This is a genomic window from Streptomyces sp. NPDC057287 (genome assembly GCF_042667905.1).
Taxonomy (GTDB): Bacteria; Actinomycetota; Actinomycetes; order Streptomycetales; family Streptomycetaceae; genus Streptomyces.
This window is the reverse complement of record NZ_JBHUYV010000012.1, coordinates 233,726-284,979: the sequence shown is the minus strand read 5'-3', so window position 1 is coordinate 284,979 and position 51,254 is coordinate 233,726. Positions and strand designations below refer to the sequence as shown.

The window sequence follows — 51,254 nt, the reverse complement described above, 5'->3', positions numbered from 1 at the left end:
AAACACTTGAAGCCGAAGACACCCGCATCGTGCAACGGCCGCAGGTCCTTCACGTTCCCGGGCAGCGCACCACCCCAGAAACCGACGTCGATGTGCGCCTTGGACGCGGCCACCTCCCGCTTCACACGCAGGTTCTCCACCGTCGTCGTCGGCGGCAGCGAGTTCAACGGCATGTCCAGCAACGTCGTGATCCCACCGGCCGCCGCAGCCCGCGTGGCGGTCCAGAAACCCTCCCACTCGGCCCGCCCCGGGTCATTCACATGAACATGGGTGTCGACGAGCCCCGGCAGCAGGACATCGTCACCGAAGTCCTCCACACGGGCACCGTCGGGCACCTCGGTCTCGTAGGGCAGGACCGCTTCGATCTCCCCGCCGGCCACGAGGACCGCCGCTGCGCGGGTTCCCTCGGGAGTGACGACGCGCGTCGAGCGGAGTACCAGCTTCACGTCCACACCGGACACCTGTGCTCCTCACGCAGCTTTCAACGATTTGTTGAAGGAGTCTTCACTCGGGAAAGCGGCTCGTCAAGACCTCACCTTCCCCACCAGGCGACCAGTGGACCACGAGCGCCATCGATTGGATATTTCCACGAAGTAAAAGTTCATTTTCGACAGGCGGAACGTAGAATGGACCAGGAGCGGCATCACCACGCTTCCCGCCGAACGCGGCCCCGACCGTCGACACCAGGACAAAACAGGTCCTGACCGGCAAGGACGCCGCACCGGGAGCAGTGGGCCGATCGGGAACAGCCCGGTAGGCTGCTGCCTTGCCTCCGCTTCGAAAGGACCGTTGACGTGCCGCCGTCCCACGCCAGCACATCCGACTCCAAGCCCGCCGGTCCCAGCGGCGGCGTGCAGTCCCTCGAACGCGCCTTCGATCTGTTGGAGCGCATGGCGGACGCCGGAGGTGAGGTCGGACTGAGCGAGCTGTCCGCGAGCAGCGGACTCCCCCTCCCGACCATCCACCGGCTGATGCGCACCCTGGTCGTGTGCGGCTACGTACGCCAGCAGCCCAACCGGCGCTACGCGCTGGGCCCGCGGCTCATCCGCCTCGGAGAGTCCGCCTCCCGCCTGCTGGGCACCTGGGCGCGGCCGTATCTCCAGCGCCTGGTCGAGGAGACCGGCGAGACGGCCAACATGGCCCTCCTCGACGGGGACGAGATCGTCTACGTCGCCCAGGTCCCGTCGAAGCATTCGATGCGCATGTTCACCGAGGTCGGCCGCCGGGTCCTCCCGCACTCCACGGGCGTCGGCAAGGCCCTCCTCGCCCACACCCCGGCGGACGAGGTGCGGGCCCTGCTGGCCCGTACGGGCATGCCCGCGGCCACCGAGAAGACGATCACCACGCCGGACGGCTTCCTCGACGCGCTCGAACTGGTGCGGAGGGCGGGCTACGCGGTGGACGACAACGAGCAGGAGATCGGCGTGCGGTGCCTCGCCGTCTCGGTGCCCGACTCCCCGACCTCGGCCGCCATCTCCATCTCAGGGCCCGCGGGCCGGGTGACGGAGACCGCGACCGAGCGGATCGTGCCGATCCTGCAGCAGATCGCCAAGGAGCTCTCCGAGGCACTGGCGAGCAACGGCGGCTCGGCGGGCTGACGCCGGCCCGGCCCCGCCTTCTCCGCCTCCGGCGGACCGCCGGCTGATCCTTTGTTCCCTGCCCCCTCAGGCGGGGGCGGGTGCCGGCAGATGCCCGTCCTCCATGCTGACTGTCACGTCCACCCGGCCCAGGTGGGCCCGGTCGTGCGTGACCATGACCGTGGCCGTCGAGCGCTCCCGGGCCAGGCCGAGCAGCAGGTCGAGGACGGCCGCGCCTCGTTCGTGGTCGAGGGCGCTGGTCGGCTCGTCGATGAGCAGCACCGCCGGTTCGTTCATGAGGGCCCGGGCGATGTTGATCCGCTGCCGCTGACCGCCCGACAGCTGGTGCGGCCTGCGCTCAGCCCTGTCGGCGAGGCCGACCGCGTCCAGGAGGTCCAGCGCCCGGCCGCGGGCCGCGCGTACCGAGCCGTACGACAGGTGGGCCATCACCTGGAGCTGCTCCACCGCCGTGAGCGACGGCAGCAGATGGGGCTGCTGGAAGACGATGCCGACGCGGTCCCGGCGCAGGGCCGCCCGGTCCGCACGGCTGAGCCCGGTGGTATCCGCGCCCGCGACGACGACGCGTCCGTGGTCCGGGGTGACGAGCGTGGCCGCCACCGCAAGAAGGCTGGACTTGCCCGAACCGGACGGCCCGACGACGGCCGTGAGCGTGCCCGCGGGTACGTGGAGGGAGACCCGGTCGAGTGCGGTGAGCCGGGTGTCTCCGTCGGGGTAGGTGAGGGTGACGTCGGTGAGGGTGAGGGTCATCGGGCGCTCCCGAGTGCGGCGAGGGGGTCGACGGCGGTGATCCGCCGGATGGACAGGGCGGCCCCGAGCGCTCCGAGGACGATCAGCACGCCGGCCGGGACGAGCACTGTCGACGGGTCGAGCACGAACGGCACGGCGCCACCGACCAGCGCGCCGGTCCCCGAGGCCATCGCGCTGCCCAGGCCCGTTCCGGCGGCCAGCACGACCACGGCCTGACCGAGCGCGTCCTTCAGCAGGTACGGGGTCGAGGCGCCCAGTGCCTTGAGTACGGCCACGTCGCCGCTGCGCTGGATGGTCCAGACCGTGAAGAACGCGCCGATGACGAGCGCGGAGATGACGAAGAGGAACCCTCGCATCAGCTGGAGTGAGCCGTTCTCGGCCTGGTACGAGCCGATCCCCGTGAGGGAGTCTTCACGGGACAGGGTGCTGGTCCCCGCCGCCGCGTCCCCGGCAGTCAGGTCGAGGCCGCCGGACGTGGTCAGAGCGATCACGGTGGCCTGCCGCCCGGTGCCACCGATGCGCTGCCAGTCACCGAGTGAGGTCCACACGACGGGCGCGTGGCTGTACGAGGCGTCTCCCGCGACCGCCGACACGGTCATCCGCACCCCACCGAGGCCGAGGGTGTCACCGGCTCCGGCGCCGAGCTCTTCCGCTGCCCGCCCGGAAAGCACGAGACGGCCCGCTCCCACATCGGCGGGCGCGAGCCCGCTGCCCGGTTCGACGCCGAATGCCGATACGGCCGCCGTGCGGTCCCCGTCCACGACGGCGTTCAGCATCCGGACACCCAGCGGATGCGCGGCAAGGACCCCCGGCTGTTCAGCCCAGGTACGCCAGGCACTCTCCTCGACGGCCGAATCGGAGAAGGACACCGCCCGGCCGTCCGGCGGCGCGGCGAAGGCGATGTGGTCGGCGTTCAGCCCGGTGACGGCCGAGGTGTTCTCCCTCCCCAGGCCGGCCGTGAGCCCGGACAACAGCCCGACGAGCAGCGTGATCAGCACGACGACCGTGCCCATGAGGGCGAACCTGCCCCTGGCGAACCGTAGATCTCTCCATGCGACGAACATGGTTCCAGGCTCGCTCCGCCGGCCTGCCAGAACATCGCGCGCCGGACGGGGCCGGCATCAACCTTTCGATTGACCGCCCCGGCGCCCGGCATGTCTACGCTGGAACGACCATGGATTCGCGCACGCACACCTCGGTCACCACCGCACTGCGGCTCTGTCTTCACGCCCTGCTGGTGGGACTGCTGGCGCTCGTCGCGCTGCGCGCGACAGACGACGGCATTCCGCACACCACGGCCGTCATCGTGCTGGCGGGTGTGATGGCCGCGCTGTACGCGGCCGGCGCGCTCGCCCCCGTCGTCCGGCCGCACAACCGGGCCGCGGCCATCTGGCTCACGGTGCTGGGGGCCGTGTGGCTGGCCCTGCTCGCCCTGTCGCCCGAGGCGCTCTGGGTGGCCTTCCCGCTCTACTTCCTGCAGCTGCACCTGCTTCCGGTGCGATGGGGGCTGCCCGCCGTCGCGGTCACGGCCTCGGCGGCCGTCGCCGGCTTTTCGCTGCACGGCCGCGAGACCACCCCGGGCGCCTTCATCGGCCCGCTGCTCGGTGCGGCGGTGGCCGTCGCGACCGTGCTGGGCTACGACGCACTGTTCCGGGAGAGCGAGCGGCGCCGCGAGCTCATCGGCGAGCTCGTCTCCACCCGGGCGGAGCTCGCCGAGGCGGAGCGCACCGCGGGCACCCTCGCCGAGCGGGAGCGGCTGGCCCGGGAGATCCACGACACCCTCGCCCAGGGCCTGTCGAGCATTCAGCTCCTGCTTCGGGCTGCCGAACGGTCGCTGCCGGACAGCGCGCCCGCGACCGCGCACGTCCGGCGTGCCCGCGAGGCCGCACAGGAGAACCTGGCCGAGGCCCGGCGCTTCGTCCGGGAGCTGACACCGCCGGATCTGCAGCAGGGCTCCCTGGCAACGGCCCTGTCCCGTCTCTCGTCCCGCACCTCCGGGCCGGGCCTGATGGTGCGGTTCGCGGCCAGCGGCCGGCCGGTCGGGCTGCCCACCCCCTACGAGGTGGCGCTGCTGCGTACCGCGCAGTCGGCACTGGCCAACACGGTGCGGCACTCGGGTGCGCGACGGGCGGAGATCACGCTCAGTTTCATGGAGACCTCGGTGTCCCTGGACGTGGTGGACGACGGCCGCGGCTTCGACACGTCCGGCGAACCGGCGAGCACCGCCGACGGCGGCTTCGGGCTGCCCGCGATGCGTGCGCGGGCCCGCTCGCTGGGCGGCACGCTCAGTGTGGAGTCGGGGCCCGGCCAGGGGACGGCCGTCGCCGTCACGCTGCCGCTTCCGGCCGTCGGCGGGCGCGGCTCGAAACGCGCTGACGACCCGGACGCGGAGACCCGGGGCGCTGACGACCCGGACGCGAAGATCCGGGGCACTGACGGCCCCGGCGAGGAGGCCCCGGGCCCGGAGGACATCCGGACGGCGGAAGGCAGGGCGGCATGACCGACCCGATCAGGCTGCTGCTCGCCGACGACCATCCGGTGGTCCGCGCCGGTCTGCGCGCGGTCCTCGACACCGAGCCCGGCTTCCAGGTCGTCGCCGAGGCCTCCACCGCCGAACGGGCCGTCGCCCTGGCCGCCACCGGCTTGTGCGACGTGGTCCTGATGGACCTGCAGTTCGGCCCGGGCATGCACGGGGCAGAGGCCACCGCGGCGATCACCGCCGCCTCGGACGCGCCCCGCGTGCTGATCCTCACCACGTACGACTCGGACGCCGACATCCTGGCCGCTGTGGAGGCGGGCGCCGGAGGCTATCTGCTGAAGGACGCACCGCCGGAGGAGCTGGCCGCCGCCGTGCGTGCGGCGGCAGCCGGGCGCTCGGCACTCGCCCCCGCAGTCGCGCACCGTCTGATGGACCGGATGCGGACACCGGCCCAGGCCTTGACCAGACGGGAGCTGGAGGTGCTCCAGCTGGTCGGCGAGGGCCTGTCGAATCAGCAGATCAGCAGGAAGCTGTTCCTGAGCCAGGCAACGGTGAAGTCCCACCTGGTGCACGTCTTCGCCAAGCTGGGCGTTGCCTCACGCACGGCGGCGGTGGCCGCCGCGACAGCGCGCCGCCTGATCCGCCGCTGACGTCACGGGAGGCGCGGCGGCTCCCCGAAGAGCTCGACCGCCATCCGGACCTCACTGAGCCCCGGGGACAGCGCGCTGACCGAACCGATCGCCCCCGCGACCAGCAGCAGCGAACGGCGCAGCCGGGGTATCTCGGGCCGTCCGCCGGCCGCCATGGCGTCCAGGGCCGCCAGCTCGTCCTCGGCGATGCCCCGGTCCGGGAACTCGGCAGGATGTCCGGCCAGTTCACGGCGGAGCCTGGAGACAGCCGTACGCAGCTCCGTCACCCTCGGATCCTCGTCGCTGCCGGTCAACCGCTCCTGCCCCACGCTTCGCAACAAAGCACTCCCCCTCGCACGTCGTTGTGCCGGTGTGTCGACCTGACCCGGGGCGGTGGTCAAGTGCCCGGGGCCGTCATCAAGTTAACGCCATCCGAGGCGGCGTGCGCCACTGTGCGGACGGAGAACGAGGGTACCCCCGAGGGGTGACACTCCCTCCGCCGGTCCGGACGCAGCAGTGGTATCCAGGGCACATGGCTCACACACAACGGAACCCCGTGGTCGCCGGAGTACTGCTCGCGGCGGGCGGCGGCCGTCGCCTCGGCGGCCGGCCGAAGGCCCTGCTGGAACACCGCGGCCGTCCTCTCGTCGAGCACGCGGTGAGGTCCCTGCGCAACGGAGGGTGTGGGCCCGTCCATGTCGTGCTCGGCGCCTCGGCCGAGGAGGTGCAGGTGCTGGCGGACCTGTCGGGGTGCGCGGTGACGGTGAACCCGTCGTGGGAGGAGGGCATGGGCTCCTCGCTCCGGGCCGGCCTGGACTCCCTCGCCGGCTCCGGCGCGGACGCGGCGCTCGTACTCCTGGTCGATCAGCCGGGCATCGGGGCGGAGGCGGTGGCCCGGGTCCGCTCGGCGTACCGTTCCCGCTCGTCCCTGGCGGCAGCGGCGTACGACGGCGAGCGCGGCCATCCCGTGCTGTTCGGGGCCGACCGCTGGGCCGGCATCGCCGCGAGTGCGGTCGGCGACCAGGGGGCACGCGCCTACCTGCGGACGCACCGCGATGCGATCACGCTCGTCGAGTGCTCCGATGTGGCCCGGGCCCATGACATCGACACGGCGGAGGACCTGATGCACCTGGAGTGAGCGGAGCGCCGGAGGTGAACGGACCGTACAGGGCCTGGCACGCCGCGCCACCGCGGACGCACATCTGTCGACCCGGAGAATCTCGACATCAACAAACCATTGAACTTCCACCATGAGGAAACTAATATCCACTGATCAGAAGCACGCGGCACGCACGCAGCGCCGCTTCCGCACCCGGACGGCACCCACGGCCGTATCTCGGAGCCATGGCACCCTGTGCCGTCTCAGGCGACCCGGCAGCCGTGGGGCACCGTCCGCGCCGCCCCGCTGAAGGAGTGACAGCTCATGTCCGCACCAGCGCCGTCCCCGCTGGCCATCGTCGATGCCGAGCCCCTGCCGAGGCAGGACGAGGTCCTGACCGATGCGGCCCTCGCGTTCGTGGCCGAGCTGCACCGGCAGTTCACGCCCCGTCGTGACGAGCTGCTCGCCCGCCGCGGCGAGCGCCGGGCCGAGATCGCCCGCACCTCCACGCTGGACTTCCTGCCACAGACGGAAGCGATCCGCGTGGACGACACCTGGAAGGTCGCCCCGGCCCCGGCCGCGCTCGACGACCGCCGTGTGGAGATCACCGGTCCGACCGACCGCAAGATGACCATCAACGCCCTGAACTCGGGCGCCAAGGTCTGGCTCGCCGACTTCGAGGACGCGTCCGCCCCCACGTGGGAGAACGTGATCACCGGCCAGCTCAACCTGATCGACGCCTACACCCGCACCATCGACTTCACCGACCCGAAGTCGGGCAAGTCGTACGCCCTCAAGCCCGCCGAGGAGCTCGCGACCGTCGTCACGCGCCCGCGCGGCTGGCACCTGGACGAGCGCCACCTCCAGCTCGACGGCACCCCGGTGCCCGGTGCGCTCGTCGACTTCGGCCTCTACTTCTTCCACAACGCTCAGCGCCTGATCGACCTCGGCAAGGGCCCGTACTTCTACCTCCCGAAGACCGAGTCGCACCTGGAGGCACGCCTCTGGAACGACATCTTCGTCTTCGCCCAGGACTACGTCGGCATCCCGCAGGGCACGGTCCGCGCGACCGTCCTGATCGAGACGATCACCGCCGCGTACGAGATGGAGGAGATCCTCTACGAGCTCCGCGACCACGCCTCCGGGCTGAACGCGGGCCGCTGGGACTACCTGTTCTCCATCGTCAAGAACTTCCGTGACGGCGGATCGAAGTTCGTCCTGCCCGACCGCAACCTGGTCACGATGACCGCCCCGTTCATGCGGGCGTACACCGAACTCCTGGTCCGCACCTGCCACAAGCGCGGTGCGCACGCCATCGGCGGCATGGCGGCCTTCATCCCGTCACGGCGTGACGCCGAGGTCAACAAGGTCGCCTTCGAGAAGGTCAAGGCGGACAAGGACCGCGAGGCGGGCGACGGCTTCGACGGCTCCTGGGTGGCGCACCCGGACCTCGTCCCGATCGCCATGGCCTCCTTCGACGCGGTCCTCGGCGACAAGCCGAACCAGAAGGAGCGTCTGCGCGAGGACGTCTCGGTGGCGGCCGGCGACCTGATCGCCATCGACACACTGGACGCGAAGCCCACCTACGGCGGCCTGCAGAACGCCGTCGCGGTCGGCATCCGCTACATCGAGGCGTGGCTGCGGGGCATGGGCGCGGTCGCCATCTTCAACCTGATGGAGGACGCGGCCACCGCCGAGATCTCGCGCTCGCAGATCTGGCAGTGGATCAACGCGGACGTGGTCTTCGAGAACGGCGAGCACGCGACGGCGGAGCTGGCCCGCAAGGTCGCGGCCGAGGAACTGGCGGCGATCCGTGCGGAGATCGGCGACGAGGCCTTCGAGGCCGGCAAGTGGCAGCAGGCGCACGACCTGCTGCTCCAGGTCTCGCTGGACCAGGACTACGCGGACTTCCTGACGCTGCCGGCGTACGAGCAACTGCGCTGACAGCGCGGCACCGGGCGCCGCACCCCACGTGTCACAGCGTCGGGGTGCGGCGCTTCCTGCATGCGGGGAGGTCCGCCGCGACCGCGCGGGCCGCGCACACGATCGCCCGCACGAGCAGGACGTTCACGGCCGCCCCCAGTCCGCACGCGAGAGCGAGGCCGCCGGCGTCGCCCGTCCCCCCGCCGGGGTCGCCGAAGAGCGCGGTGAGGGGCATGAGGACGAAGACGTACAGCACGTTCAGCCCGGGCTGGGACAGCCGGAAGAGCAACAGCTCGGCGTCGGAGGAGGCATGGGCTCCGGTGACCAGCCCGGCGGCCGCCATGGTGACGACATAGGCGACGGGTGCGGATACGGCTCATCGTGGCGGGCCTCTCCTCCGGGGAGCCGCGGGTTCGGCTCACTATTGAACAGGTTCGAAACTCTACGCGCCCCCGTCCACACCTGCGTACTGGCGTGCGAATTCGGGCCGGTGGCCGCTATGATCACGCACGGCAAGGCTGTAGCGCAGAGGTCGTCGCGCCCACGCATCGAGCTGGAGGACGCCGGTTCGAATCCGGCCGGTCTTGCCACCTGTTCTTGGAGGATGGCGTCGGCGCTGTGCGGGCGGTGGGCGCGATCGGTCCGCCTCCGGCCCAGGTCCGGCGAGGGACTGGGGAGTTGTGTTGTCGCAGCCGTTGCCCGTGCGCTGCCCCGCGATCGAGCACCCGGATGTCGCGCTCGTCGATGTGGCCGGGCTGGACCCGCTGGTGGAGCGGCTCGGGAATGAGCGGGCGGTCGAGTCCGACGAGGTGTTCCCGGTGGGGACTCTGCGGGCGGACGGCCGCGTCGATCTCTGCAAGCAGGGGCTCGGCGCCGCCGGCGCGGCCCTGCTGATGCCTGTCCTCGTCCGTTCGCCGCACGCCGGCCACATCCTGCTCGGCACCGACTCCCTCGGTGACGAGGGCGCGCGCTCGGTGGCGGCTGCTCTGGGCGACGTACCCGGACACGGGCTGCGGACGGTCTATCTGGGCTGCAACCGCATCGGGCGCGAAGGCGCAGCCGCACTCGCGGCCGCGCTGAGCGAGGACTCCACCGTCAGGGCGCTGTGGCTGAAGCGGAATCCGCTGGGCGACGCGGGCGTCCGGGCCCTCGCGCCGATGCTGGCCCGCACCACGTCTCTGCGCACTCTGGACCTGGTCAACACCGGGATCACCGCCGCCGGTCTGGAGGCATTGCTCAACGCGCTGTCCTCGCGGGAGCGGCCGCTGGAGAGGCTGTTCCTCGGCGGCAACGGGCTCGGCCCGGAGACCGCCGACGTCCTCGCCGCACTGATCCGGGACGCGGGGGTGCGGGAGCTGTACCTGTCGGCCAACCACCTCGGCGACGCGGGGGCCGCCGTGCTCGCCGGCGCGGCGGATCCGGAGCGCCCGGTGCGGCTCGGGCTCGGCGGCAACGGCATCGGGCCGGCGGGGGCCCACTCCCTGGCTGACGCACTCGACGGGATCGAGGCCCTCGACCTCGGCCGTCCGATGTCGGAGCGCAGCCTCGGGGCAGCGGGCAACGCGACCGGCGACGCCGGCGCACACGCGCTGGCCCGTGCTCTGCCCGGAAGCCCCCTGCGGCGCCTCGAACTGGCCCACACCGGGCTGACGGGGCGGGGAGCGAAGGCCCTGCTGGGCTCTGTCGGCGCGGACTGCCGGCTGGAGTACGTCGGACTCGGCCCAGGGCTCCCCCGCAAGGTGAAGCGGTCCTTCGCGGCGCGGCTCCGCCCGGACCACGGCGCCCACACGGACCTGCGCGCGATTCGGAGCGTCTACCGGTGAAGCCTCGCCCGGAGGACCGGTTCCTCTCCGCCGAGGAGGCGTCGAGCCTGCGGCAGGTCCGGCGCTACGCCGTGCCCCGCGGGATGATCGAGCGGTCCGCGGAGCGACGGCTGGCCGGTGACTGGCGGGGCGCCCTCGCCGCGGCCGGCGTCGACGTGGACTTCGATCTCGCCGAAGTGACCTCCGCGCACGGCACGGCCGTGGCGGATGCCCTGGTGCCGGACCTGCTCCACCTGGTGCCCGACCTGGTGCGCTGGCACCTGCCCCGGGTCCTGGGAGGCCGCTCGACGCTCGCTCCCGACCGGACCGTCGTGCTCGCCGGATACGCCGGGCACCGGGACGGGGCCGGCCTGCCCCACGCGCCGTACCTCCATCTGCGCACGCCCCCGATGGTGGAGGGCCCCCAGCGGCTCTCGCTGCGTTTCGGGGCCGTGCCGGGCGAGTCCTCCCCCGGTCTGTTCCCCGCCGGTGCCGAGGACTGGCGCTCCGTCCGGTACCTGTGGGACTCCCGGCGTACGGACGGTCTGCGGACCGCCGTGGGGGCGGGCGGCCGAGTCCCCTTCTTCCACGACGACGGCTCCCCGCTCCGGCGGCAGGACCTCGGCGCGTCCGGGGACGCCGCCGCCCGGGCGGAGCGGGTGGCACTGCTCCATGAGAAGGGCGAGGTCCCGGAGGCGTTCGACGCCGCGGGGATCGAGTGGGATCCGACGCCGCCCGCCTCCGCACGGTCGAGGTATCGCATGGACCCCGGGCAGGTCCTCCGCGCGACCGCGATCGACATTCCCCGGCTCGAGGCGGCGGTGCGCCGGGCGCAGGCCGCCGTCGGCCGGGAGCGGTTCCTGGCCGCCGGCCACTGGCAGAGGCACATCCTGCTGGAGCTCACGGACCACAGCGCAGGCGGGCGGCTCAGGGCCACGGTCGTGGAGGCGAAGTCCACCACTCCTACCGCCTTCCTGCCGGAGGCGGCCTGGCGGCGTCCTCCCGACCTCGATCTGCTGCGGGCGGGCGTCGTACCGCCGCAGTGGCTGCACCCGTTGGTGGCGAGGGCCCTGTTCCCCGTGCTGGAGGGGCCGTTCGGGCCGCCCGGGCCGTCTCTTCCCCGCCCCGTGCGCGTGCGGTGCCGCACCGAGTGGCACGAGGTCGTCTTCCGTGACGGCGCACTGCGCTCACCGCACACGGAGGAGGAGCGGCTGCGCGAGAGCGCCATGCGGGCGTTCGGTGGCGCCGTCGCGGGCTGCTTCGCGGTGGAGCACTCCTGCACGACGGGGAAGGGACGTCTCCCGAGGGCACTGCGGGCCCAGCGCAAGGAGCTGTTCCTGCACATCCAGCACGGGGACACCGCCGCCGTCCTGGAACTGCTGGACGCCGGGGTCGACCTCCGCCTGCGCAACGCCAGGCGGCGGGGGCTGCTGCACGCGCTGCCGCTGGTCGACCACGAGGCACTGCTGCCCCGGCTGCTGGCGGCGGGGCTCGACCTGGAGGCCAGGGACCACCTCGGCCGGACCCCGCTGAGCGTCGCGGTGAGCGAGCGGGGGCCCACCACGCTCGTGAGGGCGCTGCTCGACGCGGGGGCCCGGATCGACGTGACGGACTCGCAGGGACTCTCCCTCGACCAGCTGATCCACCGGTACAGGCGTGAGGATCTCGCATTCCTCCAGGAGCGGCTGGCGACGGATCACCCGGGCATCGGCGCCGACTGGTACGAGAGATGGTTCAGGAACAAGGACGGGGTGGACGAGCAGCGGTGAGCACGACCAACAGGGCCACGTCCCTCCCCTCCGGCCCCTTGGAGGCAGCCGACGAGCTCAACGGACGCCTGCGCACCACCCGCACCGAGCCCGCCGAGAGCCCGCAACTCGACGCGCTCGCCCTGGCGGTGACGGCCAATCAGCCGGTCCTGCTGTGGGGCGAGCCCGGCATCGGAAAGTCCGCCGGCATGGAGCAGCTCGCCGCCGGTCTGGGGCTCGAGCTGGAGACGGTCATCGCGAGCGTCCACGAACCGTCGGACTTCGCCGGGCTGCCTGTCGTGGGGGACGATCCGGCGGTGACGGGTGTGCCGATGGCACCTCCGGACTGGGCGGTCCGGCTCGCCCGGTCCGGCCGTGGGCTGCTGTTCTTCGACGAGCTGTCGTCGGCGCCTCCGGCCGTGCAGGCCGCGCTGCTGCGGGTCGTGCTCGAACGGCGGGTGGGCAGCCTGCGGCTCCCGGAGAGCGTACGCATCGTCGCGGCGGCCAACCCTCCGTCGAGCGCGGCGGACGGCTGGCACCTCAGCCCCCCGCTCGCCAACCGCTTCGTGCACCTCCGCTGGACCCACGACCCGCGCACGGTCGCCCGCGGCATGGCGGGGACCTGGCCTGCCCTGGGTGTGCCGGTGGTGGACCCGGCCAAGGCCGCCGGCGCGGTGGCACGGGCCCGGGGCGCCGTCTCCGGGTTCCTGACGGCACGTCCGGGTCTGGTCCACCACCTCCCGGCCGACGCGGAGAGCCGGGGCCGCGCGTGGCCGTCCCCGAGGACCTGGGAGATGGCCCTGCGGCTGCTGGCCACCGGCTACGCGGCGGGCACGGGGCGGGAGGCGGTCGCGACCGCGCTCACCGGCGCCGTCGGCGACGGTGCGGGGATCGAGCTGCTGTCCTACCTGGACCACCTCGACCTGCCCGACCCCGATCGCGTGCTCGCCGACCCGGACGCGTTCGCGCTTCCCGAGCGCGGCGACAGGCAGCTCGCCTTCCTCATCGCCGTGGTCGCCGCGGTACAGGGTGATCTCACGCAGCAGCGCTGGGAGGCGGGGTGGGCGGTACTGGCCAAGGCCGTGGACGCGGGGGTGCCCGACGTGGCGGCCCGGGCCGCGGTCGACCTGGCGGCCATGCGCAGCCTGGACTGGCCGGTGCCGCCGGGCATCGACGGCTTCCTGGACCTGCTGCGGCAGTCCGGCGCCCTGTCGCCAGGGGGCTGAGCTGGACACCACGAAGCTGCTCGCGGCGCGGTACCGGGCGGCCACGGACCGTCCGTACCTCGCTTCGGCGCTGTACGCGCTGACGGTGGTGCCCAGCGACGAGGTGCCGACCATGGGCGTGGACCGCCACTGGCGCTGCTACGTCTCGCCCGGCTTCGTCGACCGGACGCCAGTGGCCGAGCTGGCGGCGGTCTGGGTGCACGAGGTCGCGCATCTGCTGCGCGACCATCACGGCCGTGCCGAGCTGCTGCCGGCGGCGGACCGGCGCGACAGGCACCGGGTGAACGTCGCCCAGGACTGCGAGATCAACGACGACCTGGTCGCCGATGGCCTGCCCCTGCCCGCCGGCCGGATGGAGCCACGCCTCTTCGGCCTTCCGGAGGGGCGGCTCTTCGAGGCGTACCTGCCCGCGCTGCCGCCCTCCACCTGGGTCCACGACTGCGGGTCGGGCGCCCACGGCGAGCCGTCCCCCTGGGAGTCGCGCGCGACCGCCGGGCCGTCGGCGGTCGGCGCGGCCGAGGCGGAGTCGCTGCGCCACCACACAGCGGAGGCCGTGCGCGCCCATGTGCGGGCCAGGGGCACCCTGCCGGGCGGCTGGAAGCGATGGGCGGACGAGGTCCTCGAACCCACGGTCGACTGGCGGCAGGTGCTCGCGGGCGCCGTGCGGGAGGCCGCCGCCTGGGCCGCCGGGGCGGTGGACTACACCTACCGCCGGCCGTCACGCAGGAGTGCGGCCCTGCGCGGCGTCGTGCTGCCCAGCCTTCGGCGGCCCCTGCCCAGGGTGGCGGTCGTCATCGACACCTCGGGCTCGATGGGTGACGAGGAGGTCGCCGCCGCGCTCGCCGAGGTCACCGGTGTGCTGCGCGAGGTGGGGATACGGGGCAACCGGGTCACGGTCCTGGCCTGTGACGCCGATGTCCAGGCGGTCTCCCGGGTGACGTCCACCGACGGGATCGCGCTCGGCGGCGGCGGCGGTACCGACATGCGGGTCGGGATCGCGGCGGCCCTGGCCGTGCGCGAACGCCCCTCCGTCGTGGTCGTCCTGACGGACGGCTTCACCCCGTGGCCGGACGAGACCCCGTCCTGCCGGCTCATCGCCGCACTCGTCGGCCCGTCCGCCCCTGCCGCTCCCCCGTGGGCCGAGACCGTACGCGTCACGGGCTGAGCCCGCCCACGCCGCTCCCGGGTCCCGCGGTCCGGGAACGGCGCACCGTCGTACGGTCCTCCGGCTCACCCGCCGGAAGGGACCAGCGCGCGGGTGCGGTCGGGGCGGTCGTGAGCGGTCAGCCGGCGAGGACCACCGTCCGCTGGGCCGAGAAGTCGCCCCACGTCCCGTCGGGGAGCTTGGGCCGGATCTTGAGCGAGTAGCGGGTGCCCGGCGGGTCGGCGAGGGTGAGCCGGTACGTCGCGCGGCCCGCGGGCGGGGTACCGCCCCAGACGATCGTGGTGGTCAGCTTCCCGTCCAGGAACAGCTGGTACGCGGGAATCGTGCCGCCGGTGTCCGGCTGGTCCCAGGAGAGGTCGACCACGAACTCCTTCTGCTGCGCCGTCGTCCTCGTCCGCAGTCCGGTGGGAGCCGTGCTCGCGGGGTCGCCCGGCGCGGACGGGGTGGTGAGGTCGAGCGCGCCGCTGTCCGGTGAGGAACGGTCGGCGGCGTCGCGCGCCCTGACGGTGAAGGTGTAGACGGTGCCGGGGCGCAGGCCGGAGAGCCGGGCCGTGGTCCCGGTGCCGGGGACGCTGTGGATCCTGGCGTCCTCCTGGTAGATGTCGTAGGCCGTCACACCCACGTCGTCGGTGGATCCGCCCCAGGACAGCGTGACCGTCCTGGCGCTGTCGGCCTTGCCCCGGAGTTTCACCGGGGTGGTGGGCGGCTTCTTGTCGTCCGGGGCGGGTGCGGGTGTGGTGAGGGGGACGGAGGCGCTCGCGGACGAGACGTTTCCGGCGGCGTCGCGCGCCCTGACGGTGAAGGCGTAGTCCGTGGAGGCGGTCAGACCGTCGACGTCGGTCATCAGCTTCGTCGCTGGCACGGAGAGGACCTTCTTCCCTCCACGGTAGACGTCGTAGCCGGTGATGCCCGTGTCGTCCGAGGCCTGCTCCCACATGACGTGGGCGGACGTGGCGCTCCCGGCCTGGGCGGTCACGCCCGTGGGGGCCGTGGGTTTCTTCGTGTCGGCCTGCGCGGTACCACCGCAGGCCGTGAGCGCGGCGAGGAGCAGCGCGGCGGGACAGGCCAACGCGGTGCGTGCGTGGGGGCGTTGCACGGTGATGCCTTCCATCCGACAGCAATGGTCCAGACCTATATGCCATGCGGGTGGGGCCCCCGACAAGAGGGCGGATCGGAACGTTCCGCAATGTCCGCGATGAGTTCCGGGCCGTGAGGCAGTCTCAAGGGCATGGAAACGCACGAGGGAACCTCACCCGGCCTCGACCTCGGACCCGCCGCGCAGCGGATCCGCGAACTCGCGGGCTCCGTGGGCGACGATCAGCTGGCCGGCCCGACGCCCTGTCCCGACTACTCGGTACGGGAACTGCTCGGGCACCTGCTGGGGCTGACCGTCGCATTCCGCGACGCGGCCGCCAAGAAGCTCGGGCCGACGACCGACACCTCCCCGGACTCGGCGCCGCCGGTGCTGCCGGCCGACTGGCGCACGGCTCTGCCGCCCCTGCTGGACGAGCTGGTCGCGGCCTGGCGCTCCCCGGCCGCCCTGGAGGGGATGACCCGGGCCGGCGGGGTGGATCTGCCCGGCGAGGTCGCGGCGATGGTCGTACGGAACGAGCTGCTCGTGCACGGCTGGGACCTGGCCAGATCGACGGGGCAGGCGTTCCGGGCGGACGAGGCGAGCCTGCGTTCGTCGGAGGCGATGCTGGCGCCGGGCGACGACGACAGGTCCGGCGCCGACGCGATCTTCGGCCCGCCGGTCCTCGTCCCCGACGAGGCACCGCTGCTGGACCGTGTCATCGCGCTGAGCGGCCGGCGGCCCGACTGGCGTCCGGGCGGCTGACGTCTCCGTGGGAACCCGGGCCCCCTGGCGCCGGGGCTCCTCACGTCCCGCCCAGGCCGTCGGGCCGCCTCAGCTCGTGAAGAACTCGGTGACCTGGTGGGCCACCTGGTCCGGGTGCTTCTTGTGCAGCTGGTGACCGCCTCCCAGGGTGATCAGCCGGCAGTCGGGGATGAGCGAGGCCATGTCGGCCAGCCTCCCCTGCGGCATGCTGCTCTCCGGGCCCCCCGCGAGCATCAGGGTCGGGGCGACGATCTGCCCCAGCTCCTCCTCCCAGCGGGGGTCCGGCTCGGCGATCTGCGCCCGGACGGCCGGGACGACGTTCTCGTCGTAGTCCACCGGCCCCGTGGGGCCGCTGTCGGTGGTCAGCTGGCCCGGGAACGGGGGCGGGGTCTCGACCAGCACCAGCCGCTCCACCCGGTCCGCGTGCTCCTCGGCGAGCAGATAGGCGACCACCCCGCCCATCGAGTGCCCCACGATGCCGACCCGGTCGAGCTCGCAGGCGTCGAGGAACTCCAGGACGTCGTCCCTCATCTGCTCGAAGGCGTACTCGTCGGGCCAGTCGCTCTCGCCGTGCCCGCGCAGGTCGATGGCGTACACCCGCCACTCCTCACCGAGGAGCGTGCCGACCGCCTCCCAGCTCAGGGACGAGCCCCCGAGACCGTGCAACAGGACCACGGGTGAACCGAAGGGATCGCCCCAGGTCCGGTACGCCAGCCGTACATCGCCGACGTCCACAACAGACTGATCTTCCATGTCCCGAACGCTACAGGCGCCGGACCCCCGTCGGCTCCTGGGGCCCGCCTGGCAGGCTTGGCGCGTGAAGCACAGACGTCTCGCCCTCGCCGCTGCCGCGGCCCTCCTCCTGGCCGGCTGTTCCGGGGCCGCCCCCGGCTCCCCCGAGAAGGGGCTCGACGACCCCGCCAAGAAGGACATCGCCATGCGGCTCGTGTCCAGCGCGGAGAACTCCACACTGGACTGGAAGGCCCAGTACGGCTACGTCGAGGACATCGGCGACGGCCGCGGATACACCGCCGGCATCATCGGATTCTGCTCCGGCACCGGAGACCTCCTGAAGGTCGTCGAGCGCTACACGGCGAAGCGCCCGGACAACGCGCTCGCGCCGTTCCTCCCGGCGCTGCGCGCGGTGAACGGCACCGACTCGCACGAAGGGCTCGGCAGCGCCTTCACCCGGGCCTGGGCGAAGGCGGCGACGGACCCGGCACTCCGGTCGGCCCAGGACGCGGAGCGTGACTCGGCGTACTTCGATCCGGCGGTCGGGCGGGCCGAGGCCGACGGGCTCAGTGCCCTGGGACAGTTCATCTACTACGACGCCTACGTGATGCACGGTTACGCCGACGCCGAGGGGACGGTGGGCTTCCGGACCATACGTGCCCAGGCTCTCGCCGAGGCCGATCCGCCGTCCGAGGGCGGTGACGAGGAGGCGTATCTGAACGCGTTCCTCGACGCCCGGGTGACCGCGCTCCGCACGGAGCCGTCGCACCGTGACACCAGCCGGGTGGAGACCGCCCAGCGCGTCTTCGTGCGCGAGGGGAAGCTCCAGCTGGAGACACCGCTGGCGTGGAAGGTCTACGGGGAGAGCTACCGCATCGACGGGGGCTGACAGCCCGGCTCCTGACCGATCCGCGAGGAACCCGGCACCGTACGGCGCGCGGGGGGTTACCGCGCGCCCCGAGCTCTGGTAGGAAACCTTCCTACCAGAACATCGGACGACGAACTCCTTCTGGAGGACCGGTGCATCACCCCCACACCAGCACCTCGCGTCGCACCACCCGACTCACCCGCAGCGTCGGACTCGCCGTACTGGCCCTCGGGCTGACCTTCACGGCGATTCCGGCCACCGCCCTCGCCGGCGCCCCCACGCCGCCGGCCGCACACCTGGAGGCAGCCGCGACCGGTCTCGACGACCCCGCGAAGAAGGACATCGCGATGCAGCTCGTGTCGAGCGCGGAGAACTCGACGCTCGACTGGAAGGCCCAGTACGGCTACATCGAGGACATCGGCGACGGCCGCGGATACACCGCCGGCATCATCGGATTCTGCTCCGGCACCGGGGACATGCTCGCCCTGGTGGAGCTGTACACCGAGCGGAAGCCAGGCAACGTACTGGCGGCGTACCTGCCCGCCCTGCGGGAGGTCGACGGGACCGACTCGCACGAGGGGCTCGACCCCGGATTCACCGGCGCCTGGGCCGAGGCGGCGTCGGACCCCGTGTTCGAGCAGGCCCAGAACGACGAGCGCGACCGGGTGTACTTCGACCCGGCGGTGCGACAGGGCAAGGCCGACGGCCTCGGGACGCTCGGCCAGTTCGCGTACTACGACGCCATCGTGATGCACGGCGGCGGCACCGACGCCACGAGCTTCGGCTCGATCCGGCAGCGGGCCCTGGCCGTGGCGTCACCGCCCGCGCAGGGCGGTGACGAGACCGCCTACCTCGACGCGTTCCTGGACGCGCGGGTCTGGGCGATGGAACAGGAGGAGGCCCACTCGGACACCAGCCGGGTCGACACGGCCCAGCGGGTGTTCCTGCGGAACGGCAACCTGGACCTGGACCCGCCGCTCGACTGGCAGGTCTACGGCGACAGCTTCCACATCGGCTGACGCCGTCCACGCCCGAGGTGCGCGTACGGGCCCCCGGCAGGGGTGTCCGTACGCGCACCGCGCGGGTCAGTGGGCGACGGGCTGAGCCATCGGGTCCTTCGGCTGTTCGCTCTCCGGCACCACGGCCTCCGGGTCCGGGTCCGTGTCCGGCCGCCCGCCCCAGTGGTTGAAGGCCAGGTTCAGCACGATCGCCACCACGCAGCCGGTGGAGATGCCCGAGTCCAGAACGACGAGCAGGTCCTCGGGGAAGGCGTGGTAGAAGTCCGGCGCGGCGATCGGGATGAGGCCGACACCGACGGCCGCCGCGACGATCAGGGCGTTCTCGCCCTTCTCCAGGGCGGCGGTCGCCAGCGTCTGGATACCGCTCGCGGCGACCGATCCGAAGAGCACGATGCCCGCGCCCCCGAGCACCGGGAGCGGCACGAGGGCGATGACGGACGCGGCGACGGGGACGAGGCCGAGCAGCACCAGGATGACTCCGCCGGCGGCGACGACGAACCGGCTGCGAACCTTGGTCATGGCGACCAGGCCGATGTTCTGGGCGAAAGCGCTGCACATGAAGCCGTTGAAGAGGGGGCTGATGGCGCTGCCCAGGGTGTCGGCGCGCAGACCGCCCTCGATGGTCCGCTCGTCGGCCGGCCGGCCGACTATCTTGCCGAGGGCCAGCATGTCGGCGGTGGACTCGGTCATGCAGACCAGCATCACGATGCACATCGAGATGATGGCCGCCACCTCGAACTGCGGTGCGCCGAAGTGGAACGGCGTCGGGAAACCGACCACGTCGGCGTCGCCCAGTGCCCCGAAGTCGGTGATGCCGGCGGGGATCGCGATGAGGGTGCCGATGACCAGGCCGAGCAGGATGGCGATCTGCTGGAGGAAGCCCCGCAGCAGTTTGCGCAGGGCGAGCACGATCACGAGGGTGACGGCGGCCATGGTGATGTTGGTCATCGAACCGTAGTCGTCAGCCGTCGCGTTGCCGCCCTGCGACCAGTTGAAGGCGACCGGCAGCAGCGAGACACCTATCAGGGTGATGACGGTGCCGGTGACCACGGGCGGGAAGAACCGCACCAGTTTGCAGAAGTACGGGGCGAGGACGAAGCCGAGGAGGCCGGCGACGATGATCGCCCCGAAGATGACGGCGATGCCGTCGTGCCCCCGGTCCTTGCCTATCGCGATCATCGGGGTCACCCCGGCGAACGAGACGCCGTTGACGAACGGCAGTTTGGCACCTATTCGCCAGAACCCGAGGGTCTGGAGCAGGGTGGCTATCCCCGCGGTGAAGAGGCTCGCCCCCATGAGGAAGGCGGTCTCCTTGGCACTGAGGCCCACGGCGGGCCCCACGATCATGGGCGGGGCCACCACGCCCGCGTACATCGCGGCCACGTGCTGAAGACCGCTGGTGAACATCCTGAGTGGTGGCAGTGTCTCGTCGACCGGGTGCTTGCTCACCGGGCCTTCCGCCGCGTTCCCTTCTGCTGTGCGTCCTTCGACTGCGCTTCCGTCGACTGCGTTCTTGCGAAACCTGGGCGTAGCTGCCACGGCTTCCTCCGGTCGGGTACACGTCGGGCGACGTGGGTATCAGGGAGGTGGTGCTGAGTGGTGCGTTGGTGCAGGTCGTGCAGCTGGTGCGGGCAGCTTGGAGCTCACCTGTGCGGGAGCGCGTACAGGGCGTACGCGCGCCCGCACAGGCTGCCGTGGACCCTGCTGGGTCCGCGGCGGCCGGCCGAGGGCCGTCCCCCCCGGCCGGCCTGTCATGGGGGTGCGGAGCCTCAGGCTCCGGCGGCGATCTGCGCCAGGCGCCTGGCCTCGTCGCGGGTCGCGCGGGCGATGGCGTCCTCGTCCACCGTGGTGAGGCGGCTGTCCTCGACGACGGGCCTGCCGTTGACGAGGGAGAGCGTCACGGGGGCGGCGGCTCCGAAGACCAGGGCCGTCACCGGGTCGGCGATGGACGCGTGGGCGAGGGTGTCCAGCTTCCACAGCACGAGGTCGGCGAGCTTGCCGGGCTCCAGTGAGCCGATCTCGTCTGCCCGGCCGAGGACCCTGGCTCCACCGTGCGTGCCCAGGCGCAGTGCCTGACGGGCGTTCAGCCCCTTCTCGCGGTGGGCGCCGAGGCGGTTGATGAGCAGCGCGTTGCGCAGCTCGGTGTGGAGCTCGCCGGACTCGTTGGACGCGGTGCCGTCGACACCGAGCCCGACCGGGACACCGGCGGCGAGCATGTCGGGGACGCGGGCGATGCCGGCGGCGAGGCGGGCGTTGGAGGACGGGCAGTGCGCGACGCCGGTGCCGGTGCGGGCGAAGGCGGCGATGTCGGAGTCGTTCATGTGGACGCAGTGCGCCATCCACACGTCGTCGCCGAGCCAGCCGGTGGACTCGAAGTAGTCCGTGGGGCCCATCCCGAACAGTTCCTTGCAGAACTGCTCCTCCTCGACGGTCTCCGAACCGTGCGTGTGCAGCCGGACACCGCGCCGGCGGGCCAACTCAGCTCCCTGACGCAGCAGTTCGGTGGAGACGGAGAACGGCGAACAGGGGGCGACCGCGACCTGCGTCATCGCGCCGAACGAGGCGTCGTGGTGCTCGTCGATGGTCGCCTCGGTCGCGGCGAGCGCGCCGTCGAGGGTCTCCACCGCGAAGTCCGGCGGCAGACCGCCGTCCTTCTTGCTGCGGTCCATGGAGCCGCGGGCGAGGGTGAACCGCACGCCCATGTCACGGGCCGCGCCGATGATCGCGCCGGACAGGTCGCCGGAACCCTGGGGAAAGACGTAGTGGTGGTCCATCGCGGTGGTGACCCCGCCGCGGGCCATCATGGCGAGCGAACCCTGGGCGGCCACGCGTGCCATCGGCTCGTCGATGCGCGCCCACGTCGGGTAGAGCGCGACCAGCCAGTCGAAGAGGTTGTGGTCGGTCGCGAGGCCCCGGGTGATCCACTGGTAGAAGTGGTGGTGGGTGTTGACCAGGCCGGGTGTGGCGAGGTGGCCGGTGCCGTCGATCCGCCGTACGACGCCGGTGAGTCCCTCCGGCGCCTTGCCGGCGCCGACGGACTCGATGCGGTTGTCCGCCACGACGATGTACCCCGAGGCGTACTCGGTGTCGTGGGCGTCGACCGTGGCGATCGAGCAGTTCTCGATGACGATGCGCTCAGTGGTCCTTGAATCCGCCGAAGCTGCCATGGTGCTTCCCTCTTCTGTCTCTGGCGATGTGGGCACGGCAGGACCCTAGGAGGATTTGAGTGCCACAGCGTTACGGCTGTGGGTGCCGAGATGGTGGAAGAACAGATTGAGCAGGACCGCGACGAGCGCTCCCGCACTGATCCCCGAGCCGAGCACCGTCTGCGCCCAGGACGGGAATCCGGCGTAGAAGGAGGGCGCCGCGAGCGGGATGATGCCCGCGCCGAGTGCCACCGCCACGAGGATGATGTTGGAGCTGTCGTCGAGGCCCGCCTCGGCCAGCGTCCGGATGCCGCTCACCGCGATCGAGCCGAACAGGACGATGCCGGCGCCGCCGAGCACGGGCATGGGGACCAGCGAGACGACCGCGCCCAGCATGGGGAAGACGCCCAGGACCATCAGGGCGCCGCCTGCCGCGGCGACGACGTAGCGGCTGCGTACCCGCGTCAGCGACACGACGCCGACGTTCTGGGCGAAGGCGCTGGTCGGGAAACCTCCGAAGACCGGCCCCAGGAGCGTGGCGATCCCGTCCGTGCGCAGACCGCGGGTGATGGTGGCGCCGTCGGTGCGCCGCTCGCAGATCTCGCCGAGCGCCAGCATGCCGGCCGACGACTCCGTCATCAGCACGAGCATCACGATGCACAGGGAGAGGATCGCGGCGGGCTGGAACTCGGGTGCGCCGAAGGCGAAGGGTGTCGGCAGGGCGGCCACGGGGGCGGAGCCGAGCGCGGAGAAGTCGGCGAGTCCGAAGGGAATCGCGGCCAGCGTGCCGAGGAACATGCCCGCGAGCAGGGCGGTCTGCCTGACGAAGCCGCGCCCGAACCGCTGGATCAGCAGGATGACGACGAGGGTGAAAGCGGCCAGCGCCAGGTACTTCATGGCGCCGAAGTCGTCGGCGGTGGCGTCGCCGCCCTGGGCCCAGCCGACCGGTACCGGCATCAGGGTGACGCCGATGAGGGTGATGACGACGCCGGTGACGAGGGGCGGGAAGAAGCGCAGCAGCCGCCCGAAGAAGGGGCCGACGGCCAGGCAGAAGACGCCGGCCACCAGTACCGCCCCGTAGATCGCGGGGAGTTGATGACCGGGGGCGCTGGTCTCGGCGATGGCGAGCATCGGCGCGATCCCCGCGGAGGACGCGGCGTTGACGAAGGGCAGCCGGTTCCCGGCGAAGCGTCCGGCGCCGAGGGTCTGGAGGAGGGTGGCGAGACCGGCGATCAGGAGGCTCGCCGCGATGAGGCGGGTCATGCCGGCCGCGTCGAGGCCGACGGCCTGCCCGATGATGAGCGGAGGGGTGACGACGCCCGCGTACATGGCGGCGATGTGCTGGAGCGCGGCGGGGACGAGCCGCGAGGGCGGGAGCTTTTCGTCCACCGGGTGAACTGCCTTACCGGCAGCGGTCGGTGGGGCGGTACATGGGCCTTTCGCCGGCCCCGTTGCAGGCTGTGCCATGGGATTTCCCTCCGGGTGACCGGGCCCCGCCCCACCGAGGGGGCGGAGGCCGGTTCAGCACCGCGTCAGAGGTTGGTCATGTCGACCGGGATCTTCGGCTCGACGCCGTCCCGGAGCACCGTCGCCTCGATGAGGCCGTACGGGCGGTCGGCTGCGAAGTACACCTCGTTGTCGTTCTTGAGGCCGAAGGGCTCCAGGTCGACCAGGAAGTGGTGGTTGTTCGGCAGCGAGAACCGGATCTCGTCGATCTCGCTGCGGTTGTTGATGATCCGCGAACCCATCTGGTACAGGGTCTGCTGGAGGGAGAGGGAGTACGTCTCCGCGAAGGCCTGGAGCATGTGCTTGCGCGCCTGCTCGTAGGACTTCTCCCAGTTCGGCATGCGCTCGTCGTCGCTGGTCCAGTTGTAGCGCCACCGGGCGGAGACGTCCGTCGCGAGGATGCGGTCGTACGCCTCCTTCAGCGTCGTGTACTTGTCCTTGACGTAGCCCCAGAACTCCGAGTTGGTCGAGTTCATGACGGAGAGGTCCTTGAGGCCGGAGATGACCTCCCACTTCTCCCCGTCGAAGGTGATCTGGCTGACCCGGGTCTCCTGGCCCTTGCGGGCGAAAGAGTGCTTGACCTCGTCGGCGCCGATGAACCTGGAGTTGCCGTCGGACGTCGCGATGCGCTCCCAGCCGTACTCCTCGATCCGGATCCGGGCCACCTTGATCGGCTCCTGCGAGGTCACGAAGTGCCGTGCCAGGTGGATGCCGAACTGCTCGGCGGACTCGATGCCGTGTTCCTTGGCGAAGGCGAACACCGTGTTCTTGGTGGTGTCGGTCGGCAGGACGTTGGCGTTGGAGCCGGAGTAGTGGACGTCGTCCATGTCGCCGGAGAGGGCGACCGAGACGTTCAGGTCCTTGATGTGGTGGGTGTCGCCGTCCCGCGTGATCTTGACGACGCGGTTCTCTGCTTTGCCGTACTGGTTCTGGCCGAGAATCGTGGGCATTGTCTGCTAGCTCCCTCGGTAAACGGAGTAGCCGAACGGGTTGAGCAGCAGCGGTACGTGAAAGTGTTCGCCCGGGGTGACGGCGAATGCGATCGCCACCTCCGGGAAGAACGCGCCGCTGTCCCTTACGCGGGGGGCGTCCTGCTGCGCCTCGGCTTGCTTCTTCGCGGTGAAGTACGACTCGGTGTCGAAGACGAGCCGTACGTGGGTGGTTCCTTCCGGCAGGGCCGGCAGGTCTTTGCAGCGCCCGTCCGCGTCGGTCGCGGATCCGCCGAGCGTCACGTACTGCGTGTCGCCGCCGCTACGGGCGGCCAGGGAGACGGTGACGGCTTCGGCGGGACGGCCGATGCTGGTGTCCAGGATGTGGGTGGACACCGATGCGGTGGTGTCGGTGCTCAAGACCGTCACGCTCCTTGTTCTCTTCGGGTGTACGAGGTCTCAGGAGTCCTGTACGAGGCGGGTCAGCCGGATGCGGTTGATCTTGCCCAGTTCGGTCCGGACGATCTCGCGTTCCTGCTCGGGCGAGTTGCCGATACGGGTCTTCACCGCGTCGCGCATCTGCTCACCGGTGGCTCCGGTGGCACAGATCAGGAAGACATGTCCAAACCTCTCCTGGTAGGCCAGGTTGAGTTCGAGCATCTCCGCCCTGAGCTCCTCGGACGCACCGGCCATCCCCCGCTGTTCACGGGCGGAGTCCGGGTCCCCCGGCTTGGGGCGTCCGATCGGCGGGTGGCCGGCCATCGCCTCGGCCAGGTCCTCCGCGGAGAGCTCGGCCATGGCGGCGTCGCTCGCGGAGAGCAGGGCTTCCGTGTCGGCGTAGGGCCGGTGGGCGAGGACGAAGCTTCCCCACGTCGCACTGGCACACACCTCGTGCAGTGCGGCTGTGGCCTCTTCGGCCGCCAGGGTGTTGAACCGGGCGGGGCCCGGTGTGGAGCTCGTAGTCACGGGAGCCTCCGTGGCTGTTTTCGCTGTGTGCGTTGTCGGGCTGCGGATAGCTAACGCCCTTCGCAACACCACGTCAACAGTTTGTTGAAATTCCACGAACAGATGATGCCGCCGCCCGAGTTCCCGGACGGCGGCATCGAGAGACGTTACGGGTCGGCTAGCCACCCTTGGCGGCATTGTCCCGGTTCAGATAGTTGTAGACGGTGAAGCGGCTGACCCCCAGGGCGCCCGCCACCGTCTCCACCCCGTGCCGCACAGAGAAGGCACCGCGTGCCTCGAGAGTCCGGACCACACCCTGTTTCGCCTTGCGGTCCAGGTCGGCCAACGGCATCCCGTGCCGCCGCTCCATCGCGGCCAGGATGTGGTCGAGCGATTCGGAGAGCTGCGGGAGCCGGACCGCTATGACGTCCGCCCCCTCCCACGCGAGCACCACGTCCTCGGCGGTGGCCTGATCCGGGGCGAGGAGCTCGGCCCCCATGGCGTCGACGAGCGGCTTCACCGCGGTGACCAGCGGGTGGTCGGCCGGTTCGGTCACGGGGTGTCCTCCCCGATCACGTTGAGCTGGAGGGAGACCCGGGTGGCACCCGAGGCCAGGGCCTTGCGCAGCAGGGAGTCCACGGCGGTCAGCACCTGGTCGGCGCCCCCTTCGGCCGTGTTCCCGAAGGGGCCCACGTCCACCGCGTCCAGGTCGGCGGTCTGGATGACCTCACGGGCCACCACCGCATGGGCCGGCGCCTCGTCCAGGTCGAAGGGCTCGGTGGTGAATTCCACCCTCAAGCGCACGGTGCCTCCCTCATGTCCCGCCGTGTCGGTCGGCTCGCACGGCTCGCCCCGACCCTAAGGCACGGGCCCGGCGGCCCCGGGGGGCCCGGCGCCCGGCGGGTCCGGACGCATCGCGGGCCCGGCGCGACCGGCCGCCCCCGGCGCCTCAGGACCCGGCCTGGATGTCCCCCCGGGTGGACGAGGCGATCGGGTCGCCGTGCGCGAAGTCTCCGGGCGGGATCCCCGGATGGTGCCCGTCCCTGACCAGCCCCGCGGTCGCCGCCGCAGGACCGAGCGCCAGCCGGGAGACGATCCGGTAGCGGTCGCCCCGGTAGAGCGAGTGGACGTACTCGACGGGCACCCCGGAGGTGTCCGAGGTCAGCCGCTCGAACAGCAGGGCCGGGGAGAGCTCGGGGACCCCCAGGAGCTGGGCCTCGGCCCGCGTGACGACCGTGGGCTCGATGGCCTGGACGGCCTCCCGGACATGGACCCCGTGGGTGTGGCGGAGGTGCTCGTAGAGATCTCCGTCCTCCAGCTCCTGGGCCGAGAGGCCCGGGACGAGAGCCGCCCTGATGTGCAGGTGCTCGATCGCCATGGGGGCACCGTCGACCAGGCGCAGCCGCGCGACGTAGACGACCTCCTCGGCGGGTGACATCCGCAGCTTGCGGCCGACCCGGGCGCCCGCCTGGAGGGTGGTGAACTCCAGGAGCCTGCTCGACCACGCCCCGGCCGCCTGCGGCACGCTCAGGGCGAGGTCGGCCGAGACCAGCTCCTGGGTGATCTTCTCCGGCGCGACGAACATCCCGCGCCCGTGTTCGCGGACCAGCAGCCCGGCGGCCACCAGCTCGTCGACGGCGGCGCGCAGGGTCGGCCGGGACACGCCGAGCAGGGCGCAGAGGGCCCGCTCGGACGGGATGGCGTCCCCGGGGCTGCGGCTCTCGATCAGCTCGAGGACCGCGTCGCGGGCCCGTTCCCGTTTGAGCACCGTCCCCGGTACGTCGGCTTTCATGCGTTCCCCTTCGCGCGTTCCGCTCCCTTTACCAGTTGAGCAACCGATGGCCACTGGTCAGAGAGATTCTAACCACCTGCGCCGACATGAACAAAGGGCCGACCGCGCCGCCATCGCCAAAATCCCTTCGTACACAAGGGGTTGACGGCCTCATTGGTCTATGCCACCTTCATCCACCACCAAGAGGTGAGCTGTCCAGTGGACTTCACTGGTCAGGTGGTCAGGTCTCTGCTCCCGTTGAGGTGAACCGTGAAGTACCGCTTGCTTGCCGGTGTGTCCGCGCTCGTGACGGCCGCCGCTCTCAGTGCCTGCAGCTCCGGCGCCGACGACGCCGAAGGGGCCGGGGGCGTGACGACGGTCGATGTATGGCTGATGCGTGACAGCGTCTCGGCCGGGTTCCAGAAGGAGTTCACCGAAGGCTTCGAGGCCGCGCACCCGGACATCGACGTGAAGATCCAGATCCAGGAGTGGGACGGCATCGGCCAGAAGATCACCGCCGCCCTGGCGAGCAATGACGCCCCGGACGTGATCGAGGCGGGCAACACGCAGGTGGCGCAGTTCGCCGAGAGCGGCGGCCTGCTGGACCTGAGCGACAGGAAGGAGGAGCTGAACGGCGGCGACTGGCTGAAGGGCCTGGCCGAGCCGGGTTCGTACGAGGGGAAGCAGTACGGAATCCCGTACTACGCGGCCAACCGGGTCGTGGTCTACCGCAAGGACCTCTTCGAGAAGGCCGGCATCGACCCGGCGAAGATCACCACGCGCGAACAGTGGGTCGCCGCCACCACGAAGCTGAACAAGGGCGGCACCCAGGGGATCTACCTGCCCGGACAGCTCTGGTACGCGCTGGCAGGCTTCGTCTGGGACGAGGGCGGGGACCTGGCTTCCGAGTCCGGCGGCCGGTGGAAGGGCGCGCTCGACACCCCCGAGGCGCTGCGCGGCATGGCGTTCTACGCCCAGCTCCAGGCGCTCGGCAAAGGGCCCCGGGACTCCGACGAGGACGACCCGCCGCAGGCCGAGGTGATGGCGCAGGGACAGGTGGCCCAGGTCATCTCCACGCCCGGCAACGCCAACGTCGTCGTCGAGAACAACCCGGAGCTGGAGGGGAAGCTCGGCTTCTTCCCGATCCCCGGCAAGACGGCCGGCACACCGGGCGCGGTCTTCACCGGCGGCTCCGACCTGGTCGTCCCCGCCGCGGCCGGACATCCGGACGCCGCGCTCACCTTCATCGAGGAACTGACGGGCGACGCCTGGCAGAAGAAGCTCGCGGTGGCCATGAGCTACGTGCCGAACCGGACCACGCTGGCGTCGGCCGTGGCCGGCGATCCGGGTGCCGCCGCGATGGCCGTCGGCGCCGCGAACGGGCATGCGACGCCCAATACGCCCGGCTGGGCCGCGGTGGAGGCCGAGAACCCGATCAAGGACTACATGACCGCTGTCCTCACCGGCGGTGACGCCGCAGGTGCGGCGGCCAAGGCGTCCGAGGACATCACCCGGGCCATGAACGCCGGTTCCTGATCCTGCCCCGTCCGCTGCCCACCACCGAGAGGAGGCCCGTCGTGCCGGCTGTCCGTGAAAGACCCGCGCAACGCGTCCACCGCCCCCCGTCCGCGCCACCGGGACGGCGGCGCGGACGGCCCCCGCGCGACCTCTGGCCGTACGCCCTGATCGCTCCCGCGATCGGCGGCATGCTCTATCTGCTGGTGTACCCGCTCGTGCGGGCCGTGGTGATCTCCCTCCAGGACTTCAGGCTCCGCCAGCTGATCAGCGGCGACGCCGAGTTCGTGGGGCTGCGCAACTACCGGACGCTGCTGTCCGACCCGCGCTTCTGGGAGGTGACCGGCCGCACCTTCGTGTTCATGGCCGTCAACGTCGTACTGATCATGGTCATCTCGACGCTGGTCGCCCTGATGACGGAGCGCCTGCGCAGGGTCGGCCGCACGGTCGTGCTCTGCTCCCTGGTGCTCGCGTGGGCCATGCCCGTGGTCGCGGCGACGACGGTCTTCCAGTGGCTGTTCCACTCCGAATTCGGCATCGTCAACCAGTCGTTGACCGCGCTCGGCTTCGAGTCCTTCGACCGCTACCCGTGGTTCGCGAACGGTACGGCGTCCTTCACGATCCTGGTCCTGCTGATCGTCTGGCAGTCCGTGCCGTTCGCGGCGGTCACCCTCTACTCCGCCCTGACCACGGTCCCGGCCGAGCTGTACGAGTCGGCCCGCCTGGACGGAGCCTCCGCCTCCCGCATCTTCCGCTCGGTGACCTTCCCGATGCTGCGGCCGATCTTCATGCTGGTCCTCTCCCTGGAGGTGATCTGGACCTTCAAGGCGTTCGTCCAGATCTGGGTGATGACCCGCGGCGGCCCCGGAGACGCCACCACCATCCTGCCCGTGTACGCGGTCCAGACGGCGCTCTCCAGCCAGCGCTACGACCTGGGCTCGGCCGCGTCGATGATCACCGTGGTCCTGATGTCCGGGGTGCTGGTCCTCTACTTCCGCCAGATGTTCCGTCAGGAGGACGACCTGCGATGAACCAGCCACGCCCCCGGATCCGACGGATCCCGCTGAACGCCGCCGCGGTCGTGACCGTCGTGGTCTGCCTGTTCCCGGTGTACTGGATGATCTCCACCGCGTTCAAGCCGTCCCGGGACATCCAGTCCTCCGAGCCGAGGCTCGTTCCCTACACCTGGACGCTGGACCACTTCCGCCGGGCCGTGCAGGCGGACGGTTTCGAGCTGTTCTGGCGCAACAGCGTCCTGGTCACGCTGGGTGCCGTGCTGCTCTCCCTCCTCGTGGCCCTCGGGGCGTCGTTCGCCGTCGCCCGGCTGCGGTGGAAGGGCCGGCGGCAGTTCATGCTGCTGGTGTTCATCGCCCAGATGGCGCCCTGGGAGTCGCTGATCATCCCGGTGTACATCATCTCGCGTGACACGGACATGCTCGACCGGCTGCCCACGCTCACCCTCGTCTACTTCATGATCACGCTGCCGTTCACGATCGTGGTGCTGCGCGGCTTCCTCGCGACGATCCCGCCCGAGCTGGAGGAAGCCGCGCAGGTCGACGGCTGCACCCGGACGGGGGCGTTCGTCAGGATCGCCCTGCCACTGCTCGCTCCCGGTCTGATGGCGACCTCGCTCTTCGGGTTCATCACCGCCTGGAACGAGTTCGCCTACGCCAACTTCCTGATCATCAAGCAGCAGGACAACCGCACCCTGCCCGTCTGGCTGTCGTCCTTCCAGAACACCTTCGGCACCGACTGGGGCGCCACCATGGCCGCCTCCACGCTCTTCGCGCTGCCCGCCCTCGTGATCTTCCTGGTGCTCCAGCGCCATGTGACCTCCGGCTTCGCGGCCGGCGCGGTCAAGGGCTGAGCCCGCCGGGCGTCCACCGCGAACCCGGCCACGCGAACCGCCCGACTCCCCGAACCCGGAGGCCCCCGTGCCCGCACCACGCCCCGAGCTCTCCCTCGTCCCCCGCCCCCGCAAGGTCTCGCCACGCCCGGGCCGCTTCGTCCTCGGCCAGGACACCGCCGTACGCGCCCTGCCGGGCGCGGAAGGCGCGGCGGACCTGCTGCGCACGCTCCTCGGGCCGACGACCGGCCTGCCCCTGCCGCCCTCCGCCGAGGGCCGGGTCGTCCTGGCACTCGATCCGCAGCTCGGCGGGCTCGGCGACGAGGGGTACGGCCTGACCGTCGGCCCGCAGGCCCTGCTGCTGCGCGCCGCCCGGCCCGACGGCCTGCTCCGGGGCGTCCAGACGATCCGGCAGCTGCTGCCGCCCGAAGCCCTGTCGGGCGGTGCGCGCGCCACGGCCTGGGAGCTGCCGTGCGTGGAGATCAGCGACGTACCGCGGTACCCCTGGCGCGGCGCGATGCTCGATGTCGCCCGGCACTTCCAGCCGGTCTCCTACCTGCACCGGTACGTCGACCTCATGGCCCTGCACAAGCTCAACGTCCTGCATCTGCACCTCACGGACGACCAGGGCTGGCGGATGCCGGTCGACGCCTTCCCCCGGCTCACGTCGGTGGGCGGGCACCGGACCCAGTCCCTGTCCGACGGGGTGCCGCACGGGGGCTCCTACACCAGGGCCGAGCTGCGCGGCCTGGTCCGCCACGCGGCGGAGCGCGGGGTGACCGTCGTGCCGGAGATCGAGATGCCCGGCCATGTGCGCGCGGCCCTCGCGGCCTACCCGCACCTGGGGAACCACCCGGAGCGGCAGCTCGACGTCTGGACCAGGTGGGGCGTCTGCGACACCGTGCTCGGCGTCCACGAGGAGGTCTTCGACTTCTGCCGGACGGTGCTGGAGGAGGTCATGGACGTCTTCCCGTCCCCCTACGTCCACATCGGCGGCGAGGAGTGCCCCACCACCGAGTGGGAGAACAGCCCGGCGGCCCGCGAGCGTGCCGCGGCCGCCGGACTGGCCGGCGCCGGGGATCTGCACGGCTGGTTCATGGGCCGGATCGGCTCGTTCCTGGTGGAGCACGGCCGGCGGCCCACCGGCTGGGCGGAGAGCGGCAGCGAACTGCCCCCGGAGTTCACGGTGATGACCTGGCGCGATCCGGCCCACGCCCGGACGGCGGCGCGGCGCGGACATCAGGTGGTGACGGCACACCACCGGGCCACCTACCTCGACTACGCCCAGTCCACGGACCCGGACGAGCCCCCCGCCCAGCCGGGAGCTCCCGTCCCCCTGCACGCGGTGCACGCCAACGAGCCGGTGCCCCTCGGCTGGGAGCCCGAGGAGGCCTCCCGCGTGCTGGGCACCCAGGCGCAGCTGTGGACCGAGTACGTGACGACGCCGGACCGGATCGAGTACCTCACCTACCCCCGGCTCTGCGCCCTGGCGGACCGCGCGTGGTCCGGCGGGGGCAGCGACTGGCCCGGATTCGTCGAGCGGCTGCGCGACCACACCGCCCGGCTGGACGCCCTAGGCGTCCGCTACCGGCCCCTCACCACGCGGTCCCTGGCGACCGCGGCCTCAGGTACAGCGCGACCCCCTCGGTAACCCGTCCCCCACCGTTCCGGAGAGGAACATCCCCATGAGCACATTCCGCAGGAGCCGTATCCGCGCGGCGGCGGCCGCCGCCGTCACCCTGGCCCTGGGCTGCACGGCCCTCGCCGCTCTTCCCGGCACCGCGGGCGCCGCCGCGGCCGGCGGGCTCGTCGTCCAGTACCGCACGAGCGCGTCGGGCGCGACGGCCGACCAGAGCGAGCCGTGGCTGAAGGTGCGCAACACCGGGAGCGCGAGCGTGCCGCTCTCCGACGTGAAGGTGCGGTACTACTTCAAGGGCGATTCGGCCTCGGCGGCCTACCGGTTCGCCTGTTCCTGGGCGGTGAAGGGCTGCGCGAACATCACCGGCACCTTCAAGACCCTGCCGAACCCGACCGCGACCGCCGACCGCTACCTGGAGATCGGCTTCACCGCCGGCGCGGGCACCCTGGCCCCCGGGGCGGACACCGGTGACATGCAGTTGCGCTTCCACCGCGCGGACTGGCAGCCGCTGGGGCAGAGCGACGACTACTCCTTCGGCGCCGAACGGAACACGTACGGCGACTGGACGAGGATCACCGCGCAGCTGGGGTCGGTCACGGCCTGGGGCGAGGCTCCCGGGGGCAACGGCCCCACCGACCCGACGGATCCGCCCACCGATCCGCCGGCCGACGGGCCCCGGCTGTTCGACGACTTCAACTACAGCGGTCACGCGGACCCGAAGATCGCGGCGAACGGCTGGAGCGTCCGCTCGAACTCCGGCGGCCCCGGCGTGCCGGGTGCCACCTGGGCTCCGGAGAACGTCACCTTCAGCAGCCAGGCGGGCAATTCGGTGATGAACCTGGAGACGTCCACGGCGGGCACGGGTGCCTCGACGGAGCAGACGGAGATCCTCACGAAGTCCTCGAAGTTCCGCAACGGCACCTACGCGGCCAGGGTGAAGTTCAGTGACGCGCCGCGCTCGGGTCCCGACGGCGACCGCCTCGTCCAGACCTTCTTCACCATCAACGACCTCAAGGCGCCGATGGCTGACGACTACGCGGAGTACGACTTCGAGTACCTGCCCAACGGCGGCTGGGGCGAGCCGGCGAACATCCTCTACACCACGTCCTGGGAGACGTACCGGCCCGATCCGTGGGAGGCCGTCAACCAGCACAGCGAGGCGCGGCAGAGCTACGCGGGATGGCACGACCTGGTGGTCACGATCGACAACAGCGCCATCACGTACTACGTCGACGGCCAGCCCTTCGGCACCCACGGCGCGGCGTACCTGCCGGAGCGGCCGATGTCGATCAACTTCAACCAGTGGCTGATCGACCTGGCGGGCCAGACCAGTACCACGCCCCGCTCGTACGACCAGCAGGTGGACTACGTGCTGCACGTGAAGGACCAGGTCCTCTCACCCGCCCAGGTATCGGCTCTGGTGAGCGGTTACCGGGCCGCGGGCACGACGTTCCAGGACACAGTGCCGGCCGTCTGACCAGGCACGGCTGAACGGTCGCGGGGTGGAGGGCTGGACTGCCTCCACCCCGCTTCCGTGTGTCCGGAATTCGGTTCGCCTCTTGACAGCCTCACCGCACGCCAGGCAATCTTCCGTTAAGCAGAAACTAACTTCCGCGATACGGAAGGAGCGCATGATGGGTTTCTCGGACCAGCGCTTCGATGTGAACCTCTCGATCCTCTTCACCGAACTCCCGCTCCTGGAGCGCCCCGCGGCGGCCGCCGCCGCGGGCTTCACGGCGGTCGAGCTCTGGTGGCCGTGGATCGAGACCCCCACCCCGGCGCAGGCCGAGCTCGACGCCCTGAAGAAGGCGCTCGACGACGCGGGCACCCAGCTGGTGGGGCTGAACTTCTACGCGGGCCGTCTCCCCGGCCCCGACCGGGGCGCGCTCTCGCTCCCCGGTGAGGAGTCGGACCGCTTCCGCGCCAACATCGACGTGGCGGCCGACTTCGCCGCCTCGGTCGGCTGCAAGGCGCTCAACGCGCTGTACGGCAACCGCGTCGAGGGTGTGGACCCGGCCGTCCAGGACGAACTCGCCCTGGAGAACCTGGCCCTGGCCGCCCGCGCGGCCCACCGGATCGGTGCGACCCTCCTCGTCGAGACGCTCAACGACACCGAGTCGCCCCTCTACCCCCTGGTCAGCGCACCGGCGGGCGTCGAGGTGGTCGACCGCGTCAACGAGGCGACGGGACTGGGCAACGCGACGTTCCTGCTGGACCTGTACCACCTGTCGATGAACGGCGAGGACCTCAGCCAGGTGATCAAGGCGTACGCCGCGAAGACCGGCCACGTCCAGATCGCCGACAACCCGGGGCGCGGCGCGCCCGGCACCGGCTCACTCCCGCTGGAGCGGCTCCTCGACGAGCTGACCGAGGCCGGATACGGCGGCTGGGTCGGCCTGGAGTACAAGCCGGGCAACCGCCCGAGCGCCGAGGCGTTCGACTGGCTCCCCGCCGAGCACCGGCCGGCCCGCTGAGGGCCCCGCCCCACGTACACACGCTTACCGGAAGGCACCCTCATGAGCAGCAACCTCCCCAAGGTCGCCTGGATCGGGCTCGGCATCATGGGCTCCCCCATGTCCGAGAACCTGGTCAAGGCCGGTTACCAGGTGACCGGCTACACCCTGGAGCAGGACAAGGTCGACCGGCTCGTCGCGGCCGGCGGAAAGGGCGCCGCCTCCATCGCGGAGGCCGTCCAAGACGCCGATGTAGTCATCACGATGGTCCCGGCGTCCCCGCAGGTCGAGGCCATCGCGTACGGCCCCGACGGCATCCTGGAGAACGCCCGGCAGGGCGCCCTGCTGATCGACATGTCCTCGATCACCCCGCAGACCTCCGTGGACCTGGCATCGAACGCGAAGGACAAGGGCATCCGCGTGCTGGACGCCCCCGTCTCCGGCGGTGAGGCCGGCGCGATCGAGGCCGTCCTGTCCATCATGGTCGGCGGCGAGCAGAGCGACTTCGACGCCGCGAAGCCGCTGCTCGACGCGCTCGGCAGGACCATCGTGCTGTGCGGGCCGCACGGCTCCGGCCAGACGGTGAAGGCGGCCAACCAGCTGATCGTCGCCGTCAACATCCAGGCCTGCGCCGAGGCCGTCGTCTTCCTGGAGAAGTCCGGGGTCGACCTGGCCGCAGCGCTCGACGTGCTGAACGGCGGCCTCGCCGGCTCGACGGTCCTCACCCGCAAGAAGGACAACTTCCTCAAGCGGGACTTCGCCCCGGGCTTCCGGATCGACCTGCACCACAAGGACATGGGCATCGTCACCGACGCCGCCCGCAACGTGGGCGCGGCACTGCCCGTCGGCGGGGTCGTGGCCCAGCTCGTGGCCTCCCTGCGCGCCCAGGGCGACGGCGGCCTCGACCACTCGGCGCTGCTGCGCTCGGTCGAGCGGCTCTCCGGCTCCCAGGTCTGACACACCCGGCCCCCTTCCGGGGCCCCCTGAACTCCGGGTCGCGGTGGCGCTGACACCTGTCCTGTCGCGCCCAGGCGCTGCCGCGACCCGGAACCCTACCCTCCAATTTCAACAAACTGTTGACGCGGCGATCCCGGCGAATCTACGCTCCTGAGGCCGTCAGCAGCCCCGTACGGAAGGCCTCCATGTCCCAGCGTGTGCTCACGACCGAGTCAGGCGCACCCGTCGCCGACAACCAGAACTCCGCCACAGCCGGCGCCGGCGGGCCGGTCCTCATCCAGGACCAGCACCTGCTCGAGAAGCTCGCCCGCTTCAACCGTGAGCGCATCCCGGAGCGCGTCGTCCACGCCCGCGGATCCGGCGCGTACGGCTACTTCGAGGTGACGGACGACGTCACCGGCTTCACCCACGCCGACTTCCTGTCCGAAGTGGGCCGCCGCACCGAGACGTTCATCCGCTTCTCGACGGTCGCCGACTCGCTGGGTGGCGCGGACGCCGTCCGTGACCCCCGCGGTTTCGCCCTCAAGTTCTACACGGACCAGGGCAACTACGACCTGGTCGGCAACAACACCCCGGTGTTCTTCATCAAGGACCCGATCAAGTTCCCCGACTTCATCCACTCCCAGAAGCGCGACCCCTTCACGGGCCGCCAGGAGCCGGACAACGTCTGGGACTTCTGGGCGAACTCCCCCGAGTCGACGCACCAGATCACCTGGCTGATGGGCGACCGCGGGATCCCCGCCTCGTACCGCCACATGAACGGCTTCGGCTCGCACACGTACCAGTGGACGAACGCGGAGGGCGAGGCCTTCTTCGTCAAGTACCACTTCAAGACCAACCAGGGCGTGCGCTCCCTCTCCGCCGAGCAGGCCGCCGAGCAGGTCGGCAAGGACGCCAACTCGCACCAGACGGACCTGCTCCAGGCCATCGAGCGGGGCGTCAACCCGTCCTGGACGCTGCACGTGCAGGTCATGCCGGCCGCGGAGGCGGCGGACTACCGCTTCAACCCGTTCGACGTGACGAAGGTGTGGCCGCACGCCGACTACCCGTTGCAGCGCGTCGGCCGGCTGGTGCTGGACCGCAACCCGGACAACGTCTTCGCCGAGGTGGAGCAGGCGGCCTTCTCGCCGAACAACTTCGTGCCCGGCATCGGCCCCTCCCCGGACAAGATGCTCCAGGGCCGGCTGTTCGCCTACGCCGACGCGCAGCGCTACCGGCTGGGCATCAACCACACCCAGCTTCCGGTCAACGCGCCGAGGACGGCGACCGTCGACAACTACGGGCGCGACGGGCTGCACGCGACGCGCTACGGCTCGCGCCAGGACAAGAACTACGAGCCCAACTCGTACGCGGGCCCCGCGCAGACCGGCGCCGCCCTCGCCTCGCCGCTCGCGGTGCACGGCTGGACGGGTACGCACGAGGCACCGCTGCACACGAAGGACGACGACTTCTTCCAGGCCGGCGAGCTCTACCGGCTGATGTCCGCGGACGAGAAGGACCGTCTGATCGCCAACATCTCCGGGGGACTCTCGCAGGTCACCCGTGACGACGTGATCGAGAAGAACCTCGCCCACTTCCACGCCGCCGACGCCGACTACGGCAAGCGCGTGGAGGAGGCCGTCCGCGCCCTGCGCGAGGACTGAGCCTCTCCCCAGGGCCCTGCCCGCGCCGCGCACCCGGATGAGGGGAGCGCGCGGCACCGGCAGGACGGGACCGCGGCGGCGGACGACGCCAGTGCGGTGGTGAAGGGCCGGGCGGCCCGCTCCAGACCTGAAGGAGCGCGGCCGCCCACAGCCCACAGCCCGCCGTCGCGGTCGCTGTGAAGAGAACGCAGGTGCAGGGGTGCGGTGTACGCCGGTCGGCGTGCGCCGCACCCCTGCACGCGTGTCCGGGGCCGGTCAGCCCGTGTAGGGGAGCCCATCCTCCGGCAGATCGAAGAGGCGTTGCGCGCGTACCCCGTTGTGCTGCCGGAGAGCGGTCACCCAGGGCCAGTGGTCCTCGGGCACCAGGCGGGGGCAGGCGATGCGGTGCGGGATGCGGCACCTGGTGCCGGGCAGCGGCTCGGCGTCCCAGAGGTTCATGGCGGTCCCGGTCGAGGTGATGACCCACCGCCGCCGGGGCGGAACGGTGTGGGCCGGGACGAGGATGCGGGGTTCGAGGAGGATCCAGTGCCCGGCGTACGAGGTGGCGTACCGGTCCTGCCGGAGATCGCAGAAGGGGCACTCGGGCGGAGCCGGCGGCCTGGGCGCGGTGGCGCCTTCGAGGAGCGCCTGGAAGTCGTGGGCGGGCGGGTCCGGGCAGGACGAGGTGGTCTCGTAGTCCCCCATGGGCCCATGATCCGGGCGTGGTCCGCGTTCCGGTAGGACGCGATCCGGCCGTGCCGGGCGGGGATGGAGCGTGCCCGTGGTTCGCGGCACGCCCCATGGGGCGTGCTCAGGCGCACACGGCCCGCGCCGCATGGCCGACGTGTGCCCTCGGCCGTCGCCTCGGACTGCCGCACATGAGTACGGAAACGGATGGCGGCCACCGTCCCCGTACCCACAATGACCTTATGAGATTACCGGTTTCAGCCGTCCGCGCCTCCGGAGGGCGGTCCGTCGCCGCGGCCCTCCTGCTCACCCTCCCCTTGTCCGCCTGCTCCTCCGCGGACCGGGCCACGAGTCCGGAGGAGGTGCGTGAGCTCGCGAACGGGGCCCCCGCACGGGAGGCGCGCCAGGAGACCGAGGACCATCTCCGGGCCGTCGTCCGAGCCTACGACGGAGACACCCCGCTCACCCTCGGACTGGTGGCGGTGGACGACCGGTGCGTCGGCGGTTCGGCGAAGGAGTGGTTCTTCCAGACCGGCGACGACATGTACAGGATCCGCTGTCACCTGCACGTCACCGCCTGGTTCGGAGCGGACCCCGCCCGGATCGCCGATGTCCTGGACGGGGTCTTCACGGCGGGCGACCGCGCCGCCTCGGCCGGAGCCCCGGCCGCCTCGGTCCCCTTCGGCCACGACGACTACCGCGGGCGCCTCGTCGACTACTACCGGGGCCGCGGCCCGAACCCGACGGGCCCGGACACCCCTGAGCCGGCCCAGATCTCCGACACGTCGCAGACCTTGTCCTGGGACACCGTACGCAGCTCCGCGAGGACTCCGGTCGAGGAGCCGGCGGCGTGCGCGGACGACGGTCCGCCCGTGACGCGGTGCCTGCGAGAGCCCGCGTCGACGACGGTGGCGGAGGTGCGCGCACGGCACGGGATGGTGTTCCGGCTGGACCTCGGGAACGCCGAGTACTACACGGTGTTCAAGGACGAGGACCCGGCGCGGACCGGCTGACGGGCGTACGGCGGCGGCCCCCGTCCCCCTGTCGGAGGGGGCGGGGGCCGCGGCCGTACGGGGTCAGGCCCTGGTCAGCGGACGGATCGCCGTCGGCGCGTGACCGGGCTCGGACGCCACGTCCTCGAACTCGTTGACGGAGGCGATGTCCGTCCCGCTCATCGAGATGTTCGTGACCCGCTCCAGGATCGCCTCGACGACGACCGGCACCCGGTGCTCCGCCGCGAGCTTCTTCGCCTCCTCGAAGGCGGGCAGCAGCTGGTCAGGCTCGGTGACCCGGATCGCCTTGCAGCCGAGGCCCTCGACGACCTTGACGTGGTCGACGCCGTAGACGCCGAGCTCCGGGGAGTTGAGGTTCTCGAACTCCAGGTTGACCTGGAAGTCGATGTCGAAGTTGCGCTGCGCCTGCCTGATGAGCCCCAGGTAGGAGTTGTTCACCAGCACGTGGACGTAGGGGATGCGGTGCTGCGCGCCGACCGCGAGCTCCTCCAGCATGAACTGGAAGTCGTAGTCACCGGAGAGCGCGACCACGGAGCCGTCCGGGTCGGCCGTGGCGACGCCCAGTGCGGCCGGGATCGTCCAGCCGAGCGGCCCGGCCTGGCCGCAGTTGATCCAGTGGCGCGGCCGGTAGACGTGCAGCATCTGCGCGCCCGCGATCTGCGAGAGGCCGATGGTGCTGACGTACCGGGTCTCGGGGCCGAACGCCCGGTTCATCTCCTCGTACACGCGCTGCGGCTTCAGCGGCACGTTGTCGAAGTGCGTGCGCCGCTGGAGCGTCGCCCTGCGCTCCTGCGTGGACGCCGCCCACTGCGAGCGGTCCTTCAGCTTTCCGGCCGCCTTCAGCTCGCGCGCCACCTCGACGAAGAGCGTCAGGGCGGCCTTCGCGTCGGACGCGATACCGAGGTCCGGGGCGAAGATCCTGCCCAGCTGGGTGGGCTCGATGTCGACGTGGACGAAGGTGCGGCCCTGGGTGTAGACGTCCAGCTTGCCGGTGTGGCGGTTGGCCCAGCGGTTGCCGATGCCGAGGACGAAGTCGGACTCCAGGAAGTTCGCGTTGCCGTAGCGGTGCGAGGTCTGGAGGCCGACCATGCCGGCGTTCAGCTCGTGGTCGTCGGGGAGGATGCCCCAGCCCATCAGGGTGGGGACGACCGGGACGCCGGTCAGCTCGGCGAACTCCACCAGCAGGGCGGAGGCGTCGGCGTTGATGATGCCGCCGCCCGCGACGAGCAGCGGGCGCTCGGAGGCGTTGAGCATCTCGACGGCCCGCTCGATCTGCTTGCGGGTCGCGGCGGGCTTGTGGACGGGCAGCGGCTCGTACAGCTCGGGGTCGAACTCGATCTCGGTGAGCTGCACGTCGATCGGCAGGTCGATGAGGACCGGCCCCGGCCGGCCCGTGCGCATCAGGTGGAAGGCCTGCTGGAAGACGCCCGGGACCTGCGCGGCCTCCAGGACGGTCGTCGCGGCCTTGGTCACCGGGGCGGCGATCGACGCGATGTCGACGGCCTGGAAGTCCTCCTTGTGGAGGACGGCGGTCGGCGCCTGGCCGGTGATGCAGAGGATCGGGATCGAGTCGGCGATGGCCGAGTAGAGGCCGGTGATCATGTCGGTGCCGGCGGGCCCCGACGTACCGATGCAGACGCCGATGTTCCCGGCCGCGGCGCGCGTGTAGCCCTCCGCCATGTGGGAGGCGCCCTCGACGTGGCGGGCGAGGGTGTGGTGCACCCCGCCGGAGGCCTTGAGGGCCGCGTAGAACGGGTTGATCGCCGCACCCGGCACGCCGAACGCGTTGCTGACACCTTCGCGCTTGAGGATCTCAACTGCCGCTCGGGCAGCGGTCATACGAGGCATGAGTGCTCCTGCTCGGACCTGGTGGAGTCGGGCTCTGTCGCGCCACCTGAGAGCACCAATTCCGCATTACGGAAATTTAGTTCTGCTATACGGAATCAACTTAGGGCCGCTCCGGACCGTCGTCAAGGGAGGACGGTGGAAGCGGCCAGGACCACCGGGCCGAAGTGTCCGATTCCCTCCCCTGAGCGTCGCTCCTGGTGGACGATGGGGGTACGGAACGCAGTCGCCGCCACGGAGGCGGAAGAGGGGGGAAGCACGTGGAGTCCGTACCGGTGCGCTGCCCGGCCTGCCGCCGGGACCACGCCTTCATCACGCCGGTGTACCCCTGCCCGTGCGGCTCCCCGACCGCCCCGCCGCTCATGCGCGGCGCCCCGGCCGTGATCATCACGCACCGCACCTGGAACGACGACTGGGTGAGCGTGCGCTGCCACTCCTGCGGGCGGCGCGACCAGTGGCCGCACCCCGAACTCTGCTGCCCCTGCGGCGCCGTGCTGCGGGTCGCCGTACGCCCGGTGGCCACGCGCGGCGCCGAACCGCCGCCCACCCCCGCCGATCCCCGCGGCCCGTCCCGCATACCCCCGCCGCGCACGGCCGCACACCCACGCCCGTCGTTCCGGCCCCTGGTGATACGGACGGCGCGTGACGCGGTGAGCACCGCCGCGCTGTACCTGAAGTGGCTGGGCTTCCGCGACGTGGTCCAGCCCGAGGCGCGCCCCAGCTCCCGGATCGACCTCAGGGCCGCCGGGCTCATCGCCCAGGTCGACGCGACCACGCGGCCGACCGCCCTGCGGGAGGTGGAGTGCCTCTGGCTGAACGCCCTGAACACCTCGGTGTCCAGTGTGCTGTTCTCACTGGCCGGCTACACGGACGAGGCGCGTTCACGCGCGGACGGCCTCGCGATCCCCCTCTTCGTCCTCGACCTCACGGGCACACCTCAGCCGGTGAACGGCCCCGCGACCGAGTTGGTCAGCGCCGGGCCCTGACCGCCGGGCGCCGTGGAATGATTTCGGTCACCTGTGCCCTGCCAGCCGCATATGTTCGAGCTGTTGTCAGTATGAGGACGTAGAGTGAAGGCATGGTCTTAACTCCCCGGCTTCCCACCCACTCGACCCCTGTTTTTCTGACCCAGCCCGCCCACCCGTCCGCCGTCGAGGCCAACGAGGCGATCCGCGCACTCGTCGACTCGCGGGCAGGACAGGACTGGACCCCGATGGAGGCCGCGGAGTACGAGGTACTGCTCATCGAATGGGCCGCCGCGACCCAGGACATAGGCTCCGGCGTCATCGAAGCCGCCTGATCCTGCGGCCACCGGCGCGGGCTAAGCGCCGTACCCCTCCCGCAGTTCGACCTTCCGGACCTTGCCGCTGACGGTCATCGGGAACGAGTCGAGGATCCTCAGTCCGCGCGGAACCTTGTAGTGCGCCAACTGCTCGCGGCAGTACGCGGCCACCTCGTCGAGCGTCGGCGGGTCGGCGGGATCGCGGGGAATGACGCAGGCCAGGACCTCCTCGCCGTACCTCTCGTCCGGCACCCCGACCACCTGGACGTCCGCGATCTTGGGGTGACCGTGGAGGAACTCCTCGACCTCGCGCGGATAGACGTTCTCACCACCGCGGATGATCATGTCCTTGATCCGGCCGACGATCTGGACGTACCCGTCCTCCCGCATCACCGCGAGGTCCCCGGTGTGCATCCAGCGCCCCGCGTCGACGACCTCGGCGGTGCGCTCCGGCTGGCCCCAGTAACCGAGCATCACGCTGTATCCCCGGGTGCGCAGTTCGCCGGTCTCACCACGCGGCAGGGTCACGCCCGTCACCGGGTCGGCCACCTTCACCTCGATGTGCGGCATCACCCGGCCGACCGTACCGGTGCGCCGTTCGAGATCGTCATCCCGGCGCGTCTGGGTGGAGACGGGCGAGGTCTCCGTCATGCCGTAGCAGATGGACACCTCGTCCATGTGCATCTCCGCCACGACCCTCTTCATCACCTCGACCGGGCAGGGCGATCCGGCCATGATCCCCGTGCGCAGCGAGGAGAGGTCGTACGAGGCGAAGCCGGGAAGGTCGAGCTCCGCGATGAACATCGTGGGCACGCCGTAGAGGGAGGTGCAGCGCTCCTGCTGGACGGCGGCCAGCACCGCGGCGGGCTCGAAGGCGGGCGCCGGGATCACGATGCAGGCACCGTGCGAGGTGATGCCGAGGTTACCCATGACTATGCCGAATCAGTGGTAAGCCTTCGAAGCACACGGAGGAACCACGATGATCGAGATCACCTGGCACAAGGACGCCAAGCCCAGCACGTACTACGCCACGCACAACGGCAAGCGCATCGCTACGGCCCGCAAGTAAGTCACGGGTAGCGCGTGGATCGGGACTGTCGTCGGTCTCGGCTTCACGTTCGGTGGCCGCCGCCTCATGGACGTGAAGGAGCTGGCACAGCGGCACGTCGAGCGTGTCTACGGAGAGGGTGAGTGGACCCTCTTCCCTGCTCGCGACCTGAAGCCCGGCATGATCCTCGGTCGCGACACGTGGAAGGACGGGGACCGGGAGGTCGTCTCTGTCGACGTCGACCCCGAGGCGCAGACGGTCTCTGTCGAACTGTCCTCCGAGAACGCTCGGGAACTCGGCCTCACCCTGGACGACACATGCGCCATTGACGCCATGGTGCGGGTCAAGGTGCAGCCCAAGCCCGAGCCGTCCGTGATCGTGGGGGACCGGGTCTCGTTCTACGACTGCACCGCCACCGTTACCGCCGTCAGCACTGGGTGGGTGGAGTTCGTCCGGCCGGACGGTACGACCGGGCGTAAGCCTGCTGACCACGACTTCCAGGTGATCGGCCACGCCGAGCCCGAGACCGAGGCCCCGATGACCGTGTGCGGTCTGCGCCGGATCGGCTGGGAGCGTCCTGGAACGGGCGCCCGGCGCCTCCCTTGCACCCTCCCTACGGGGCACACACAGCCTCACCGCGACGCCTTCCGTCACTCCTTCGTTCGGAGCGAGGACGACGCAGCCGAGGACAAGGTGACCGCGCCCGTGCCGACCGAGGTCGGACAGGTGATCGACCTGCACCCCTTCACCGCGATCGTGGACGTGATCGCCGGTACGGGCGTCCTGATCGCTCCCCCGGCATCCGACGATCTGAGCGTGTCTGCCGGTGGCGCCTCCCTGCATGACGCACTTCTCACCGACGTCATGCGACGTCTTGCGCTGCTCGGCGTCGAGTCGCTCGAAGGGGAGGACGACGGCCTGTCCCTCGAAGGAGTCACCGACGACGGACGGAAGGTGTTCAGTCTCTACGTCTCGGACTGCATCACGACAGAGCCCGACTTCGAAGAGGTCGCCTGCTCCATCGAAGCACTGCGACGGGCAGCCGGTCTTGGCCGGTAGCACCCGCATTTCGGGGAGGTCGGTTCCGGCTGGCCTCCCCGGTCGGTCATCATCGGACGAGCAAACCAGAGCAGGAGAGAGACCCCAGTGGACGTGTGCGTGTACGTCAGGCTGTCCCAAGACAGGCATGGCGATGAGCTCGGTGTGGAGAGGCAAGAGGCCGAGTGCCGCGCCTTCGCCGAGGCGCGTGGCTGGACTGTGCGAGAGGTGTTCTCAGACAACGACATCAGCGCCACGAAGGGGAAGGTTCGCCCCGGCTTCGAGGCCCTACTGATGTCCAAGCCCGAGGCCGTCTTGGTCTGGCATACGGATCGACTGATCCGGATCACGAAAGATCTTGAGCGGGTCATCGAGACCGGCGTCAACGTCCACGCGATCCACGCCGGACACCTTGACCTGTCGACTCCGGCCGGTCGGGCGGTTGCCCGCACGGTCACAGCTTGGGCGTCCTACGAGGGGGAACAGAAGGCCCTTCGGCAGGTCGCATCGAACGTCCAAGCGGCTCGGGCAGGCAAGCCCTACACGGCGGGCATCCGCCCCTTCGGCTACGGCGACGACCACATGACCGTGATCCCCGAAGAGGCCGCCGCAATCGTCGAGGGTGCCCGGATGATCCTTGCCGGTGAGTCTCTGTCTGCCGTGGCCCGAGCCTGGAATGAGGCTGGTCTGATCTCTCCTCGCTCGAAGGCGCAGAGCACGAAGGCGGAGGGGTGGACGCTCCGAGGAGCGAAGAACCTCCTCACCTCCCCTCGGTACATCGGACAGCGCACCTACAGGGGTGACGTCGTCGGCGAGGCGGAGTGGCCCGCGATCCTGGACGAAGCCACGCACTACGCGTGTGTAGCCATCCTGAACAGCCCCGACCGGTTCTCTGGTGGACGCCGTACCGGCCGAGTGCCCGGAACTCTGCTCGCCGGTATCGCGCTCTGCGGCGAGTGTGGCGAGACGGTCAATGGCCGTGGCTACCGAGGGGCACCCGTCTACGGGTGCAAGGCGACGCACACCAGGACTCCCCGAGAGCTCGCCGACAAGCGGGTCGGTAACTCCGTCCTGGCAAGGCTGGTCTTCCCCGACTTTCTGCCGTCCATCTTGGCCGCGAACGCCGAGCAGGACGGCGACTCGGCAGGGCTGCACATGGAGGCGACGAACCTCCGCGAGCGGCTCGACGGCTTGGCTCTGGCCTACGCCGAGGGGGCGATCAGCCTGTCTCAGATGACGGCCGGTACCGAGGCGATCAGGGCCAAGCTCGACACCGTCGAGGGCAAGCTGACGAACGTCACCGGCCTGCCTCCCATCGACTCCGTGGCGGGCATCGCTGGGCTCATCAAAGGGTGGCCGAACACCCCGCTCCCGACCCGTCGAGCATGGGTGGACTTCACCTTGGTCGTCACGCTCAACCCGGCGCGAGGCAGGCACGCGAAGAACATGACGATCGAGGATCACGTCACGGTGGAGTGGAAGGACGTAGCGCCGAACGCGTAGGCACTACGCAACGGCCGGCTGGGAGGCGGAGCCGAGCGGCCTGCCGGACCATGTGGCCCCGTTCCCTCACGCCGAGGGGGCGGGGCTCTCCGCGTTCCCCTCGAAGCCCTGGGCGCCCCTCTGGGCGCCTCAGTTCATGCAGAGACGTGCATACCCGCGTTCATGGGTAGACGGCCGTGGGTGGCGCTCGTACGGTCGTTGTCAACGGGCCCGACAGGGGCCGCAGACCAGGGGGTTACGCATGGCTGAGCGTGCAGGGCTTACCCGACTCACCGGCAACGGGAACGGCGAGTGCGGACAGGGCGACTGCCCGAACGTCTACCGCACCGCGTCCGGCTCGTTCGTGGTGCAAGGCGATGTGTCCGGCGCCTTCACTCCGCCGCAGGGGGAAGGGCTTGTGGAGATCCCCGAGAGCGTTCTTCGGGAGGCTGTCCGTGCTCTTGGATGGTGACGACTGGCAGGCCAAGTTCCGCGACTTCCAGACGGAAGCGTGGCGACTGGAGACCCTGCCTCAGTACCTCGTACAGCAGGAAGCCGAGGAGTTCGAGGCGTTCAAGGCAGGGGCCCGGTTCCCTGGCCCTTACTCGGACTCCTGGACGGACATGGTCCGCACCCGGAACGTGGGGCGCGTCCACATCGTGCGTCGGCCGTTGAGCGACTACCTGCGCTTCGAGTTCGAGCGGTACTACCAGCACCAAGCACCGGCAGGAGAGGACATCCGCATCCTCGACCTGACGGACCGGCCCAACCCGCTACCGGACGACGTCGGCGACTACTGGATGTTCGACCGTTCCACGGTCGTGCTCATGCGCTACGAGGACGACGGCAGGCAGATTGGCCGAGAGCTCTACGAGGGCGATCCGGCGCCGTTCATCGAGTACCAGCGCCTCGCCGTCGCCGAGTCGGTTCCCTTCCTGGAGTACGTGAAGAGCGAGTGACGTTCGAGCCCGAGGAGCTCGGCAAGTCCCGGCAAGAGCTGGGCTCCATGCTCCGAGATCTACGCAAGGCGGCCGGTCTCTCAGGGGACCGGCTCGCCGCGCGTTGCGCCATGTCTCAGTCGAAGGTGAGCCGCATCGAGAACGGGCAGACCCGCCCGACCCTCGTTGACATCGAGGCGCTTCTGATCGCCCTCGAAGCTCCGCCCGAAGTGGTGGCGGAAGTGTCCGCCCTTACCCGTACGGCGAACACCGAATGGCAGGACGCGCGAGGGCTCCGCCGGAAGGGGCTCGACAAGAAGCAACGGGAGTTGGCCGGGCTCGAAGCGTCGTCGGCAGAGTTCCGGTTCTTCCTGCTCTCGATGATCACCGGCCTACTCTCGACCCCGGAGTACATCAGAGCGAGCCTGGCCCACATCCCCGGCGACCACAGCAAGGCCATCGCCCGGAAGCTGGAGCGACAGGAAGTCCTGTACGACCGCTCGAAGCGGTTCACCTTCCTACTGACCGAGCAGGCGGCACGGTCCCCGTTCCTTGCTGCCGACGCGATGGCCGTACAGCTTGACCGGCTCGCCTCCCTCACGCATCTGCCGAACGTGCGCCTCGGCGTGATCCCGATGGAAACCCCGCTACCGGGATGCCCCTTGAACACCTTCACGATCTACGACGGCCGGCTGGCCACGGCGGAGATGTCCACGGGCGTCATGGTGTTCCGCGATGCAAGGGACGTGCGGGCGTACGCCGAGGAGTTCGCCGGGTACGAGGGACGCGCCCTGTTCGGCGAAGAGGCGAGAGCGAAGCTCGCCGACTGGTCCGCCGCCTGCCGTGCATGAGTTCATGCCACAACGCGACTGAACCGCACCCTCGACCGCGTCTCAGGCGATTCTCATCCCGAGACACGCAACCGGGGAGGTCGCACGGAATGAGCGCACGACAGACGACGATGTCGGGACCGGTGAACCTGGCGCTTCCGCTCCCGCCTCCCGAAGCGGCGGTGAACTGCGAAGTGTGCACGGCACTGGTCGAGCAACGACAGGCGGCGCGGGACAGAGGGGACCTGTCGGCGGCGACAGACGCCGATGTGGAGATCCGCAACCACCCGCATCGGACGAGGAGGGGGCGTTGACTCGCTCCATCGTCCGCTTCGTGAAGCACCGGATCACCCAGCACCCGGATACTGACGTCACCTTCGAGGCCGAGTGTCTGGCGTACGAGTGTGAGTGGAAGGCGTCGCCCTCGACGGACGGCGCGGCCGTCGACATCGAGTGCATGAGCCATACCGGCCGAACGGGACACGGGAGCTTCCGGCGCCTCTGCACTTCTTTCGCTCTCGTCGAGCGGGCCGAGTAGAGCCCCGGCACACCTTGGGACGGCGAGCGAGACTCCGAGGCGTGCCGGTTGCAGAGCCCCTGTCGGCCTCCCCCGTGGCTGGCAGGGGCTCCTGTGTGAGCCGCGTCTCTCTTTCGCGATCGATGCGGACTGGCAGGGATCGAGCTCCGTATCAGTAAGTAGAGAGCGAGCGAAGCGAGCGACCGACCAAGCGGCAGGAGTGGCGTCAGGTAGCGCCTCCGGCGCCCATCGCCGAAGTATCGAAGCGTCTTGCTCGCCGTCGAGACCCTGGCCGCAGAGCGTGACTGGCGTCACGCAGGCTCGACCCTGACAGACCATGATCGTTCTCCCACCAGTAAGTAAAGGGAGCGAGGCGCAGCCGAGCAACCCCGGCGCTGAGCGTGACTGGCGTCACGTCGAAGGCGTCCTGACTTCCGACCCGCTCGTCCCGGACTTGTAAGCAGAGGGAGCGAGCGCAGCGAGCGACCAAGCCTCGTAGACGCTGGGCCCCTGGCGGGGCCGCAAGCCGAAGCCACTTACCCCAAACCTTCAACGACAGGGCCTCTCTCACCCTGCCATCCCCGAGTCGAGCCCGGTCCTACTCCGCCGGTTGCTCCTCACAGTGAAGCCCTGCCGACACCTCCCGCCTCCTGGGTTGTCGGCTGGGCTTCTCTCATTTGCTCTCAACAGAACATCACCGCTGTCTACCTGAAGGGAGGTCCCGCAAGTGGATCTCGATGGGAAGTACCTGACCACCCCGGAAGCCGCTCGTCGGCTCGGCATCGCTCCGGCAACGATGAGGGTCTGGCGCTCGGAAGGGCGAGGCCCCGCGTACGTGCGCGTCGGCGGAACGATCGTCTACCGCGAAGACGTCATCGCCCGTGCCGTCAAGGAACGTGACGCTCGATGAACCGACGCTCTACCGGCCACTGGGTACCCACTTCGGTCGCGGCCGAGTGGCTGGGCGAACCACACACGTTCGTCCGTCTGTTCGCCTTCCACTGTCGAGTGGAGGGGAAGTTGCCGGAAGCCGTCCACCACGACAAGACGATGCACCCCGCGACCGCACTGAACACCGAGCACATCTACGAGCACTGGGGCGACTGGAGCGCGGCTTACGCCGCCTGGCGCAGACGTCGTCACTGACCCCGAGCCGGCAGTTCCGGCCGACCACGACTCACCCCTGAACCACACGCCCTCTGGCCCCATGCCAGGGGGTTTCTGCATACACATCAACCGAAGGAGCACAACCACAGTGGCTACCACCAAGACGACGACCAAGTCCTTCGCCGACGCCATCGCGGCGGCCGAGCGTGACGCCGCCCTCAAGGCGAGCAAGGCACAGGCAGAGCTCTCCGAGCTCCGCGACGACATCGAGCGATGGAACGACGAGTACCACGAAGCCGCCGCCCGAGTGAGCGCAATGCGAGGCCGCTTCGCTCGTGGTGTCGAGACGGCTTCGGCGCAGGAGTTCGCCGAGGCGCTGGCCGCTGAGGAGCGCGCAAAGCTCCTCGCGAACAAGCACGTCGACAACCGCGACCCTGACGGCGAGGACCCGCGTATCCAGCGCGCCGAGCGCGCCCTTCCCCCGTCCGACAAGAAGGTGGCGAAGGCGGTGGCGTCCGCTCTCCTGGAGGCGAACACCTTCCCTGCCGCGCAGGTGTTCTCGACCTTTGCCGACGTGCGCGCCCTCGTGCCGACCGAGGCCGACGCTCCGGTCCTGATCGTCAGCCAGTCGGAAAGCTCCTGGGATGGCACGTACACGGACCGGCAGTACAAGCGCCGGGACATCGTTCCTGGCGTCACCTACAGCGCAACGGTCACCGTCACCCTGTACCGACGCCCCGAGCACCGCGACATCGTCCCTGAGCGCATCGTCCGGGCCCTGCGGAAGGTTGGCGGAGAGGTTCTGAACCCCGACTCCCTGAACGTCCTCATGCGGAGCGTGGGGGACGGCTTGGAGAAGGATGAGGTCCGCTTCACTGTGAAGCAGATCGAGGACCCGAACGTCGACCCCGAGCTGAAGGCTCGGCGTGACGACTGGTACGCGTCCAGGCGACCCACGCTGTCCACCGGCCCGCAGAGCGGCATGGACATCTTCATGGGCCTGGGCCGATGAGCCTCTGATCGGCCGTTGAGTGTCGCCCCTGGAATGGTCCGCTTCCGGGGGCGGTGCTGAACGGCCCGATCAAGGGCTGTCACGCACAGGAGGCAACCCCGCATGACAGTCGTCGCTCTCGTCGCCTACATCGCCGCTCTCGTCACGCTCGTACGTACAACCGCCGATCTGCTCGTCACACCGGGAGCACCGGCGCGTAAGACCGACTGACCAAGCTCGACCAACAGAGAGGCGCCCCGTCACGCAGGGGGCGCCTCTTCGTCATGCCCCAAGGAGGAAACCACCAGCATGAGTAAGACAACGATCTCCGTCCGCCACACCGACGTCACACGCGAGCAACTCGCAGAGATTCAGCGCATGACCGGCAGTACGACGACAGCCGAAGTCGTCACACAGGCGCTCGACCTCTACCTGTCGTACCTGAAAATGCCTGCCGGAACGCCCTTTGTGGCGACCGGTCACACGTGTGTCCGACCGGCGCGAGGGAGTGTCACGCATGAGTCGTAAGACATACCTCGACGTCCGCAAGACAACGGCACCCGAGCTGTCGAACCTGCCGGTCGGCACCATTGTCGAGTTGCCGGTAGGTACCGGCCGACTCCTCTTCCGTCACACAGCCGACGGGCGCTACTGCCCCGTCTCCGGCTCGGGTGTACCGGCCTGGTTGCTCGTCGAGGTGGCCGAGATGCTGGCGCCGTGACCACGCTTCGCTCGGCCAGCGCCCTACCCGCTCGTCGAGCGCAAGGAGCCCCCTCTCGCTCGGCAAGACGCCACCCCTGGCCAACCACCAGGGGACCGAGACTTCACGTTCAAGGCAAGTCAGACGACAGACCCTTGAACGCCGCATGCCCCCACCACAAGGCAGGGGCAGACGGTAGGTCATTCGCGCTTCTTCCTGAACTCATCCGCTACAGCGCGGATGGACCGGACAGCCACGACGGCCTTCTTGGCGATCGGTGGAATCCGGTCGAGGACTCGCTCGAACACCACCAGCGCGGCCATTGTGACCGCACCGACGATCGCCCAGTATTCAGTATTCATTTTCACTCCAGAAAAAGAAATTTTGACGTTGTCACCCGCCAAGATTTCTTCTCCTTTCCGGCGTCTGACGATACAGCAGCTTGCCCCTGGAGCGCCAACACGCAGGTGAAGGGCATGATTTCGAGGGTGAGAAATGGCAGCCATTACGCCGCTCACTCCCGAAGAGATTGACGCCCTGGAGCCCCAATACCTCGGACCTGCCTGGCAGAAGGA

The 51,254-nt window shown here is 70.5% G+C and carries 52 protein-coding genes and 2 pseudogenes; 34 read left to right on the top strand and 20 right to left on the bottom strand.

What is annotated here, in order from left to right; translation table 11 throughout:
• Positions 1 to 461, bottom strand: a 461-nt coding sequence (locus ACFUNE_RS24220) for an amidohydrolase family protein (RefSeq protein WP_383571716.1), incomplete at its 3' end; no start/stop codon positions are given.
• A 333-nt stretch (positions 462 to 794) separates the two neighbouring features.
• Here ACFUNE_RS24220 and ACFUNE_RS24215 point away from each other — a divergent pair.
• Positions 795 to 1,598 (top strand): IclR family transcriptional regulator, encoded by an 804-nt coding sequence (locus ACFUNE_RS24215; RefSeq protein WP_383571713.1) that lies wholly within the window; start codon positions 795 to 797, stop codon positions 1,596 to 1,598.
• A 66-nt stretch (positions 1,599 to 1,664) separates the two neighbouring features.
• On the opposite strand, the gene ACFUNE_RS24210 is transcribed toward ACFUNE_RS24215, so the two are convergent.
• On the bottom strand, positions 1,665 to 2,345 hold the full coding sequence (locus ACFUNE_RS24210) for an ABC transporter ATP-binding protein (RefSeq protein WP_383571710.1): 681 nt from the start codon (positions 2,343 to 2,345) through the stop codon (positions 1,665 to 1,667).
• Complete coding sequence (locus ACFUNE_RS24205; RefSeq protein WP_383571707.1) at positions 2,342 to 3,409, bottom strand: ABC transporter permease; 1,068 nt, start codon at positions 3,407 to 3,409, stop codon at positions 2,342 to 2,344. The genes ACFUNE_RS24210 and ACFUNE_RS24205 overlap by 4 nt, the downstream gene beginning before the upstream one ends.
• A gap of 110 nt (positions 3,410 to 3,519) precedes the next feature.
• Between ACFUNE_RS24205 and ACFUNE_RS24200 the strand changes: the two genes are divergently transcribed.
• Both ACFUNE_RS24200 and ACFUNE_RS24195 read left to right on the top strand, forming a co-directional pair.
• Positions 3,520 to 4,845, top strand: a complete 1,326-nt coding sequence (locus ACFUNE_RS24200; RefSeq protein WP_383571704.1) for a sensor histidine kinase — start codon at positions 3,520 to 3,522, stop codon at positions 4,843 to 4,845.
• Positions 4,842 to 5,474, top strand: coding sequence for a response regulator (locus ACFUNE_RS24195; RefSeq protein WP_383571701.1), 633 nt, complete (start codon positions 4,842 to 4,844; stop codon positions 5,472 to 5,474). The genes ACFUNE_RS24200 and ACFUNE_RS24195 overlap by 4 nt, the downstream gene beginning before the upstream one ends.
• Positions 5,475 to 5,476: 2 nt before the next feature.
• On the opposite strand, the gene ACFUNE_RS24190 is transcribed toward ACFUNE_RS24195, so the two are convergent.
• Positions 5,477 to 5,794, bottom strand: coding sequence for a DUF5955 family protein (locus ACFUNE_RS24190; protein WP_383571698.1), 318 nt, complete (start codon positions 5,792 to 5,794; stop codon positions 5,477 to 5,479).
• Positions 5,795 to 5,985: 191 nt separating this feature from the next.
• Here ACFUNE_RS24190 and ACFUNE_RS24185 point away from each other — a divergent pair, with 191 nt between their 5' ends.
• Together ACFUNE_RS24185 and aceB are read left to right on the top strand one after the other, a co-directional pair.
• A complete protein-coding gene (locus ACFUNE_RS24185) occupies positions 5,986 to 6,591 on the top strand; it encodes an NTP transferase domain-containing protein (protein WP_383571695.1) in 606 nt (201 codons plus the stop codon).
• 285 nt (positions 6,592 to 6,876) lie between these two features.
• On the top strand, positions 6,877 to 8,496 hold the full coding sequence (gene aceB, locus ACFUNE_RS24180) for a malate synthase A (RefSeq protein ID WP_383571692.1): 1,620 nt from the start codon (positions 6,877 to 6,879) through the stop codon (positions 8,494 to 8,496).
• A gap of 31 nt (positions 8,497 to 8,527) precedes the next feature.
• Here the strand turns inward: aceB and ACFUNE_RS24175 are convergent, their stop codons facing one another.
• Positions 8,528 to 8,818, bottom strand: a complete 291-nt coding sequence (locus tag ACFUNE_RS24175; protein ID WP_383571689.1) for a hypothetical protein — start codon at positions 8,816 to 8,818, stop codon at positions 8,528 to 8,530.
• A gap of 171 nt (positions 8,819 to 8,989) precedes the next feature.
• Between ACFUNE_RS24175 and ACFUNE_RS24170 the strand changes: the two are divergent.
• From ACFUNE_RS24170 to ACFUNE_RS24150, 5 genes and pseudogenes are all read left to right on the top strand, one after another.
• Positions 8,990 to 9,065, top strand: a pseudogene (locus ACFUNE_RS24170).
• A 93-nt stretch (positions 9,066 to 9,158) separates the two neighbouring features.
• Positions 9,159 to 10,298 carry a gala protein gene (locus ACFUNE_RS24165; protein WP_383571686.1) on the top strand — a complete coding sequence of 380 codons (1,140 nt, stop codon included), beginning with the start codon at positions 9,159 to 9,161 and terminating at the stop codon, positions 10,296 to 10,298.
• Complete coding sequence (locus tag ACFUNE_RS24160; RefSeq protein ID WP_383571683.1) at positions 10,295 to 12,046, top strand: ankyrin repeat domain-containing protein; 1,752 nt, start codon at positions 10,295 to 10,297, stop codon at positions 12,044 to 12,046. The genes ACFUNE_RS24165 and ACFUNE_RS24160 overlap by 4 nt, the downstream gene beginning before the upstream one ends.
• Entirely contained in the window at positions 12,043 to 13,251 is a 1,209-nt protein-coding gene (locus ACFUNE_RS24155) for an AAA family ATPase (protein WP_383571680.1), read from the top strand. Before ACFUNE_RS24160 ends, ACFUNE_RS24155 begins: the two co-directional genes overlap by 4 nt.
• Before the next feature lies 1 nt (position 13,252).
• Complete coding sequence (locus ACFUNE_RS24150; RefSeq protein ID WP_383571745.1) at positions 13,253 to 14,416, top strand: VWA-like domain-containing protein; 1,164 nt, start codon at positions 13,253 to 13,255, stop codon at positions 14,414 to 14,416.
• 118 nt (positions 14,417 to 14,534) lie between these two features.
• Here the strand turns inward: ACFUNE_RS24150 and ACFUNE_RS24145 are convergent, their stop codons facing one another.
• The gene (locus ACFUNE_RS24145; protein WP_383571677.1) at positions 14,535 to 15,527 is read right to left on the bottom strand and encodes a fibronectin type III domain-containing protein; all 993 of its coding nucleotides are present in this window, start codon (positions 15,525 to 15,527) and stop codon (positions 14,535 to 14,537) included.
• Positions 15,528 to 15,644: 117 nt separating this feature from the next.
• Between ACFUNE_RS24145 and ACFUNE_RS24140 the strand changes: the two genes are divergently transcribed.
• A complete protein-coding gene (locus tag ACFUNE_RS24140; protein ID WP_383571674.1) occupies positions 15,645 to 16,253 on the top strand; it encodes a TIGR03086 family metal-binding protein in 609 nt (202 codons plus the stop codon).
• A 69-nt stretch (positions 16,254 to 16,322) separates the two neighbouring features.
• Here the strand turns inward: ACFUNE_RS24140 and ACFUNE_RS24135 are convergent, their stop codons facing one another.
• Positions 16,323 to 17,006, bottom strand: a complete 684-nt coding sequence (locus ACFUNE_RS24135; RefSeq protein WP_383571671.1) for an alpha/beta fold hydrolase — start codon at positions 17,004 to 17,006, stop codon at positions 16,323 to 16,325.
• A gap of 64 nt (positions 17,007 to 17,070) precedes the next feature.
• Between ACFUNE_RS24135 and ACFUNE_RS24130 the strand changes: the two genes are divergently transcribed.
• Both ACFUNE_RS24130 and ACFUNE_RS24125 read left to right on the top strand, forming a co-directional pair.
• A complete protein-coding gene (locus ACFUNE_RS24130; RefSeq protein ID WP_383571668.1) occupies positions 17,071 to 17,874 on the top strand; it encodes a chitosanase in 804 nt (267 codons plus the stop codon).
• Positions 17,875 to 18,005: 131 nt separating this feature from the next.
• The gene (locus tag ACFUNE_RS24125; RefSeq protein ID WP_383571665.1) at positions 18,006 to 18,872 is read left to right on the top strand and encodes a chitosanase; all 867 of its coding nucleotides are present in this window, start codon (positions 18,006 to 18,008) and stop codon (positions 18,870 to 18,872) included.
• A gap of 66 nt (positions 18,873 to 18,938) precedes the next feature.
• Here the strand turns inward: ACFUNE_RS24125 and ACFUNE_RS24120 are convergent, their stop codons facing one another.
• The 9 genes from ACFUNE_RS24120 to ACFUNE_RS24080 form a co-directional block, all read right to left on the bottom strand.
• Positions 18,939 to 20,411 (bottom strand): nucleobase:cation symporter-2 family protein, encoded by a 1,473-nt coding sequence (locus ACFUNE_RS24120; RefSeq protein ID WP_383571662.1) that lies wholly within the window; start codon positions 20,409 to 20,411, stop codon positions 18,939 to 18,941.
• Positions 20,412 to 20,641: 230 nt separating this feature from the next.
• Positions 20,642 to 22,039 (bottom strand): 8-oxoguanine deaminase, encoded by a 1,398-nt coding sequence (locus ACFUNE_RS24115; protein ID WP_383571659.1) that lies wholly within the window; start codon positions 22,037 to 22,039, stop codon positions 20,642 to 20,644.
• Between the two features lie 45 nt (positions 22,040 to 22,084).
• Positions 22,085 to 23,485 (bottom strand): nucleobase:cation symporter-2 family protein, encoded by a 1,401-nt coding sequence (locus tag ACFUNE_RS24110; protein ID WP_383571656.1) that lies wholly within the window; start codon positions 23,483 to 23,485, stop codon positions 22,085 to 22,087.
• A gap of 65 nt (positions 23,486 to 23,550) precedes the next feature.
• The gene (gene pucL, locus ACFUNE_RS24105) at positions 23,551 to 24,474 is read right to left on the bottom strand and encodes a factor-independent urate hydroxylase (protein ID WP_383571653.1); all 924 of its coding nucleotides are present in this window, start codon (positions 24,472 to 24,474) and stop codon (positions 23,551 to 23,553) included.
• Between the two features lie 6 nt (positions 24,475 to 24,480).
• Entirely contained in the window at positions 24,481 to 24,873 is a 393-nt protein-coding gene (gene uraH, locus ACFUNE_RS24100; RefSeq protein WP_383571650.1) for a hydroxyisourate hydrolase, read from the bottom strand.
• A 39-nt stretch (positions 24,874 to 24,912) separates the two neighbouring features.
• A complete protein-coding gene (gene uraD / locus ACFUNE_RS24095) occupies positions 24,913 to 25,419 on the bottom strand; it encodes a 2-oxo-4-hydroxy-4-carboxy-5-ureidoimidazoline decarboxylase (RefSeq protein ID WP_383571647.1) in 507 nt (168 codons plus the stop codon).
• A gap of 157 nt (positions 25,420 to 25,576) precedes the next feature.
• Positions 25,577 to 25,954 (bottom strand): helix-turn-helix domain-containing protein, encoded by a 378-nt coding sequence (locus ACFUNE_RS24090; protein WP_383571644.1) that lies wholly within the window; start codon positions 25,952 to 25,954, stop codon positions 25,577 to 25,579.
• Positions 25,951 to 26,202: a hypothetical protein gene (locus ACFUNE_RS24085; protein ID WP_073748564.1), complete on the bottom strand. Its 252-nt coding sequence runs from the start codon at positions 26,200 to 26,202 to the stop codon at positions 25,951 to 25,953. Before ACFUNE_RS24085 ends, ACFUNE_RS24090 begins: the two co-directional genes overlap by 4 nt.
• A gap of 145 nt (positions 26,203 to 26,347) precedes the next feature.
• Entirely contained in the window at positions 26,348 to 27,190 is an 843-nt protein-coding gene (locus ACFUNE_RS24080) for a GntR family transcriptional regulator (RefSeq protein WP_383571640.1), read from the bottom strand.
• A gap of 249 nt (positions 27,191 to 27,439) precedes the next feature.
• Between ACFUNE_RS24080 and ACFUNE_RS24075 the strand changes: the two genes are divergently transcribed.
• From ACFUNE_RS24075 to ACFUNE_RS24040, 8 genes are all read left to right on the top strand, one after another.
• Positions 27,440 to 28,705 carry an extracellular solute-binding protein gene (locus tag ACFUNE_RS24075; RefSeq protein ID WP_383571637.1) on the top strand — a complete coding sequence of 422 codons (1,266 nt, stop codon included), beginning with the start codon at positions 27,440 to 27,442 and terminating at the stop codon, positions 28,703 to 28,705.
• Positions 28,706 to 28,746: 41 nt separating this feature from the next.
• Positions 28,747 to 29,715: a carbohydrate ABC transporter permease gene (locus tag ACFUNE_RS24070; protein ID WP_383571634.1), complete on the top strand. Its 969-nt coding sequence runs from the start codon at positions 28,747 to 28,749 to the stop codon at positions 29,713 to 29,715.
• Positions 29,712 to 30,551 carry a carbohydrate ABC transporter permease gene (locus ACFUNE_RS24065; RefSeq protein ID WP_383571632.1) on the top strand — a complete coding sequence of 280 codons (840 nt, stop codon included), beginning with the start codon at positions 29,712 to 29,714 and terminating at the stop codon, positions 30,549 to 30,551. Before ACFUNE_RS24070 ends, ACFUNE_RS24065 begins: the two co-directional genes overlap by 4 nt.
• A gap of 67 nt (positions 30,552 to 30,618) precedes the next feature.
• The gene (locus tag ACFUNE_RS24060) at positions 30,619 to 32,181 is read left to right on the top strand and encodes a beta-N-acetylhexosaminidase (RefSeq protein WP_383571629.1); all 1,563 of its coding nucleotides are present in this window, start codon (positions 30,619 to 30,621) and stop codon (positions 32,179 to 32,181) included.
• Positions 32,182 to 32,215: 34 nt separating this feature from the next.
• Positions 32,216 to 33,646 carry a cellulose binding domain-containing protein gene (locus tag ACFUNE_RS24055; RefSeq protein ID WP_383571626.1) on the top strand — a complete coding sequence of 477 codons (1,431 nt, stop codon included), beginning with the start codon at positions 32,216 to 32,218 and terminating at the stop codon, positions 33,644 to 33,646.
• 157 nt (positions 33,647 to 33,803) lie between these two features.
• Positions 33,804 to 34,643 (top strand): TIM barrel protein, encoded by an 840-nt coding sequence (locus tag ACFUNE_RS24050; protein WP_383571742.1) that lies wholly within the window; start codon positions 33,804 to 33,806, stop codon positions 34,641 to 34,643.
• Between the two features lie 42 nt (positions 34,644 to 34,685).
• Complete coding sequence (locus ACFUNE_RS24045) at positions 34,686 to 35,579, top strand: 2-hydroxy-3-oxopropionate reductase (RefSeq protein ID WP_383571623.1); 894 nt, start codon at positions 34,686 to 34,688, stop codon at positions 35,577 to 35,579.
• A gap of 185 nt (positions 35,580 to 35,764) precedes the next feature.
• Positions 35,765 to 37,222 (top strand): catalase, encoded by a 1,458-nt coding sequence (locus tag ACFUNE_RS24040; RefSeq protein WP_383571620.1) that lies wholly within the window; start codon positions 35,765 to 35,767, stop codon positions 37,220 to 37,222.
• Between the two features lie 255 nt (positions 37,223 to 37,477).
• On the opposite strand, the gene ACFUNE_RS24035 is transcribed toward ACFUNE_RS24040, so the two are convergent.
• Positions 37,478 to 37,906: a DUF6083 domain-containing protein gene (locus tag ACFUNE_RS24035; protein ID WP_383571617.1), complete on the bottom strand. Its 429-nt coding sequence runs from the start codon at positions 37,904 to 37,906 to the stop codon at positions 37,478 to 37,480.
• A 224-nt stretch (positions 37,907 to 38,130) separates the two neighbouring features.
• Here ACFUNE_RS24035 and ACFUNE_RS24030 point away from each other — a divergent pair, with 224 nt between their 5' ends.
• The gene (locus ACFUNE_RS24030; protein ID WP_383571614.1) at positions 38,131 to 38,901 is read left to right on the top strand and encodes a hypothetical protein; all 771 of its coding nucleotides are present in this window, start codon (positions 38,131 to 38,133) and stop codon (positions 38,899 to 38,901) included.
• Between the two features lie 63 nt (positions 38,902 to 38,964).
• Here ACFUNE_RS24030 and gcl read toward each other — a convergent pair whose 3' ends face one another.
• Positions 38,965 to 40,749 (bottom strand): glyoxylate carboligase, encoded by a 1,785-nt coding sequence (gene gcl / locus ACFUNE_RS24025; RefSeq protein ID WP_383571611.1) that lies wholly within the window; start codon positions 40,747 to 40,749, stop codon positions 38,965 to 38,967.
• Between the two features lie 257 nt (positions 40,750 to 41,006).
• On the opposite strand from gcl, the gene ACFUNE_RS24020 reads away from it, so the two are divergent.
• Both ACFUNE_RS24020 and ACFUNE_RS24015 read left to right on the top strand, forming a co-directional pair.
• Positions 41,007 to 41,732 (top strand): hypothetical protein, encoded by a 726-nt coding sequence (locus ACFUNE_RS24020; RefSeq protein WP_383571608.1) that lies wholly within the window; start codon positions 41,007 to 41,009, stop codon positions 41,730 to 41,732.
• A gap of 92 nt (positions 41,733 to 41,824) precedes the next feature.
• The gene (locus tag ACFUNE_RS24015; RefSeq protein WP_383571605.1) at positions 41,825 to 42,046 is read left to right on the top strand and encodes a hypothetical protein; all 222 of its coding nucleotides are present in this window, start codon (positions 41,825 to 41,827) and stop codon (positions 42,044 to 42,046) included.
• 21 nt (positions 42,047 to 42,067) lie between these two features.
• On the opposite strand, the pseudogene ACFUNE_RS24010 reads toward ACFUNE_RS24015, so the two are convergent.
• Positions 42,068 to 42,970: pseudogene (locus tag ACFUNE_RS24010) on the bottom strand (AMP-binding protein); the annotation flags it as partial.
• A gap of 193 nt (positions 42,971 to 43,163) precedes the next feature.
• Between ACFUNE_RS24010 and ACFUNE_RS24005 the strand changes: the two are divergent.
• The 10 genes from ACFUNE_RS24005 to ACFUNE_RS23960 all read left to right on the top strand — a co-directional run bounded on the left by ACFUNE_RS24005 (position 43,164) and on the right by ACFUNE_RS23960 (position 50,700).
• A complete protein-coding gene (locus ACFUNE_RS24005; protein ID WP_383571602.1) occupies positions 43,164 to 44,135 on the top strand; it encodes a hypothetical protein in 972 nt (323 codons plus the stop codon).
• A gap of 99 nt (positions 44,136 to 44,234) precedes the next feature.
• A complete protein-coding gene (locus tag ACFUNE_RS24000; protein ID WP_383571599.1) occupies positions 44,235 to 45,617 on the top strand; it encodes a recombinase family protein in 1,383 nt (460 codons plus the stop codon).
• A gap of 241 nt (positions 45,618 to 45,858) precedes the next feature.
• Complete coding sequence (locus tag ACFUNE_RS23995; protein ID WP_325744806.1) at positions 45,859 to 46,068, top strand: hypothetical protein; 210 nt, start codon at positions 45,859 to 45,861, stop codon at positions 46,066 to 46,068.
• Positions 46,052 to 46,555 (top strand): DUF6879 family protein, encoded by a 504-nt coding sequence (locus ACFUNE_RS23990; protein ID WP_383571594.1) that lies wholly within the window; start codon positions 46,052 to 46,054, stop codon positions 46,553 to 46,555. Before ACFUNE_RS23995 ends, ACFUNE_RS23990 begins: the two co-directional genes overlap by 17 nt.
• Positions 46,552 to 47,385: a helix-turn-helix domain-containing protein gene (locus ACFUNE_RS23985; RefSeq protein WP_383571591.1), complete on the top strand. Its 834-nt coding sequence runs from the start codon at positions 46,552 to 46,554 to the stop codon at positions 47,383 to 47,385. The genes ACFUNE_RS23990 and ACFUNE_RS23985 overlap by 4 nt, the downstream gene beginning before the upstream one ends.
• A 289-nt stretch (positions 47,386 to 47,674) precedes the next feature.
• Positions 47,675 to 47,902 carry a hypothetical protein gene (locus ACFUNE_RS23980; RefSeq protein WP_383571588.1) on the top strand — a complete coding sequence of 76 codons (228 nt, stop codon included), beginning with the start codon at positions 47,675 to 47,677 and terminating at the stop codon, positions 47,900 to 47,902.
• Positions 47,903 to 48,608: 706 nt separating this feature from the next.
• Positions 48,609 to 48,791, top strand: coding sequence for an AlpA family transcriptional regulator (locus ACFUNE_RS23975; protein WP_093560596.1), 183 nt, complete (start codon positions 48,609 to 48,611; stop codon positions 48,789 to 48,791).
• Positions 48,788 to 49,027: a hypothetical protein gene (locus tag ACFUNE_RS23970; protein ID WP_093560594.1), complete on the top strand. Its 240-nt coding sequence runs from the start codon at positions 48,788 to 48,790 to the stop codon at positions 49,025 to 49,027. Before ACFUNE_RS23975 ends, ACFUNE_RS23970 begins: the two co-directional genes overlap by 4 nt.
• Before the next feature lie 109 nt (positions 49,028 to 49,136).
• Entirely contained in the window at positions 49,137 to 50,000 is an 864-nt protein-coding gene (locus tag ACFUNE_RS23965; protein ID WP_383571585.1) for a hypothetical protein, read from the top strand.
• Positions 50,001 to 50,496: 496 nt separating this feature from the next.
• Entirely contained in the window at positions 50,497 to 50,700 is a 204-nt protein-coding gene (locus tag ACFUNE_RS23960; RefSeq protein WP_383571582.1) for a hypothetical protein, read from the top strand.
• Positions 50,701 to 50,879: 179 nt separating this feature from the next.
• Here the strand turns inward: ACFUNE_RS23960 and ACFUNE_RS23955 are convergent, their stop codons facing one another.
• On the bottom strand, positions 50,880 to 51,083 hold the full coding sequence (locus ACFUNE_RS23955) for a hypothetical protein (RefSeq protein ID WP_383571579.1): 204 nt from the start codon (positions 51,081 to 51,083) through the stop codon (positions 50,880 to 50,882).
• Between the last annotated feature and the right edge of the window lie 171 nt (positions 51,084 to 51,254).

What these genes read in the sequence shown, in the direction of transcription:
- ACFUNE_RS24210 (WP_383571710.1), bottom strand. Translation starts at nt 2,345, where the DNA reads ATGACCCTCACCCTCACCGACGTCACCCTCACCTACCCCGACGGAGAC.
- ACFUNE_RS24205 (WP_383571707.1), bottom strand. Translation starts at nt 3,409, where the DNA reads ATGTTCGTCGCATGGAGAGATCTACGGTTCGCCAGGGGCAGGTTCGCC.
- ACFUNE_RS24200 (WP_383571704.1), top strand. Translation starts at nt 3,520, where the DNA reads ATGGATTCGCGCACGCACACCTCGGTCACCACCGCACTGCGGCTCTGT.
- ACFUNE_RS24195 (WP_383571701.1), top strand. Translation starts at nt 4,842, where the DNA reads ATGACCGACCCGATCAGGCTGCTGCTCGCCGACGACCATCCGGTGGTC.
- ACFUNE_RS24185 (WP_383571695.1), top strand. Translation starts at nt 5,986, where the DNA reads ATGGCTCACACACAACGGAACCCCGTGGTCGCCGGAGTACTGCTCGCG.
- aceB (WP_383571692.1), top strand. Translation starts at nt 6,877, where the DNA reads ATGTCCGCACCAGCGCCGTCCCCGCTGGCCATCGTCGATGCCGAGCCC.
- ACFUNE_RS24175 (WP_383571689.1), bottom strand. Translation starts at nt 8,818, where the DNA reads ATGGCGGCCGCCGGGCTGGTCACCGGAGCCCATGCCTCCTCCGACGCC.
- ACFUNE_RS24145 (WP_383571677.1), bottom strand. Translation starts at nt 15,527, where the DNA reads ATGGAAGGCATCACCGTGCAACGCCCCCACGCACGCACCGCGTTGGCC.
- ACFUNE_RS24140 (WP_383571674.1), top strand. Translation starts at nt 15,645, where the DNA reads ATGGAAACGCACGAGGGAACCTCACCCGGCCTCGACCTCGGACCCGCC.
- ACFUNE_RS24135 (WP_383571671.1), bottom strand. Translation starts at nt 17,006, where the DNA reads ATGGAAGATCAGTCTGTTGTGGACGTCGGCGATGTACGGCTGGCGTAC.
- ACFUNE_RS24115 (WP_383571659.1), bottom strand. Translation starts at nt 22,039, where the DNA reads ATGGCAGCTTCGGCGGATTCAAGGACCACTGAGCGCATCGTCATCGAG.
- ACFUNE_RS24110 (WP_383571656.1), bottom strand. Translation starts at nt 23,485, where the DNA reads ATGGCACAGCCTGCAACGGGGCCGGCGAAAGGCCCATGTACCGCCCCA.
- pucL (WP_383571653.1), bottom strand. Translation starts at nt 24,474, where the DNA reads ATGCCCACGATTCTCGGCCAGAACCAGTACGGCAAAGCAGAGAACCGC.
- ACFUNE_RS24080 (WP_383571640.1), bottom strand. Translation starts at nt 27,190, where the DNA reads ATGAAAGCCGACGTACCGGGGACGGTGCTCAAACGGGAACGGGCCCGC.
- ACFUNE_RS24065 (WP_383571632.1), top strand. Translation starts at nt 29,712, where the DNA reads ATGAACCAGCCACGCCCCCGGATCCGACGGATCCCGCTGAACGCCGCC.
- ACFUNE_RS24055 (WP_383571626.1), top strand. Translation starts at nt 32,216, where the DNA reads ATGAGCACATTCCGCAGGAGCCGTATCCGCGCGGCGGCGGCCGCCGCC.
- ACFUNE_RS24050 (WP_383571742.1), top strand. Translation starts at nt 33,804, where the DNA reads ATGGGTTTCTCGGACCAGCGCTTCGATGTGAACCTCTCGATCCTCTTC.
- ACFUNE_RS24045 (WP_383571623.1), top strand. Translation starts at nt 34,686, where the DNA reads ATGAGCAGCAACCTCCCCAAGGTCGCCTGGATCGGGCTCGGCATCATG.
- ACFUNE_RS24040 (WP_383571620.1), top strand. Translation starts at nt 35,765, where the DNA reads ATGTCCCAGCGTGTGCTCACGACCGAGTCAGGCGCACCCGTCGCCGAC.
- ACFUNE_RS24035 (WP_383571617.1), bottom strand. Translation starts at nt 37,906, where the DNA reads ATGGGGGACTACGAGACCACCTCGTCCTGCCCGGACCCGCCCGCCCAC.
- ACFUNE_RS24030 (WP_383571614.1), top strand. Translation starts at nt 38,131, where the DNA reads ATGAGATTACCGGTTTCAGCCGTCCGCGCCTCCGGAGGGCGGTCCGTC.
- gcl (WP_383571611.1), bottom strand. Translation starts at nt 40,749, where the DNA reads ATGCCTCGTATGACCGCTGCCCGAGCGGCAGTTGAGATCCTCAAGCGC.
- ACFUNE_RS24015 (WP_383571605.1), top strand. Translation starts at nt 41,825, where the DNA reads ATGGTCTTAACTCCCCGGCTTCCCACCCACTCGACCCCTGTTTTTCTG.
- ACFUNE_RS24005 (WP_383571602.1), top strand. Translation starts at nt 43,164, where the DNA reads ATGGACGTGAAGGAGCTGGCACAGCGGCACGTCGAGCGTGTCTACGGA.
- ACFUNE_RS23995 (WP_325744806.1), top strand. Translation starts at nt 45,859, where the DNA reads ATGGCTGAGCGTGCAGGGCTTACCCGACTCACCGGCAACGGGAACGGC.
- ACFUNE_RS23970 (WP_093560594.1), top strand. Translation starts at nt 48,788, where the DNA reads ATGAACCGACGCTCTACCGGCCACTGGGTACCCACTTCGGTCGCGGCC.
- ACFUNE_RS23960 (WP_383571582.1), top strand. Translation starts at nt 50,497, where the DNA reads ATGAGTCGTAAGACATACCTCGACGTCCGCAAGACAACGGCACCCGAG.